52 protein-coding genes and 3 pseudogenes (1 of these 55 running past the window's edge) are annotated in these 57671 nt (G+C 68.4%); 23 read left to right on the forward strand and 32 right to left on the reverse strand.

The window, feature by feature from the left end; all coding sequences use genetic code 11:
* Positions 1–149, forward strand: a pseudogene (locus EIL87_RS05560) (electron transfer flavoprotein subunit alpha/FixB family protein); the annotation flags it as partial.
* Positions 150–520: 371 nt separating this feature from the next.
* On the opposite strand, the gene EIL87_RS05565 reads toward EIL87_RS05560, so the two are convergent.
* Complete coding sequence (locus EIL87_RS05565) at positions 521–1384, reverse strand: recombinase family protein (RefSeq protein WP_233576049.1); 864 nt, start codon at positions 1382–1384, stop codon at positions 521–523.
* A 234-nt stretch (positions 1385–1618) separates the two neighbouring features.
* Here EIL87_RS05565 and EIL87_RS05570 point away from each other — a divergent pair, with 234 nt between their 5' ends.
* Together EIL87_RS05570 and EIL87_RS05575 are read left to right on the forward strand one after the other, a co-directional pair.
* Positions 1619–1888: a hypothetical protein gene (locus tag EIL87_RS05570; protein ID WP_125089091.1), complete on the forward strand. Its 270-nt coding sequence runs from the start codon at positions 1619–1621 to the stop codon at positions 1886–1888.
* 207 nt (positions 1889–2095) lie between these two features.
* Positions 2096–3070, forward strand: coding sequence for a hypothetical protein (locus tag EIL87_RS05575; protein ID WP_125089092.1), 975 nt, complete (start codon positions 2096–2098; stop codon positions 3068–3070).
* A gap of 552 nt (positions 3071–3622) precedes the next feature.
* Here EIL87_RS05575 and EIL87_RS05580 read toward each other — a convergent pair.
* The 9 genes from EIL87_RS05580 to EIL87_RS05620 all read right to left on the reverse strand — a co-directional run bounded on the left by EIL87_RS05580 (position 3623) and on the right by EIL87_RS05620 (position 16217).
* On the reverse strand, positions 3623–4963 hold the full coding sequence (locus EIL87_RS05580) for an MFS transporter (RefSeq protein WP_125089093.1): 1341 nt from the start codon (positions 4961–4963) through the stop codon (positions 3623–3625).
* Positions 4964–5018: 55 nt separating this feature from the next.
* Positions 5019–6404, reverse strand: a complete 1386-nt coding sequence (locus EIL87_RS05585; RefSeq protein ID WP_125089094.1) for a UbiD family decarboxylase — start codon at positions 6402–6404, stop codon at positions 5019–5021.
* The gene (locus EIL87_RS05590) at positions 6401–7801 is read right to left on the reverse strand and encodes a sodium:solute symporter family protein (protein ID WP_125089095.1); all 1401 of its coding nucleotides are present in this window, start codon (positions 7799–7801) and stop codon (positions 6401–6403) included. Before EIL87_RS05590 ends, EIL87_RS05585 begins: the two co-directional genes overlap by 4 nt.
* A 109-nt stretch (positions 7802–7910) precedes the next feature.
* Complete coding sequence (locus EIL87_RS05595) at positions 7911–9296, reverse strand: aldehyde dehydrogenase family protein (RefSeq protein WP_125089096.1); 1386 nt, start codon at positions 9294–9296, stop codon at positions 7911–7913.
* Positions 9296–10519, reverse strand: coding sequence for a xanthine dehydrogenase family Fe-S subunit (locus EIL87_RS05600; protein WP_125089097.1), 1224 nt, complete (start codon positions 10517–10519; stop codon positions 9296–9298). The genes EIL87_RS05595 and EIL87_RS05600 overlap by 1 nt, the downstream gene beginning before the upstream one ends.
* Positions 10516–11403: an FAD binding domain-containing protein gene (locus EIL87_RS05605; protein ID WP_125089098.1), complete on the reverse strand. Its 888-nt coding sequence runs from the start codon at positions 11401–11403 to the stop codon at positions 10516–10518. Before EIL87_RS05605 ends, EIL87_RS05600 begins: the two co-directional genes overlap by 4 nt.
* A gap of 8 nt (positions 11404–11411) precedes the next feature.
* Entirely contained in the window at positions 11412–12191 is a 780-nt protein-coding gene (locus EIL87_RS05610; protein WP_125089099.1) for an enoyl-CoA hydratase/isomerase family protein, read from the reverse strand.
* A 4-nt stretch (positions 12192–12195) separates the two neighbouring features.
* Entirely contained in the window at positions 12196–14640 is a 2445-nt protein-coding gene (locus tag EIL87_RS05615) for a xanthine dehydrogenase family protein molybdopterin-binding subunit (protein ID WP_125089100.1), read from the reverse strand.
* A gap of 8 nt (positions 14641–14648) precedes the next feature.
* A complete protein-coding gene (locus tag EIL87_RS05620) occupies positions 14649–16217 on the reverse strand; it encodes a class I adenylate-forming enzyme family protein (RefSeq protein WP_125089101.1) in 1569 nt (522 codons plus the stop codon).
* Between the two features lie 106 nt (positions 16218–16323).
* Here EIL87_RS05620 and EIL87_RS05625 point away from each other — a divergent pair, with 106 nt between their 5' ends.
* The gene (locus tag EIL87_RS05625) at positions 16324–16875 is read left to right on the forward strand and encodes a PadR family transcriptional regulator (RefSeq protein ID WP_233576050.1); all 552 of its coding nucleotides are present in this window, start codon (positions 16324–16326) and stop codon (positions 16873–16875) included.
* Here EIL87_RS05625 and EIL87_RS05630 read toward each other — a convergent pair.
* The 4 genes from EIL87_RS05630 to EIL87_RS05645 form a co-directional block, all read right to left on the reverse strand.
* Entirely contained in the window at positions 16872–17762 is an 891-nt protein-coding gene (locus EIL87_RS05630; RefSeq protein WP_125089102.1) for a LysR family transcriptional regulator, read from the reverse strand. The genes EIL87_RS05625 and EIL87_RS05630 overlap by 4 nt on opposite strands.
* 7 nt (positions 17763–17769) lie before the next feature.
* Positions 17770–18390, reverse strand: a complete 621-nt coding sequence (locus EIL87_RS05635) for a UbiX family flavin prenyltransferase (protein ID WP_125089103.1) — start codon at positions 18388–18390, stop codon at positions 17770–17772.
* Positions 18390–19163: an SDR family NAD(P)-dependent oxidoreductase gene (locus EIL87_RS05640; protein WP_158628590.1), complete on the reverse strand. Its 774-nt coding sequence runs from the start codon at positions 19161–19163 to the stop codon at positions 18390–18392. The genes EIL87_RS05635 and EIL87_RS05640 overlap by 1 nt, the downstream gene beginning before the upstream one ends.
* Positions 19164–19519: 356 nt before the next feature.
* Positions 19520–20122, reverse strand: a complete 603-nt coding sequence (locus EIL87_RS05645) for a hypothetical protein (RefSeq protein ID WP_125089105.1) — start codon at positions 20120–20122, stop codon at positions 19520–19522.
* Positions 20123–20197: 75 nt separating this feature from the next.
* Between EIL87_RS05645 and EIL87_RS05650 the strand changes: the two genes are divergently transcribed.
* The 3 genes from EIL87_RS05650 to EIL87_RS05660 all read left to right on the forward strand — a co-directional run bounded on the left by EIL87_RS05650 (position 20198) and on the right by EIL87_RS05660 (position 22468).
* A complete protein-coding gene (locus tag EIL87_RS05650; protein WP_125089106.1) occupies positions 20198–20476 on the forward strand; it encodes a hypothetical protein in 279 nt (92 codons plus the stop codon).
* A complete protein-coding gene (locus tag EIL87_RS05655; RefSeq protein WP_125089107.1) occupies positions 20473–20910 on the forward strand; it encodes an MFS transporter in 438 nt (145 codons plus the stop codon). Before EIL87_RS05650 ends, EIL87_RS05655 begins: the two co-directional genes overlap by 4 nt.
* A 277-nt stretch (positions 20911–21187) precedes the next feature.
* Positions 21188–22468: a hypothetical protein gene (locus tag EIL87_RS05660; protein WP_125089108.1), complete on the forward strand. Its 1281-nt coding sequence runs from the start codon at positions 21188–21190 to the stop codon at positions 22466–22468.
* 63 nt (positions 22469–22531) lie between these two features.
* Here the strand turns inward: EIL87_RS05660 and EIL87_RS27330 are convergent, their stop codons facing one another.
* Entirely contained in the window at positions 22532–22669 is a 138-nt protein-coding gene (locus tag EIL87_RS27330) for a hypothetical protein (protein WP_233576051.1), read from the reverse strand.
* 445 nt (positions 22670–23114) lie between these two features.
* On the opposite strand from EIL87_RS27330, the gene EIL87_RS27335 reads away from it, so the two are divergent.
* The 6 genes from EIL87_RS27335 (at position 23115) to EIL87_RS05685 (ending at position 27302) form a co-directional block, all read left to right on the forward strand.
* On the forward strand, positions 23115–23363 hold the full coding sequence (locus tag EIL87_RS27335; RefSeq protein ID WP_233576052.1) for a hypothetical protein: 249 nt from the start codon (positions 23115–23117) through the stop codon (positions 23361–23363).
* Positions 23332–23562, forward strand: coding sequence for an FAD-binding protein (locus tag EIL87_RS27340; protein WP_233576053.1), 231 nt, complete (start codon positions 23332–23334; stop codon positions 23560–23562). Before EIL87_RS27335 ends, EIL87_RS27340 begins: the two co-directional genes overlap by 32 nt.
* Positions 23555–23869, forward strand: a complete 315-nt coding sequence (locus EIL87_RS27900; RefSeq protein ID WP_199740275.1) for an MBL fold metallo-hydrolase — start codon at positions 23555–23557, stop codon at positions 23867–23869. The genes EIL87_RS27340 and EIL87_RS27900 overlap by 8 nt, the downstream gene beginning before the upstream one ends.
* Complete coding sequence (locus EIL87_RS27905) at positions 23866–24132, forward strand: hypothetical protein (protein WP_199740276.1); 267 nt, start codon at positions 23866–23868, stop codon at positions 24130–24132. Before EIL87_RS27900 ends, EIL87_RS27905 begins: the two co-directional genes overlap by 4 nt.
* Positions 24133–24180: 48 nt before the next feature.
* Positions 24181–25416, forward strand: a complete 1236-nt coding sequence (locus EIL87_RS05680) for a styrene monooxygenase/indole monooxygenase family protein (RefSeq protein WP_125089110.1) — start codon at positions 24181–24183, stop codon at positions 25414–25416.
* A gap of 854 nt (positions 25417–26270) precedes the next feature.
* Positions 26271–27302: a TerC/Alx family metal homeostasis membrane protein gene (locus tag EIL87_RS05685; protein WP_125089111.1), complete on the forward strand. Its 1032-nt coding sequence runs from the start codon at positions 26271–26273 to the stop codon at positions 27300–27302.
* 809 nt (positions 27303–28111) lie between these two features.
* Here the strand turns inward: EIL87_RS05685 and EIL87_RS05690 are convergent.
* The gene (locus EIL87_RS05690) at positions 28112–29311 is read right to left on the reverse strand and encodes an SPFH domain-containing protein (protein ID WP_125089112.1); all 1200 of its coding nucleotides are present in this window, start codon (positions 29309–29311) and stop codon (positions 28112–28114) included.
* Between the two features lie 10 nt (positions 29312–29321).
* Complete coding sequence (locus EIL87_RS05695; protein ID WP_125089113.1) at positions 29322–29750, reverse strand: NfeD family protein; 429 nt, start codon at positions 29748–29750, stop codon at positions 29322–29324.
* Between the two features lie 772 nt (positions 29751–30522).
* Between EIL87_RS05695 and EIL87_RS27010 the strand changes: the two genes are divergently transcribed.
* Positions 30523–30705, forward strand: coding sequence for a hypothetical protein (locus EIL87_RS27010; protein ID WP_199740278.1), 183 nt, complete (start codon positions 30523–30525; stop codon positions 30703–30705).
* A gap of 32 nt (positions 30706–30737) precedes the next feature.
* Positions 30738–30875: pseudogene (locus EIL87_RS05710) on the forward strand (electron transfer flavoprotein subunit alpha/FixB family protein); the annotation flags it as partial.
* 72 nt (positions 30876–30947) lie between these two features.
* Here the strand turns inward: EIL87_RS05710 and EIL87_RS05715 are convergent.
* The 6 genes from EIL87_RS05715 to EIL87_RS05740 form a co-directional block, all read right to left on the reverse strand.
* Positions 30948–32660 carry a CocE/NonD family hydrolase gene (locus EIL87_RS05715; protein WP_125089114.1) on the reverse strand — a complete coding sequence of 571 codons (1713 nt, stop codon included), beginning with the start codon at positions 32658–32660 and terminating at the stop codon, positions 30948–30950.
* Complete coding sequence (locus tag EIL87_RS05720; protein WP_125089115.1) at positions 32653–33603, reverse strand: MBL fold metallo-hydrolase; 951 nt, start codon at positions 33601–33603, stop codon at positions 32653–32655. Before EIL87_RS05720 ends, EIL87_RS05715 begins: the two co-directional genes overlap by 8 nt.
* Before the next feature lies 1 nt (position 33604).
* Entirely contained in the window at positions 33605–34138 is a 534-nt protein-coding gene (locus EIL87_RS05725) for an SDR family NAD(P)-dependent oxidoreductase (protein ID WP_125089116.1), read from the reverse strand.
* Positions 34139–34352: 214 nt separating this feature from the next.
* Positions 34353–35843, reverse strand: a complete 1491-nt coding sequence (locus EIL87_RS05730) for a helix-turn-helix domain-containing protein (protein ID WP_125089117.1) — start codon at positions 35841–35843, stop codon at positions 34353–34355.
* A 186-nt stretch (positions 35844–36029) separates the two neighbouring features.
* Complete coding sequence (locus EIL87_RS05735; protein WP_125089118.1) at positions 36030–37658, reverse strand: flavin-containing monooxygenase; 1629 nt, start codon at positions 37656–37658, stop codon at positions 36030–36032.
* Positions 37659–37705: 47 nt separating this feature from the next.
* Complete coding sequence (locus EIL87_RS05740; RefSeq protein ID WP_233576054.1) at positions 37706–38635, reverse strand: alpha/beta hydrolase; 930 nt, start codon at positions 38633–38635, stop codon at positions 37706–37708.
* A 493-nt stretch (positions 38636–39128) separates the two neighbouring features.
* On the opposite strand from EIL87_RS05740, the gene EIL87_RS05745 reads away from it, so the two are divergent.
* Positions 39129–39773: an alpha-ketoglutarate-dependent dioxygenase AlkB family protein gene (locus EIL87_RS05745; protein WP_125089119.1), complete on the forward strand. Its 645-nt coding sequence runs from the start codon at positions 39129–39131 to the stop codon at positions 39771–39773.
* A 547-nt stretch (positions 39774–40320) separates the two neighbouring features.
* Positions 40321–40788: a VOC family protein gene (locus tag EIL87_RS05750; RefSeq protein WP_125089120.1), complete on the forward strand. Its 468-nt coding sequence runs from the start codon at positions 40321–40323 to the stop codon at positions 40786–40788.
* Positions 40789–41157: 369 nt separating this feature from the next.
* Here EIL87_RS05750 and EIL87_RS05755 read toward each other — a convergent pair.
* Positions 41158–41886 (reverse strand): annotated as a pseudogene (locus tag EIL87_RS05755) (SAM-dependent methyltransferase); the annotation flags it as partial.
* 686 nt (positions 41887–42572) lie between these two features.
* Here EIL87_RS05755 and EIL87_RS05760 point away from each other — a divergent pair.
* A complete protein-coding gene (locus EIL87_RS05760) occupies positions 42573–42998 on the forward strand; it encodes a hypothetical protein (RefSeq protein WP_125089122.1) in 426 nt (141 codons plus the stop codon).
* A gap of 12 nt (positions 42999–43010) precedes the next feature.
* Here the strand turns inward: EIL87_RS05760 and EIL87_RS05765 are convergent, their stop codons facing one another.
* Positions 43011–44252, reverse strand: a complete 1242-nt coding sequence (locus tag EIL87_RS05765; protein ID WP_407690514.1) for an MFS transporter — start codon at positions 44250–44252, stop codon at positions 43011–43013.
* Between the two features lie 624 nt (positions 44253–44876).
* On the opposite strand from EIL87_RS05765, the gene phoU reads away from it, so the two are divergent.
* Positions 44877–45521, forward strand: coding sequence for a phosphate signaling complex protein PhoU (gene phoU, locus EIL87_RS05770; protein WP_125089124.1), 645 nt, complete (start codon positions 44877–44879; stop codon positions 45519–45521).
* A 432-nt stretch (positions 45522–45953) separates the two neighbouring features.
* Here phoU and EIL87_RS05775 read toward each other — a convergent pair whose 3' ends face one another.
* Entirely contained in the window at positions 45954–46442 is a 489-nt protein-coding gene (locus EIL87_RS05775; protein ID WP_125089125.1) for a DUF7144 family membrane protein, read from the reverse strand.
* Positions 46443–46532: 90 nt separating this feature from the next.
* Positions 46533–47597 carry an AI-2E family transporter gene (locus EIL87_RS05780; protein WP_125089126.1) on the reverse strand — a complete coding sequence of 355 codons (1065 nt, stop codon included), beginning with the start codon at positions 47595–47597 and terminating at the stop codon, positions 46533–46535.
* Positions 47598–47877: 280 nt separating this feature from the next.
* Here EIL87_RS05780 and EIL87_RS05785 point away from each other — a divergent pair, with 280 nt between their 5' ends.
* Positions 47878–49779, forward strand: coding sequence for an alkyl/aryl-sulfatase (locus EIL87_RS05785; RefSeq protein WP_125089127.1), 1902 nt, complete (start codon positions 47878–47880; stop codon positions 49777–49779).
* Positions 49780–49873: 94 nt separating this feature from the next.
* Here the strand turns inward: EIL87_RS05785 and EIL87_RS05790 are convergent, their stop codons facing one another.
* Positions 49874–51451, reverse strand: coding sequence for a DUF2235 domain-containing protein (locus EIL87_RS05790; RefSeq protein WP_325049407.1), 1578 nt, complete (start codon positions 51449–51451; stop codon positions 49874–49876).
* A gap of 260 nt (positions 51452–51711) precedes the next feature.
* Between EIL87_RS05790 and EIL87_RS05795 the strand changes: the two genes are divergently transcribed.
* The 3 genes from EIL87_RS05795 (at position 51712) to EIL87_RS05805 (ending at position 53717) form a co-directional block, all read left to right on the forward strand.
* A complete protein-coding gene (locus EIL87_RS05795; protein ID WP_125089129.1) occupies positions 51712–52548 on the forward strand; it encodes an ABC transporter permease in 837 nt (278 codons plus the stop codon).
* 126 nt (positions 52549–52674) lie between these two features.
* Complete coding sequence (locus EIL87_RS05800; protein WP_125089130.1) at positions 52675–53139, forward strand: SRPBCC family protein; 465 nt, start codon at positions 52675–52677, stop codon at positions 53137–53139.
* A 170-nt stretch (positions 53140–53309) separates the two neighbouring features.
* Positions 53310–53717, forward strand: coding sequence for an SRPBCC family protein (locus EIL87_RS05805; RefSeq protein ID WP_125089131.1), 408 nt, complete (start codon positions 53310–53312; stop codon positions 53715–53717).
* 98 nt (positions 53718–53815) lie between these two features.
* On the opposite strand, the gene EIL87_RS05810 is transcribed toward EIL87_RS05805, so the two are convergent.
* From EIL87_RS05810 to EIL87_RS05825, 4 genes are all read right to left on the reverse strand, one after another.
* The gene (locus EIL87_RS05810; RefSeq protein WP_125089132.1) at positions 53816–54772 is read right to left on the reverse strand and encodes a manganese catalase family protein; all 957 of its coding nucleotides are present in this window, start codon (positions 54770–54772) and stop codon (positions 53816–53818) included.
* 866 nt (positions 54773–55638) lie between these two features.
* Entirely contained in the window at positions 55639–56208 is a 570-nt protein-coding gene (locus EIL87_RS05815) for a DUF5872 domain-containing protein (RefSeq protein WP_125089133.1), read from the reverse strand.
* Between the two features lie 81 nt (positions 56209–56289).
* The gene (locus EIL87_RS05820; RefSeq protein WP_199740279.1) at positions 56290–56784 is read right to left on the reverse strand and encodes a TspO/MBR family protein; all 495 of its coding nucleotides are present in this window, start codon (positions 56782–56784) and stop codon (positions 56290–56292) included.
* A gap of 217 nt (positions 56785–57001) precedes the next feature.
* Positions 57002–57671, reverse strand: the end of a protein-coding gene (locus tag EIL87_RS05825) for an IucA/IucC family protein (protein WP_125089134.1). The gene runs 1115 nt beyond the window's last position; 670 of the gene's 1785 nt are visible here — the last part of the coding sequence; the start codon falls outside the window, past its right edge — the gene reads right to left on this strand; the stop codon is at positions 57002–57004.

Consider the following 57671-nt stretch of genomic DNA (forward strand, 5'->3'; position numbering starts at 1 on the left):
GCGCGGGCATGCAGACGTCGAAGACGATCGTCGCGGTGAACAAGGACCCGGAGGCGCCGATCTTCGAGATCGCCGACTACGGCGTCGTGGGTGATCTGTTCAAGGTCGCCCCGCAGCTCACCGAGGAGATCACCAAGCGCAAGGGCTGATCCCCAGACGCGCGAAGCGGGCCGTGCTCCCACCGGAGCACGGCCCGCACCAGCTCGGCTGGATTACCTCATTCCGGAAGAGCCAGGCTTCCCTTATCCAACCAGCACCACACGCCAGCCACCTGAGCCCGGCCGCACAACACGCCACGACCCAAGCGGAACGCTGCGGGACACGCCTCTACGGCCCACTGGCTGACGCTCGCTGGAGCCTCAAAACCGGGCCAGGGACACGTCGGGACACCCAGCAACACCCGTCCCCGACCCGGATCAATCCGCGTTTTCGCAGTTCACAGAACAACCCGACCTGTCCCAGCACGGTGTCCCACGCGGGCTCGCAATGGGACGCCTGGGACAGCAATAAGTCCCCTGCTTCAACCGATCTCGGGAAGCAGAAGGCGAGTGAATAGTGTGCAAGTCCGTCTCGGACACGCAATTACCCCATGAACCGTGGTGAACGTTCGTTCGAGCGCTTGCCACGGTTCTTGTTTCTCCGCACCGGGATCATTCCATGGCAGTAGCAGCTGCATGCCGCCGAAGCCGGGTGTGATCCTGGCAGGCAAGCTCGCGGTGTCTTCGAGCGTCCAGCTGCTTCCCGTGCACACGATCACCTGCCCCCGTCGCCGGAGGTGATCTGCCATCTCCGTCGGCTCGCATCCAGGTCTCGCGAGCAGCCGCTCGCGGAGGTCGACGAGCAGCCTGTCTTCCCGGACGTAGACGTTCTTGGCCGCGTGCGGTGGTCGGCCGCGGGCGCTGGTGTAACCGTGCCTGCAGCGGTATCCAGCGCGACCGTTGACCCAATGCGAATACAACCGACGCCCGCACACGTCACACACCAGCAACCCCGCTAACGCATACCGGCGGGTGTCCCCGTCCTGCGTTCTCCGTGCCGTGCGCATGCCTTGCACCGCCAAGAACAGCTCGTCCGAGACCAAGGCGGGATGCACCTGGCGGTCCGACAGCACCCAGTCCTTCGCCTGCGTCCGCCTGGCTGCTCCCCCGGCCCGGCGGGCATGGTCGCCACCACGGCTGTCGGTGCTGTGGCGGTTCCACACCTCCCGCCCCGTGTACCGCGGGTTCTCCAGAATCCCGGTCACCGTCCGCACCATCCACGCCTGTCCCGGCCGGTGCGGATTCCGAACCCGATCAGCACCCGACGGACACTGCACCCCACGTTCGTTGAGCTCCCGCGCCAACCCCGCCACGGTCCGCCCGCTCGCCCGCTGCTCGAAATCCACCTCACCCACCTTGAACTTCCGGACAGTGCTGCGGTCGCGGAACTCGACCCTGCCACAGAGACGACTGCCGCGTTGCCCTGATCGTCGCCAACTATGAAGAGAATCCTGTCAAGCGACTTGCATGCTGGCGGGCCAGAAACTCACGGATTTCGCCGAACGAGTGCGCAACGCAGTCGATCGCTGGAACCTTGTCGGACTGCCTGAGCGCCCTTGAGTTCTTTTACGATCTTTAGCATGGTTGAACCAACGGAGGTGGAACGGCGACTGATCGAGAGCGCGCAGTCCGGAGTGCTGCTGAACCTCTCGGCCGAACAGGCCCGCGATGTCCGTGCCGTGGTCATCCGGGACCTGTTGCGAGGCAGGTACACCGACGAACCAGACCCACGTGGTGTGCGACTCCGCGGAGCCCGGATCATCGGTGAACTGGACCTCGCCGATGTGCGCACCGAGGTCCCGTTGACGCTCCGGGAATGCTCGCACGAGGAGCCGATCAGCCTCACCTGAGCTCATCTGCCGCACCTCGACCTCTCAGGCAGCACCTTCCCCGCGCTGGAAGCCGCTGACTTCGTCTGCGAGCACGACCTGCAGCTCAGCCGCGTTCGCACTCAGCGCCTGCACCTGATCGGCGCGAACATCTCCGGGCAACTCAGCCTGACCGACGCGCGATTAGACGCTTCCACCACGCCGGCGCTCAACGCCGAGCGGATCACTATGGGCAACGGCCTCTTCCTCACCGACAGCATCGGCAGCTCGAACAGCACCCACGGCACCTTCTGCTTCCTCGGCGCCACGGTCACGGGACCATTCGAACTCGACGGCACACGGCTGCAGTGCACCAACGGCCCAGCCCTCAACGCGGACTGGCTCACCGTCGCCGGGAGCATCTTCCTCAACGAAGGGTTCACCGCCTGCTCCGACTGCGAACGAGGCACCATCCGCCTCCAAGGTGCCTCCGTCACCGGCCAGCTCAACCTCAACGACGCGTCCTTGTCCAATTCCACCAACGACGGCCCCGGACTGGTCGTGATCGGTGCGCGAATCAGCTCCGACCTCATCCTCCCAACACGCGCACTCGTCCATTCCGGAAACAGCTCAGTCCTCGTCAGCCTGAACGGCCTGCAGTACCCGTTCGTACCGCGCAGGACGACGCACCAGGAATGGCTCACGCTCCTTGCCCACCACACCCCCGCCTACGCCGCCCAGCCCTACCAACAACTGGCCGCCGTCCACCGCGCCGCAGGACACGAGCGCGAAGCCCGCGAAATCCTCATCGCCCAACAACGCGACTTCCGCAAGCACGGCGAACTCGGCGGCGGACGCAAACTCCTCCACCTCGCAAGCGGCGCCTTCATCGGCCACGGCCACCGGCCATTCCGCGCCCTCGGATACCTAGCAGGCGTCTGCCTCCTAGCAGGCATCACGTCACTCGCCGCTTTCGCGCTCGGAATCACCACCCGAGCAACGCCACCAGGCGGTGGCTGCTCACCAGCGGAGGCCTTCGGTCTCGCTGCGGACACCGCCCTCCCACTGCTCAAGACCGGCGGCGCGAAACGCTGCGAGTTCGCCACCACCACCCCTGCCGGGCAGGTCTTCTTCGCCACCAGCTACATCCTGCACATGCTCGGCTGGGCCTTCGCCACCCTCTTCGTCGCCGGATACACCGGACTCGTCCGCAAAACCACCTGAAACCACGACACCCAGCCCACGGACGACATCACTCCAACGGATGCGGCTCTGGACCGTCAAACCGAAACAGAAACGTCAGTGATGCCGTCGTCACCCCGCGTAGGTCTGCTAACGGGTCTGGTGGCCGAGCGCTTTTGCGGACGTCATCCAGCCATACCAACGCATACGGCGGGGCCTGGCCGCCGGCTTCGTTCAGCCCGCGAGGTTGCTCCATGATTCCGAGAGCTACCCACGGTCAACTGGTCTGTTTCCGGCTGGGTGTAGACGTCGTAGGTGAGTTCGGGCGGAACGGACCAGAAGACGTCGTTGTCGAGTTCCCGCGCCTGGGCCTGCAGGTTGTCCAGTGCCCTGTTCAGCACCTGGCGCAGGACCTCAGCCGACAACACGGAATCGGACCTACCAGTAACACGCCAGTGATTCCGCAGTCATCGCAGGACGGGCCCGGATAACGGATCTTGCAACCGCGCGCGAGCTCGCCACCCGCGACGAAGCACGGGCGGTCCCAGCAGCGTTGGGACCGCCCGTCTTGTGTGCGACGAACTGCGGAAACTCTCATTCGACCGCGGGCTGCACCTCTCGTCGCTCGGTCTCCTCAGCATTCATGGCGCCACGGGTCTCCGGGCTCAGCGCTCCCGCGACGATGAAGACCAGGACCATCACGAACAGGAACACCATGAGTCGACCGGGCACGTCCGCCAGCTGCGGGCTGGCGAGGTTGACGAAGCTCGGCATCAGACCACCGACCATGAAACCGAGGTTCCAGCAGATCGCGGTTCCCCGTCCTCGCAGCGCCGTCGGATAGCGTTCGTTGAGGAACACCAGGACCGGGGCGTAGGCAGCGTTGGCGAAGAAGGCCAGGGCCGACGCGTAGAACATGATCAGGCTGGTGCTCGCCGGATCGGTGCTGGTGATCAGCCACACCAGCAAGGGCAGAGCGACGAGGTTGAACGACCCGATCACCAGCATCGTGCGCCGGCGTCCGAAGTGCTCGCTGAGCTCGCCCGCGGCAACGGCGGCCACGATCACGCCCAGACTCGAGACCAGCAGGATCATGCCCTGCGCGCTCTGGGCGACCCCGCTGACCTTGCCCAGCAACGTGGGGAGGAAACCGGAGGTCAGGTAGTACTGCGAACCGGCGCCGGAGACCAGCACCAGGTTCAGCACGAGCAGCCCTCCCCTGCCGCCACGGGCCAGGTCGGTGAAGCGCGTCTTCGGACCGGGGGTCTGCTGCTGCGCCTTCCACAGCGGCGATTCCTCGACCCCGCGAAGCACGAGGAAGCTGATCAGCGCCGCCATGAGCCCGGCGAAGAACATGACGCGCCACCCCCAGACGTTGAACTGCTCGCCCGGGAAGATCGCGCTGACCAGGAGGAACACACCGCTGGCCAGGGCCGCACCGATGCCCGCGCCGCCGCCACCGATCAGCCCGGAGATCAGGCCTCGCCAGCGCTGACCGACGCTCTCGGTGCCCAGGGTGTGCGTCGCCGCGACGACACCGCCGACGAACACGCCCTGCACCAGGCGCAGCGCCAGGAACAGCAGCGGTGCGGCGATACCGGCTGCCGCGTAGGTCGGCACGGCACCCATCGCCGCGGTGGACAACCCCACGCCGGCCAGCACGATGACCATCGTCTGCTTGCGCCCGTTGCGATCGGCGACCGCTCCGAAGATCGCCGCGCCGGCCGGGCGGAGCAGCACGCTCACCGCGAACGAGGCGTAGACCGCGGCGAGGCTCAAGGTCGGGCTCGCCACCGGGAAGATCAGGTCGCCGACGGTGCTGGCGACGTAGAGCAGGATGAACAGATCGAACAGGTCGAACGCCCACCCCGCTACCGAGGCGAAGCTCGCGTACAGCGTGGCCCTTCTGGACAGTCCGGTGCTCGCAGTGGACATGTCCACCTCCTCATCGAGGTCTGTTGGTGTGGTGTTGCGGAAAAGTTCGTGCGTTTCAACGTTCGGAGCGCCAGTTCGTCGGCGCGGGGGCCACGGCGCGTTCCAGGTCGATCTCCTCCGCTCCCGGAACGCGGATCCTGGTGAACCGGCCTTCGTCGTCGACGGGCGGAATCGTCGCGTCGAGCCCCATCTTCGCTCCAACACCGTCCGCTGTGGACGGATCGAGTCGTGATCCTTGCGCGCCACCGACGAGCACCAGATCGCGGTCGGCCTGGAAGCGGGTGGCAACGGCCCACTCGACCTCGTCCGGGTCGAAGACGTCCACATCGGAGTCGACCACCGTCACGTGCTTGATGTCGTAGTGCGCGCCCAGCGCCGCGAGAATCAAGTTCTTCACCTCGCCGGGTTCGGGATCGCGGACCTGTACGTAGAGGTGGTAGCGGCACACGCCACCGCGCGGCAGGTGCACGGCTTGCACGCACTGGAAGTTCTGCCTTAGGTGCGCCAGGAAGGAGCCTTCGCGCGGAATGCACCCCAGCAGCAGGTGTTCCAGTCCACCGCCGACGATGGTGTGGTAGATCGGGTCTCGGCGGTGCGTTATCGCGTCGATGCACACCACGTGGCGGTCGGCGCGAGGACCGTAGTACTGGGGGAATTCGCCGAAGGGCCCCTCCGGCTCCCGGACATCGGCGAGCAGCCTGCCTTCCAGCACGATCTCCGCGTCGGCGGGAACCCGGACCTCGTTGGTGACCGCCTTGGTCACCGGCAGCGGGCTGCCGCGCAGCGCACCGGCGATCTCCAGTTCGTCGTGGTCGATCGGTACCGCCGCTTGCGAGGACATCAAGGTGAGCGGGTCGACGCCGATGGCGATCGCCACCTCCAGGTCGGTGCCCGAGGCTTCGGCTTGTCCGAAGAACGCGGCCGTGTGCCTGGGCAGCAAGAGCGCCCCGAGCCGGTCCGGCCCGCTGACCTGCAGGCGGTGGATGGACACGTTCTGGGACCCGGTCGTCGGGTTGCGCGCGATGAGCAGACCCGCGGTGATGTACGGGCCGTGGTCGTGCTCGTTGTGCGTGGGAACGGGCAGCGAGCCGAGGTCGACCTCTCGGATCACCTCCTCCTGGCACGGGGCGTGCTCGACCTCGGTCCACGGAACGGGGTCTTGGCACGCCTGCTGGAAGCGGTCGATGAGTTCCGTCTCGGCGACCCCGAGCGCTTCTGCCATCCACTCGCGGCGCGACAGCAGCCCGGACACGACGGTGATGTCCTTCCCGCCGGGCTTCCCGAAGACCACCGCGCGGTCGCCGTCGAGCCGGCTGGCGATTCCGGACAGCTCGAACCGCAGGTCCACTCCCGGCCTGGCTGCCGACAGGCGTCCGGTCGCCTGCAGGTGGTCCAGCCAGCCGCGCAGATCAGCGCCGACGGGCAAGGCGTTGTTCGTCATCTCTTCTCCCCGGTGACCGCCGGGACGGTCTTCGACCGGCCCGATGTGAGGTGGGTGCAGGTCATCACCAGCAAGGGCGTTGCGACCGCGATGTAGGCGTTGTCGATGCCGAAGGGGTCACCGAGCAGGAACCAGCCGATGGTGGTCGGCAGCGCGAGCACGATGGCCCAGAACGCACCGGTCCTCGTCCCGTACCGAGGCGCGTAGAACATCAGCAGCACCAGCACCGCCAGTGCCGCGCGCAGCGATTTGGCCAGGAAAGTCACGGTGAGCACATCGGTGGCGAACAGCGCCAGCGCGATCGGCACCAAGCCGGTCACCACCGTCGCCACCCGGAGGAACAGCACGTCGCGGCGGTCGTCCCCGGCGACGTTGAAGTGCGGCTGGTAGAAGTCCTTGAGCAGCAGCGTGGAAGCGCCGATGACCAGTGCCGCGATGGTTCCGAACATCGCACCGGCGAGCCCGGCGACGACGATCCCGGCCAAGACCGGGTCGATGTCCATGGCGAACGCGGGCATGGCCTGGATGCTCTTGATGTGCGGGTAGACCACCGCGCTGCACATGCCGATGAACGCGGCGAGCAGACCGTAGGGAACCAGGATCAGCGCCGAGTAGAACCCGGCTCGCTGCGCGCGGTGGGCGTTGCCTGCGGTGGTGATCGCCTGCACGACGTACTGGGTCGCGAAGATGGCACCCACACCGGCGATCAGCCACGCGAAGATCTGCCCGAAACCCACTCCGTGCCAGGAGAACATCGTCGGCGGCAGCGCTGCTCGCAGCCCGTCCACGCCTCCTGCGCGCTGAGCGCCGATGATCGCGAGGATGATCACCCCGGCCATCTTCACGATCGCGTGCACGACGTTGGTGTAGACGACCGATCGCATGCCGCCCACCACCACGTAGAACGTGGCAAGCACACCGACCAGGACGACGGCCAGGTCCTGGTCGACGCCGAGGAGTCCACTCAGGATCGCACCACCGCTGGCGTAGACCGAGACGGCGACGATCAGCAAGGAGCAGACCATGATCATCGAAGTCGCGGTGCGCACCCTCCTCCCGTAGTAGCGGTCGAGGGCACCGGAGATCGTGTTCTCCCCCAGCGCGCTGAACTTGCGCGCCAGCAGGAAGGCGAAGAGCACGAAACCGATTCCCAGCGAGACGATGTTCCACGCGGACGAGATGCCGGATTCGTAAGCCTCCTGCGCGGTTCCGATGCTCGCGCTCGTGCCGATGAACTCGGACGCGAGCAGGAATCCGATGAGGACGGCGGGAAAGCTCTTGCCGCCGCTGGTGAATCCTGACGCGGTGCGTGTCGACCGCCCGGCCAGGAAGCTGATCAGGGCGAGCAACGCGATGTAGCCCGCGACGATGAGAACTACTAACCAACCTGATTGCAAGGGAACCCTCCAACGCCGCTCCGTTGCGGCCAGAGAAACTACGAGCGAAGTTAGACCGGTGTGAGAGGACCAGCCAGAACCTGTTGCGCATAGCTCCTATTGGCTCGGGTTATAGCCCGACCGGGAAGTGCACGTGCTTGAGCTCGGTGAACTGCTCGACGCCCTCGACACCGCGGGTGCGGCCCATCCCGGACATCCGCACGCCGCCGGAGGGCATCTCGGCGTAGGAGTGGTTGTACCCGTTCAGCCACACGGTTCCGGACTGCAGCTCGCGCGCCACGGCGAAGCCGCGCGTGAGATCACGCGTCCACACCGCTGCGGCGAGCCCGAAGGACGTGGCGTTGGCCAACTCGATCGCGTCCTCGTCGGAGTCGAAGACCTCCAGCGACAGCAGCGGACCGAAGAGGTCCTCCTGCACCACGGGTGATCGCGGATCCAGTTCGGACACGAGCGCGGGCGTGAGGAAATGACCTGGCAGGCCGTCGGGGTGCGCCTGTTGCCCGCCGACGAGGACGCGACCGTCCTCCCGCGCGCGGTCGACGGCGTTGAGGACCTTGTTCACCGCGGCTTCGGATATCAGCGGACCGAGATCGGTGCTCTCGTCCCTCGGATCTCCCGGCGTCAAGGCCGCCAGTCGTTCGCGCAGCAGTTCCTCGGCGTCCTTCGCGTGGCGCGCGTGCACGAGGATTCTGGTGCACGCCATGCACATCTGTCCGCTCGTGATCACGGCGGCACGGGCGGCCGCCTCCACCGCGGCTTCCAGGTCGGCGTCCGCCAGCACGAGCATCGAGGCCTTGCCGCCCAGTTCCAGCAGCGGCCTGGTCATGGTGGCGGCAGCGGCGCGCATGACCGCTTGCCCGGCCTCGGTCGAGCCGGTGATCGCGACGGCTCTGGTGTCGGGGTGGGCCACGAGTTCAGCGCCCACCTCGGCGTCACCGGGGAGCACGTGGAGCACCTCCGGTGGCACTCCGGCCCGGTGGCCGAGCGCGATCACGCGTCGGGTGATGTGCGTGGTCTGCGGGGCGGGCTTGACGAGCGCCGTCACTCCGGCGGCGAACGCCGGAGCCAGATCGCGCAGCAACAGCAGCACGGGCCAGTTCCACGGGGTGATGAACACCGTCGGGCCGACCGGTTCGCGCACCAGGTGCGCCTCGCTCCCGTCGGGAAGACCGGCGGCACGGCCCAGCGGAAGCCTGGCGAGACCGGCGTTGAACCGCAGGGAATCGATCGCGCCCGCGACCTCCTTGCGCGCTTCACCGATGGGTTTCCCGGTTTCTCGCACCAGGTCGTCGGCGAGTTCCGAGCTGTGGTCGCTGAGCAGGTCCGCCCAGGCGTTCAGGGACTGCGCCCGGAGCCTGTGATCTCGCGGCCACCCGGTGCGCATGGCGCGCGTCGCTTCCGACACGGCTTCGCCGATCTCGGCGTCCGTGGCTTGTTCCGCGATTTCCAGAGGTTCGAGCGTCGCCGGGTTGACCGGCTGGAGGGGTGTTTTCATCACTTCCCACCTCGGGGACGGCCGATTCGCTTGATCCGGTCCAGCAAGGTGCCGAACATCATCCGGAACGCGCTCGGCGCGGCGTGGGACTGCTGCGGTGCTTCTCCGGTGGTGGCGGCCTGGCGGACCGAGTCGGCGAACTGCTCGAACATGCGTCGGCTGATGTCGCCCGCCAGCGCTCGGCCGAACTGGGCGATTCGGCCGGTCAGGTACACGGCCGCGTCGGCGCGGAGTTCCGTCCCCGCTGCGGTGGCGTGCGCCCGCAGCGTGATGTCGGCCTGGGTTTGCGCCCCTCCGGTGTCCTGCCCCTGCGCGAGCACGCGGATCGTCCCGGTTTCCCGGTCCTGTTCGAGTACCCGGGCGATCCCGTGGAACGAGAGCTTGATGGGACCGACCGCGACCCGTGCCCGTCCGGCGTAGAGCTGCTCGCCGAGTTCCTCGGTGAGCTCCGCGCCGGGGAGGCATCCCGCCAGCACGCGCACGTCGTCGAGCACGCGCCACACCTCGTCGAACGGCACGTCCAAGGCGGTGTCCACCTGCACCGCGATCGTCGGGTCTCCCTCGGGGAGCACGATCTCCACGTTCCTGTCGGCTTCGCCCGAAGGTTCCGCGCGCTCCTCGACGACCGTCGCCGACTGACCGCCGGAGCGGCCGACCAACGCCCGCCTGGCGCAGTTGCCCGGTTCGGGGATTCCCTCCGGGTGCGCGGCGCGCGTTTGGGAGACGGCGGTCAGGATGTTCCGGTATCCGGTGCAGCGGCAGATCACGCCGGACAGCTCCGAGGGGAGCTCCTCGTCGGTGACCTCGGGCTTGTTGCTGAGCAGGTCGTAAGAGCTGAGCAGGAAGCCCGGGGTGCAGAAACCGCATTGCAGGGCGTGGTTCCGGCCGAAGGACTCCTGCAGCGGGTGCAGGTCGTCCGGGCGCCCGAGCCCCTCGACGGTGACGACCTCAGCGCCGTCGAGCTGGCAGGCGAACAGCAGGCACGCGCGGGCGGCCTCGCCGTCGACCAGCACGGTGCACATCCCGCAGACCCCGTGCTCGCATCCGACGTGGGTCCCGGTCAGTCCCAGGTGGTCGCGCAGCGCGTCCGCCAGCGTGACGCGGGCGGGGAGGTTCAGCACCGCGGGTGTGCCGTTGACGGTGAACCTCACCTCGACGGTCTCGCCGGCTTCTGCGCGGACCGGTCGAAGGCCCTCCTGCACGGGTTCTTCAGTGCTCGTCATGATTCCACCTCCGCTGTGCCGCGCACCGCGCGGCGATGCGCCTTGGCCATTTCCCGGGCCGCCAGCGCGCGCAGGAGGCGCCGCCGGTAGCCGTTCGACGCGTGCACGTCGCCGTCGGTGTCGACGACCTCGCGCACCACGTCGTCGAGCGCATCGGCCAGTTCGGCTTGGTCTCCACCGGTCGTGCGGACCAGGCTGGTCAGGTCACGGGTGACGGGCCGGTCGGAGACGCCGAAGGCCGTCATCGTCGCGGCGGACACGCCTCCGGCGTCGTCGACGCGGACGTGCGCTGCCACGCCGGCCAACGCGAAGTCGCCGTGCCTGCGCGCGATCTCCGCGAATCCGAAGCCCTCGCGCGGCCCGGCCACGGGGAAGGAGACCGCCGACAGGACGTCCTCCGGGCGCAGTGCGGTCGTCATCGCCCCGTCGAAGAACTCACGGGCTCGAACGACGCGTTCGCCTCCGGGACCCGTCAGCGTCAGCTCCGCGTCCAGGCAGCTAGCGACCGCCGGGAGCTCGGCGGCCGGGTCGGCGTGCGCCAGGCTTCCGCAGACCGTGCCACGGCTGCGCAGTTCGCGGTGCCCGACCCAGGGCAGCGCGAGCCGCAGCAGCGGCACCCGAGCGGACTCGGGCGCGTGCTCCACTCGACGCTGCCGGACGGTGGCGCCGACCTCCAGCCGGTCGCCGACCGTCCGCAGCGCGTCGAGCCCGGTGACCGCGTTGATGTCCACCAGGGTGGTCGGCCGCGCCAGCCGCATGGCCAGCACCGGCACCAGGGATTGCCCGCCGGCGATGACCTTGCCGCCTCCGTCGGCGTCGACGAGTTCGGCAACGGCGTCGGACAACGCCGCGGGGCGTGCGTACGCGAAAGGTGCGGCCTTCATCTAGATCCTCACCGCCCCTGGAACTTCGGGGCGCGCTTCTCGTTGAACGCGGCCACGCCTTCGGCGAAGTCCTTGCTGGAGCGCAGCATCGCGTAGGCCTTGCGCTCCAGCTCGATCCCGCTGTACAGCGGGGCGTCGACGCCGCGGTCGAGGACCTCCTTGGCGGTGCGCGCGGCGAGCGGGGAGAACCCGACCAACTTGGTCACGAGCTTCTCCACCTTGTCGTCGAGCTCCGCTCGATCGGCGGCCAGGTCGGCGACCAGTCCCCAGTCCTTGGCGTCGGCGGCGTTGATCCGGGACGCGGTCAGCACGTGGTACTTGGCGCGGGAGAGCCCGATCAGCCGGGCGAGGCGTTGCGTTCCGCCGGAGCCCGGGATCATGCCGAGGTTCATCTCGGGCAGCGCGAACTGGCTGCGCTCGGTCGCCACGCGGATGTCCGAGGACAGCGCGAGTTCGAACCCGACGCCGAAGCAGTAGCCGTCGACGGCGGTGATGACGACCTTGGAGCTGCGGGAGGGCGCGGTCACGTTGTGGCCGAGGTCGGTGAAGTCGATCGGGTCGACCTCCATGAAGCCGGCGATGTCGCCGCCCGAGGAGAAGTGCTCGCCTTCGCCTCGGATGACCACGACCTGGATGTCGTCGTCGGCGTCGATCTCGGCGAACCGGTCGGCCATGACCTGCCGGGTCTCCCAGGTGATGATGTTGAACTTGCCGTGGTCAAGCGTCAGGTACGCGACCCGGCCGTCGTGGCCGCGGGTCAGCTTGATCTCGCCTCCGGTGAGGGCCATGTCGTCAGTTCTCCCCTTCTGTTCCTTCGAGCACCGCGGCATCCGTTGTCGCCGCGGTGAGCAGGCGGTGGATCACGTCGCCGTGGATCGGCAACGTGGTTATGTCAGCGCCGGACGGCGCGAGCGCGTCGGCGACCGCGTTGGCGATGGCCACGGGCAGGCTCATGCAGCTGCCTTCGCCGCAGCCCTTGGCGCCGAGGCGGGTCAGCGGCGAGGGCGTTTCCAGGTGGTCGCTGCGCAGCTCGTAGCCGACCTCCGCTGTGGTCGGGCACAGGTAGTCCATGAACGTCGCGGAGGTGGGCTGGCCGTTGTCGGAGTAGCGCATCTCCTCGTACATCGCGCCGCCGATGGCGTGCGCCAGGGCGCCGTGGACCTGTCCCTCCAGCAGCACCGGGTTCAGGATGGTGCCCGCGTCGTGCACTGTGGACACCAGCTCCAGGGTGAGCTCGTAGGTCTGCGGGTCGATCCGGCAGACCACGAGCTCGGCGACGAAGCCGTAGCACAGGCTGGAGTTGATCTGGTCGCCCCGGCTGGCGGCCTTGGCCTGCGGCGGCGTGAAGGCCGCCTCCTCGTACAACCGGGCCGAGGTGCCGTCCGGCAATGAACCGGGATCCCAGTGCACCACGCCCGCGGCGTGGCGGAACTCCACCGCCCTGGAGTGGTCCTCGCGGTGCCGGATCCGCCCATCGGCGAGTTCGAGTTCCTCCGGGTCCAGTGCCAGCATCGACCCGGCCGCCGTCCGCATCGTGCGGGCGAGCCGGTCGCAGGCCTCGACCAGCGCGCTGGTCAGCAGTGGCGCGAACCTCGACGAGTAGCTGCCGGAGCTGATCGTCCACGGAGTGGTGGCCGTGTCCATCTCCACCACTGGCCGGACCTTCTCGAGCGGCAGTCCGAGCCTGTCGGCCACGACCTGCTGCGCGACCGTGGCGTGCCCCTGGCCTTGCGGGACGGTGCCCAGCAGGACCGAGACGACCCCGTTGACGTCGACGCTGACCCGAACGTGCTCGGTGGAACCCGACTTCCCGCGCCCCGGTGGGCGTTCTTCGGCCGGAGTGGCCAGTCCCACGTACCCGATGTTGGTCGCCGACGGGTCGACGATGGTGGCCAGCCCGATGCCGAAGTGCTCGCCGCGCTCCCGCGCCTCCCGCTGGCGCTGCCGCAGCGCCGGGTAGTCGGCGTTCTTCAACGCCAGGGCCAATGCCTGCGGGTAGTCACCCGAGTCGTAGATGCCGCCGGTCGCCGTCTGGTACGGGAACGCGTCGGCCTGCACCAGGTTGCGCTGGCGGATCTCGGCGGCGTCGACCCCGCAGGTCGCGGCGATCTTGTCCATCAGCCGCTCCAGCCCGAAGTAGAGCTGCTGGCCGCCGAAACCGCGGTTGAGGCCGGTCGGCGTCTTGTTGGTCACCACCGCGCGCGAGCGGATCTGCACGGCTTCGACGTCGTAGGCGCCGGTGAGGTTGCCGAAGCAGCGGTAGAGCGTGCTCGGTTCCGGCGGGCGCAGGTAGGCGCCGACGTTGTCGACGAGATCCGCCCGCAGCGCCTGGACCTTGCCCTCGGCGTTGACCGCCGCTTCGAAGCGCATCGCTCGGTCCGAACCCGCCGAGCTGGCCAGCAGGTGTTCGCTGCGGTCCTCGGTCCAGCGCACGGGCCGGCCGGCGTGCTTGCTGGCCAGCGCCATCAGCACCACGTAGGGGTAGATCCCGGCCTTGATGCCGAAGCTGCCGCCGTTGTCGGCGGGGATCATCAGCCGCACCCGCGAGGTCGGGACGCCCAGCGCTCCCGCGATCACCGGGACCATGGAGAACGGGCCGTGGAAGTTCGCCCAGGCCGCGATCGCCGGACCGTCCACTTCGTCCTGCCATTCGGCGATCACCGAGTAGCACTCCATCGGTGTCGACGAATAGCGCGGGAACCGGTACTCGCCGCTGACGACGTGATCGGCTGCGGCGAAGAGCTCGTCCACGGGACCGAAGTGGAACGTGCGGTCGGTGGCGACGTTGCCATCGGCGTGCTCGTGAAGCCGCGGCGCCTCGGGGCGCAACGCAGCCTCGACGTCGACCACCGGCGGCAGCGGTTCGTAGTCCACCGCGACCAGCTCGGCGGCGTCCTCGGCGGCGTAGCGGTCGGCCGCGACCACGACCGCCACGGGTTCGCCGACGAAGCGCGCCCGATCGGTCGCCGTCGGGTAGTACGGCATGGGCGTCTTCAGCGACAGCGGGAACGGGTTCAGCGCTTCGAGGACCTCGTCGGGTCCGATGACCGCCGCCACGCCGGGGTGCGCGCGAGCCCGGGTGAGGTCGACGCCGCGGATGCGGGCGTGCGGGTGCGGGCTGCGCACGATCGCCGCGGTCAACGTGCCGGGCAGCGGATCGAGGTCGTCGAGGAACCGGCCGCGCCCGGTCAGCAGGGCAGGGTCCTCGATGCGTGCCGTGGTGCGTGCAGGGGTCATCGAGGTGCTCACTTTCGCGATCCGATCGAAGCAGCGGACAGCTCTGCCAGCGGGTTGAACCGCCCGCCGGCGAGTTCGCGGCGCAGGATCTTGCCCACCGCCGACTTGGGGACCTCGGCGACCGCGACCACCTTCTTGGGCCGCTTGAGCGGCGGCAGCCCGGAACCGGAACGGATGTAGGCGCTCAGCGCGGCGGCGGCGTCCTGCGGTGTCAGCCCCGCGGCGGGGACGAAGAACGCGGTGACGGCCTGCCCCCAACGGTCGTCCGGCATCCCGACGACCACGACGTCGGCGACCTCCGGGCAGCGGATCAGCGCGTCCTCGATCTCGTCGGGGTAGATGTTCTCGCCACCCGAATTGATCATGTCGTCGACGCGTCCGGAGACCCACAGGTCGCCGTCCTCGTCCGCGACGGCGAGATCGCCGGGGAAGTACCAGCCGCCGCGGATGGATTTCGCGTCGGCGTCGGGCCGGTTCCAGTACCCGGCGAACGCTTCCGGCGACTCCATCGAGATCGCGATCTGCCCCTGCTCGCCGGCACCGACCAGCGCGTCCGGCGTGGCCTGCGGGTGCGGATCGACGAGGCGAACCCGCGTGAACACGCCGGGGCGTCCGGCGCATCCCGGTTTGGCCGCGACGTCCGGCCCGATGGTGAAGGTGTAGATCTCGGTGCTTCCGAAGTGGTTGACGAACACATCGGGTTCGAGCGCGTCGACGAGCGACTCCGCCAGCGCGGGGGTCATCGCGGCTCCGGCGTAGGCGAGCTTGCGGACCCCGGTCTCCCCCAGCCGGCCCGTGCCGAGCAGGCTCCAGTAGATCGTGGGCACCAGGTACAGCGCGGAGACCCGCTCGCGGGTGATCAGCTCCAGCGATTCCTCGGCGTCGAAGCGGACCTGCGGGACCCAGGTCCCGGCGCTGACCACGCTGGAGAGCAGGGTGCGTAGGCCCATCGTGTGGAACATGGGCATCACACCGAGGGTCGTCTCGAAGGGAGCCGACCGGCTCTGGTGCAGGTGCGCGACGGCGGCGTGGAACTCCGCCCGGTGCGTGCGCGGAACGCCCTTCGGCTTCCCGGTGGTGCCGGAGGTGTAGAGCATGACGCTCGTGTCGGAATCGCGGACCTGCACGTCGATCGCGCTCTCGGTCTGATCGGCGGCGAGTTCCAGCAGCGCTGCGACACCGGCCGGAGCGCCTTCACCGACGTGCGCGTGCGGCACGGGCTCGGTGAGTCGCAGCGCCGCGCTCGCCGTCTCGACCGTGGGCTCATCGGTGACCAGTAACTTCGGTGCCGCATCGGACAAGCAGTAGGCGAGCTCGTCAGCACCGAAGCGGAACGACAGCGGAACCGAGACGGCTCCGAGCTTCTGCGCGGCCAGGTGCAGCGAGGCCATCGGTTCGCCACCGGCGAGCAGGAACACGACCCTGTCGCCGTGCCCGACGCCGAGCTCGGCCAAGGCCCGAGCCAGCTGGTTGGTGCGGGCGTCCCACTCCGCGTAGGTCATCGAGAGCTCGCCGCCAACCGCACGTCTGGCGGGGTACCGCTCGGCGGTCCAGCTCAGCACTGTCCCGAGATCCATTCTCAGTCCTCTCGCAGCATCAGCGATGCGAAACAAGTCCGAAGCCGATCATCCGTTTCACATCGTCTGAAACAGATGATTGGAAACGTACGGTAGGGTTTGGAGCGTGTCAACGGTTCGGCTTTCCACGACCTCGTACGTCGTGCTGGGGATGATCGCCATGCGCGGGCCTTCGACCTCGTACGACCTCAAACGGGCCATCGGCCACTCGGTGGGCTACTTCTGGCACTTCCCGCACGCCCAGCTCTACTCCGAGCCCAAGCGGCTCGAACAGCTGGGACTGCTCGAAGTCGAGGAGGAGGACGACGGCCGTCGCCGCCGCACCTACACGATCACCGACACCGGTCTCTCGGCTCTCCGCTCATGGCTGGCCGAGCCCACCGACCAGCACTACGAGCTGCGCGACATCGCCGAGATCAAGCTCTTCTTCAACGAGCTCGCCGAGCCCGACGACATCAAGCGGCTCGCGCAGGACCAGATCAAGCAGCACCAGGACCGCATAGCCGAGTACGAGCAGATGCAGGAGCGCTTCGGCCACGAGTCGGCCATCTCCCGACGCATGGTCACGCTCGGCCTCGGCCTGGAGATGGAGCACGCGGCCCTGCGGTTCTGGACCTCGCTGGCAGAACGCGCCGAGCGAGGCGAGTTCGAGGCTTAACCCCGCGCGGGCCGATTGGCCGCTGCGTCCGCGAGCAGTTCCAGGAACAGAGCGGCAGGCGGTGACAGCGGGGTCCTGGCGCGGTGAACGATGCCCAGTTCCCGGGCAGCGCCCTCGTCGTCGATCGGGATCGTGACGGGATAGCCCGCGCCGGCGAGTTCCGGCAGCAACGAGACGCCCAGACCGCTGGCCACCATGCCCTGCAGCACCGACAGCTGGGTGGTCTCCACCGTCACCGTCGGCTCGAACCCGGCTCGGTTGCAGATCTGCTCCAGCAGCTCCCGCAGCCCGTAGTCCCGTTGGATGGCGACGAACTTCTCGGACTTCAACTCGACCAGCGCTATTTCACTCCGGTCGGCCAGCGGATGCTCCGGCGGGACCAGAGCGACGATCGGTTCGCGCACGATCGACCGGCCCACGAGTCCAGGCCGCGCCCAAGGGGCCCGGATCACCGCGAGGTCCAATCGCCCGTCCTCCACCATCCGCTCGAACTCGGCGGAGACGTTGTGCTCGGTGAGCCGGACCTCGACCTCCGGGTACTCGCGGCGGAAGTCCGCGAGCACTCCCGGCAGCAGCCCGGCGCCGACGCTGGGCAACACGCCGATCGACACCCGCCCGCCTTGCAGGCTGCGCACGGCGGCGGCGCCCGCCCGCGCCCGGTCGAGGTGCGCCAACGCCTGCTGGACGTGGGCGACGAACTCCTCACCGGCCGCGGTGAGCACCACCCTGCGGCCCAGTCGGTCGAAGAGGGCGACGCCGAGCTCCTTCTCGAGCTTGCGGATCTGCACCGACAACGACGGCTGGGCCAGGAAGAGGTCCTCGGCCGCTCGGCTGAAGCTCCCGGCGCGCGCGACCGCGAGCACGTAGCGCAGTTGGTGGAGCTCCATGCCGACATCATGCGCGAACGGACCGCCGATCGGTAGCCGACGGCGCGCTCCGCTCTCCGGACCACCGGGTCGCGTGCGGGTGCGGCAACGACAGGGCGTCCAGCGCGCGAGCGACCGTGTGGGTGACCATCTCGTCGATCGACGACGGCTGGGTGTAGAACGCCGGCACCGGCGGCATCAGCACCGCTCCCGCTTCGGCGGCCTGCGCCATCAACCGGATGTGCCCGGGGTGCAGCGGTGTCTCGCGCAACATCAGCACCAGGGGCCTGCGCTCCTTCAACGTCACATCGGCGGCGCGCACCAGCAGGTTGTCGTCGAAGCTGTTGGCGATCGCCGACAACGTCTTGACGCTGCACGGCGCGACCAGCATTCCGTCGACCGGGAACGACCCGCTCGCGATCGCGGCCCCCAGATCGTGCTCCGAGTGCGTCACCGACGCCCGCTCCCGCGCGTCCGCGGCCGTCCAGGACGTCTCCTGCGCCAAGGTCGCCCGCGCCGCGCGGGTGAGCACCAGGTGCGTTTCGACTCCCAACTGTGCGAGCAGCTCCAGTGCGCGGATCCCGTAGATCACACCGGACGCACCGGTGATGCCGACGACGATGCGAGGTGGGAACTCGTCGGGACGCATCACACGAACACCCCTCCGCCGTCCACCACGATCGTCTGCCCGGTCACGAAACCGCTGCCGTCGCCGCACAACCACACCACCGCACCGACCAGGTCCTCGGGTTCCATGGAACGCGGCACGGAACGCGTGGTCTTCATGCGTTCCAAGTAGTTCGCATCGTTGATGTCGCGAGAAGCCGCGTCGTCGACCAAGCCGGGCGAGACGGCGTTCACCGCGATGCCCTCCGGCCCCAGCTCGCGCGCCGCGGCCCTGGTCAAGCCCTCGACCGCTGCCTTGGACGCCACGTAATGCGCGAAACCGGCCGCCCCGGTCCGGGACACGACGGAGGCGATGTTGACGATCCGCCCGCCACCCCGCTCCCGCATGGCGGGGGCAACGGCGCGGATCGACTGCCAGCAACCGCGAACGTTGACGCGGAGCACGAGGTCCCACTCGTCGTTGGTCAGCTCCGTGAGCGTCCTCTTCGGCCCCAGCGTCCGGTAGATCGCCGCGTTGTTGACCAGGCAATCCAGGCCGCCGAACCGATCACCGGCCAGGTCCACTACGCGCTGCAGATCTTCGTCCGAAGTGATGTCGCAACCGGCGAAAACAGCTTGACCCGCACCTTGCGCCGTGGCCTTCTCCGCGATCTCCCGACCCGTTTCGGAGAAGCCGTCCAGGTCAGTGGCCACCACGTTCGCGCCCTGCCCGGTCAATGCCATGGTGTAGGCAACGCCGATATCACCGGTCGCACCCGTCAGCAGGACGACCTTGCCGGTCAGGTCAGCACCCATCACCGCACCCCTCTCCATCCGCACGAGCCCGCCAGGCGCTGTTGCCTCGCGGACGCCCTGTCATCCACTGAGTCAAAGCGCTCGTGCGGGGCGCCGACAATGAGCGATGCCCTACTCCGGCCATAGGCAACGCGTATGCGAGATCTCGCGAGTGGAACCGCGCACGTGTCCCTCGGTAGCCGGCACCCGCTCCTTCCACCGCGATCCATGTCTGGGACACGCAGGGACACCTAACAGTGGGCGTCCCTTCGCGCGCCAATCCGACATTTTGCAGCTCACACGGCGGTCCCAGCCTGTCCCGGACCATGTCCAAGGAAGACTGGTGAAGGGACGGGCGGACACCGAAACCTCCTGCCTCAACCTGTTTCGGGAAGCAGAAGGCGGGTGAATAGTGTGCAACTCCGTCCTCGGACACGCACACTATTCACCCGGTTCGCCGGGTGAATTTTTATTTCGGCAGCTCTCTCACCCGGCTCGTACCGAACCTGCAGGTCAACGGCCTCGTAGAGGCTGGCCAGCCGCTCGGGCTTGGCGCCCGACAGCGCCGCATAGACGTCACCGAGGGAATCGACCATCGCGTAGACCTCGGCCTCGGAGATCGCTCCGCCGGTCGTGGGTGTGTTCTCCAGTTCGGCACGAGCGGCCGCGCGTTCCGCCTGGGCAGTGTTGATCACATCGGTCAGCGCCGCGGGGTCCACTCCGGCACCGATCGCGTCCTGGAACCGACGCAACCGAGCCTCGGCATCAGCCAATCGCGTCTTAGCCGCCTCAAGGGACACAGACGACTCTCCGGGCGACTCCTGTGACTCGACCAGCGCCGCCACGGTCTGATCGATCTGATCCGGTGCGAACAGGCCACCCAGCAACCCGTTGACCGACTCTCTGAGTAGGTCCTCGCGCAGGTACACCGCTGGAGGGTGTTCGGCCAGCACCGGCAATTCGCTGGTGATCGTGACCATGCACCATCACCAAGGCGGCCAGACGCAGCTCGGTGCGAGTTATTTCAGCAAGAGTCCTCTGACAAGGAGCGCACCATGCGATTCCCACGTTTCCGGATCTTCACCTGTCCGGAGGACACTGCGTCCAACGTCGGAACCGCCATCGGGGCCGGGCTCATCATCGGCCTGTGGGTTGCTGCCGACATGATCCTCGGAATTCTCTGGCTCATCACCAAGCCCAAGACCCGAGATTGCCCGGCCTGCGGTCGGACGGTCAAGAGCGGTCAGTTGGAGTGCAAGGGCTGCGGGTACGACTTTGCCCAGGCTGCGCGGTTCAACCAGGGCGGTAAGCAGAGTCCTCCAAGCCCCGCGTGATCCCGTGGGCTTCGGCGCTGGCGGACAAGCACGGACGCCCCAAGGTGCTCGTGTTCGGCTCGGCGGGCTCGACCTTTTGGGCGTTGGCGCTGTTCCCGCTCATCAACACGGCCAACCCGGTGCTGGTGCTGATGGCGCTGATCGGTACGGCCGTGTTCATGGGGCTCGTCCACGGACCGCTCGCGGCGTTGTTCGCCGACCTGTTCAGCCCGGAGCTGCGCTACTACGGCACCTCGCTGGGATACCAGATCGGTTCGGTCCTCGGCGGCGGCCTCGCCCCCACCGCCGCGCCGGGCCTGTACGCCGCCTGGGGCTCCTCCGTACCGATCACCGGATACCTGGTGGCGGTCTCGGTGCTGAGCCCGGCCTGCATCATCGCGGTGGCCCGGCGGGAGCCCGCCCAGCAGCCGGTAACGGTTCCGGCGGGCGCCTGACGGAGCGACTCGCCGCGGTCTGAGCACGGATCCTGCGACAGTGGCCGCCCAACCCCCGCCGGAGGACATGACCACGTTCGCCATGTCCTGCAGCAGGGTTTCACATGCCTGCTGGGACCTTCTCCTCTGTTGTTCCACGCATAGGTGTGGTCGATAGGAAGTGGAGATTCCGGGCATGTCGGAGGCCGACTGCACCACTTGATTGTCTCCGCTCGACGGCACCAGCTGGCGCAGCCCTCCCTTCAGACGAGCAACGGACGCTCTGGAGGTGAGAGGAATGGTCGTACCCAAGCAGCAGGTCGTGCAGAAGGCGCTGGACGACTACATCGAAGCTCAGGAACGAGGCCTGGAAGTAGTCCAGAAGGCGCTGGCGATGCACCAGAAGATGCATCGGGCGGAGCTGAAGGAGGCCGAGTCCCTGGGCGTACCGGTCTCGGACGTCGAGCACATCGATGAGGACCAACGCACGCTCCGAGACGAACTCCTGGACGGGCAGAGGGAGATCGAGGCGACCAGGCAACGCATCGAGGAGGCGCGGACCGCTCGCCTCAACGGCCCCCGCGCGAGCGAGGAATTCCTGAACGACCACCAGACTGATACCTGGGCGGACCAGACCGCGCTGGACGCATTCGGCAAGACGCCGCCCGTGAACTCCGGTGTCGGGCCGATCGAGGACTACGAACCGGGCCACCCGGCCGGTGATGACGTTCCGGAACTGCCGCCCACCGAGCCTGCGACTCCCCCGCCGGTGGACGCCAGTGGCGAGCCCCCGACGGCGGACGGGGCAACCGACAAGATGACCACGTGGCGCACCGGCCAGAAGAAACCGGACTGGACCCTGAAGCCAGGCGAGGCACAGCCGACTCCCGGACCTTCCGCGCCGGTCGAGCCGGATGATCGGCTCCCGTCAGCCGAGACAGGCGCGGCCCCGCCGACGGCGGGCCCCGGCGGAGCGGAGCCCCCCGAAGACAGGGGGCTCGTGAGCCAGATCGCGAAGTGGCTGGCAGGCACGGCACTGTTCGAGTCGGCGCGAGTCGGTGCCGAGGTCGCCAAGAACCGCTTCAAGAAGATCGGCGCCGTGGTCGTCGGAGCGGCTGCCGCTGCTGGTCTGATCTACACGTTCGGGCCGAGCGGAGACACTCCCGAGCCCCAGCCTCCCGAATCTCCCGTTGTGGAGCAGGCACCAGTGGAACCGGAGCCTCCTCCTCCGAACCCGTTCGAGCCGACTCCTGTTCCGGAACCGGCACCGCCGAATCCGTTCGGCGGACCTGAATCCCCACCGCCGAACCCGTTCGGTGGGCCCGAAGCACCACCGCCGAACCCGTTCGAACCCCCTCACGTTCCGGAACCAGCACCACCGAATCCATTCGAGCCCGGTGGCGGTACCGGAGGCGATGAGGAACCAGCAGTACCCGCCCCCGCGAATCCGTTCGACCCCGGGCAGCACGGCAGCAACCCGGGCGGCGGGACCGACAGCGGAGGCGACCACGGCGGAGGCACCGACAGCGGCGGCGACCACGGCGGAGGCACGGACAGCGGCGGAGGCACCGGCGGCTGACAGCCGACACCCTCCGGATGAACGTGCACCGCGGTTCTCGATCCGGTGTGCTGGCAAGACTGATCAGGACTTGCGGTAGGAGTCCTGGACGTAGGGCGCGGGTGCGACGGTGGCACGGATCTCGACTTCGCGGTGCAGCTCGACCGCGCGCTTGCCCGAGATGGGCTCCTCGCCCCACAGCACCGTCACCTCGGTGCCCACCTCGGCAACCCGAGCGATCAACCGTGGCCAAGGACACGAAGTCCCGCTCGTTGACGATGTAGCCGACGTCGAGCGACATCCCGACGGTGTCGCCATTGCGCCTCACCTCGTCGACCTGGAAGAACGCGTACCGCGCGCCTTCGGCATCTCGATGTACTGGGCGGGACGGCACCGGAGCACGCCTAGCAGGATCACCACGCGTTCCGCGACAAGGTCCGCGACCGGATCATCCAGGCCACAAAGACGGCGACATCTGCCTCGACGGCATGAACGAAGCCTGCGAAGTCTCAGGCTGCCCGCCTACGTCGCGGGCTGGAAAGCCACCGTCGCGCTCAACGTCGAAGACACCCTGCACCTGCACTAGACCGGCGACGATGTCCGCATCGTCGACATCGACCGTGACAGCGGCGTCTTCGAGGAATCCCGACGAAGAGGACCTGGACCTGTGAAGACACCACGCGACATCCGTGTCCTGGCAAGCCAGGCGCTCGTGCGTGCCCGGGCGGGTGAGCCCGGCATGCGCCGCTACGCCCGCGGCCTGCTCGACGAAGTCCGCCGACGGGAACTCACCGAGCACTCGATCACGGTCGGGCGCCGCAACGTCACCCCCGACAGCTACCGCACCTTCCTCCGCCACCAGCTCACCACCACACCCCAATCGCGTGTATCCACTGTGGAGCATCCGATCGCCTGATAACGAACATTCGCACGTCGACGAGAACGCCCAGGTTCTCGACGTAGGCGGTGCACCCATCAACGGGCTCTACTCGGCAGGCGAGATGGTCGGCGGGCTGTTCTCCGGGAACTACCCCGGTGGTTCGGGGTTGACCTCGGGGGCGGCGTTCGGCCGGTTGGCCGGGGCAAGCGCCGGGAGGTGGACACGCCATGGCTGACGATGTCGAGGTCAACGCGATCAGGTTCGCTCAACGCGACACCTCGGTACGTGGCGAGCACTTCTACGGGCACGATCCGTGCGCGATGGAGGCCTGCCCGATCTCGTACTACGTGTGGCTGGCCGTTTCCGACAACCACACCGTTCTCGTCGACGCCGGGTGCACTCCGGATACGGCTGCAGGACGGGGGAACCGCGACTACCTGCAGTCCCCGATGGACACCATGCTGTACCTGTTCGGCACCCCGAGCCAGAGCCGGTTCTGGTTCCTGTGGGAAGATCTCTCCGCGGCGCGCTCGGTGCGATGATCCTCATGGACACGCGGCGGATCCAGGAGTCCTTCATGGCGATCAAGTACTTCGAGAACGACTCGGACGTCCGTCATCGCGCAGTAAACCTCTTCGACGGCCTGCTAGCGCACAACCTGGACGAGGTCCGGGACGCGCTCGCACTGAGCCCGGGACATCCTGCTGGTGACCTGCGACGCGCGCGAACCGGCTTCCGCGACGGACGAGTTGCGGGGCCTCGTGACTACACAATGCAGCTGGAGGCGACCCCGGGCGCGGCCTGAGGTCACGTCGGCGAGTTCCTGCGAAGTTCGAACGGAAAGAGGTCGGGGATGCGGAAAGTCCTGGTTGTCGGGGCCGGACAGTCCGGTCTGCAGCTTGCGCTGAGCCTGCAGGAGCTGCAGTACGACGTGACGGTGATGTCGGCGCGGGCTCCGGAGGGAATTCGCAACGGCCCGGTCATGTCAACGCAGTGCATGTTCCACACCGCGCTGCAGCACGAGCGGGATCACGGATTGAACCTGTGGGAGGCGCAGACGCCCGAGATCGGCGGTCTTGGTCTGTCGATCGCTGGACCGGATGGCTCTCGCGTCCTGGATTGGTTGGGTATCCTCGACAACTACGCGCAGTCGGTCGACCAGCGGGTGAAGATGGCCGGTTGGCTGGAGCTGTTCGAGGACCGCGGCGGCAAGGCCATCTACCAGGGTGTGACGACTTCGGACCTGGACTCGCTGACGAAGAACTACGACCTCGTCATCGTCGCGGCGGGCAAGGGCGAGCTCGTCCAGCTCTTCGACCGCGACCCGGCGCGTTCGCCCTACATCAGTGCGCAGCGCACGCTGTCGGTGTGCTACGTGCACGGTGCGGGTCCGCGCCCCGAGCACCCCGACACGCTGGCGGTCCGGTTCAACGTGCAGCCCGGGGTCGGTGAGTTGTTCGTGATCCCGGCATACACGTTCACTGGCCCCTGCCACATCCCGTTCTTTGAAGGGATCCCGGGTGGACCGCTGGATTGCTGGACGGATCGGCCGGCGCCGGGCGAGCACTGGTCCCGGATGTTGGAGCTGATGCGCCAGTACTTCCCGTGGGAGTACGAGCGGTTCAGGGACGCGGAGCTGACCGACTCGCAGGCCACACTCGCAGGCGGTTACAGCCCGGTGGTGCGCAAGCCGGTGGCGCAGCTGCCCTCCGGCGGCCTGGCGCTGGGCATGGCGGACGTCGTGGTGGCCAACGACCCCATTACCGGCCAGGGCTCGAACAGCGCGAGCAAATGCGCGGCGTCGTATCTGGACAGCATCGTGAGGCACGGGGACCGGCCGTTCGACCGGGACTGGATGACGCAGACCTTCGAAACCTTCTGGGAATACGCCCAGCACCCCACGACGTGGACGAACGCGTTGTTGCAACCGCCGCCGGAGCACGTGCTGCGGATCTTCAGTGCGGCATCGGACATCCCGGCGATCCGCAACCGCTTCGTGAACGGGTTCGACGACCCGACCGACTTCAGCCAGTGGTTCCTCGACCCGGAACTCGCCGACGCCTACCTGCAGGAAGTGTCGGCGGGCTGACACCGGCGCGGGTGTCGGGCGGGCCTGCCCACAACCGGTCGGTACCCGCCAGACAGCAGACCGAGCGGGCGTCGGGCGAGGCTATTGCTCCGAATAGCCTAGAATGAGCCCTTCTGCTGTGTGCAGGCGCCGATGAGGTGGCTTGGGCGAGCACGGGAGTCTCCTCGAACTTGTCGCGTTCGAGGTCTCCTTCGCCCGTGTGAGGGCGGCCTCCCGGGGACATCAAGGGATGTCCGTCCTGACCGGGGTGGCCTGAGAAGTACTCCCCTCACCAGCAGTGTCGGGGACCACGAGGTGCTTTGCCATCCGAGGCAGCAGCGTAGGTCATGTTGCCCCACTGGAGCGGCGGAGCGGCCAGAGAACCCTCGGTACACCTTGACGCGTTCTTCGGGCGCTGGACCGGGCGCAGCGCCCGACTGCACCCCCTGACGGGTAAGAAAGCACCTCGAAGCTCCTGGTGCGGACAAAGTTGATCTAGTCAATCCACTCGTCTGCCAGGAGCTTCACTCGTCTCCGCACCCGCCCTCGCCAGCACCGGGGTCGCACCACGCCAAGCGAGAAGAGACTGAGGGGCCGCTGTGGGACCTCCGGCCACCGTGTGGTTAGTGCCCAACTCGTCGGAGGGCGCATTGAACCCACTCGCGTTGATGCAACGGCGACCACGGGGAACAAAGAAACCCCAGGTCAAAGGTTTGACCCGGGGTTGATGTTGTGTCTGAGGGGGAGTTGCGCACTAACCACACGGCTTCGGCTTCCCTAAACCGATTTAGGCAGAGGGCTTTTGGCTGTCCCGCCGGGTGCACCACCTGAGACACCTTGGCGGGACAGGCAGATTTGCATCGTGACCTGCAAGAATGTCGATTGGCCCGCGTTCAGGACGGTTGCTGTCGGGTGTCCTAACGTGTCCCGAACGGGAGTCGATCGGCACGCCCTTGTCGTGGGCGGCCAGCCTTGCCGTCCTGCTCGTCTTGCTGGCCGCGGACTTCCTGGTGACTCGCCGCCCGCACAAGGTCTCCATGCGCGAGGCCGTGAGCTGGTCGGTGTTCTACCTCGCCCTGCCGCTGGTGTTCGGAGTGGGCTTGTGGGCCGTGTTCGGCGGTCCACAGGCGCTGAAGTTCATCACCGGATTCGTGGTGGAGAAGTCTCTGTCGGTGGACAACCTGTTCGTGTTCATGCTCCTGCTGGCTGGCTTCGCAGTACCGGCCGAGATCCAGCAGCGCGTGCTGCTCTACGGAATCGTCGGCGCACTGGTTCTGCGGGGCGTCTTCATCGCCGCCGGCGCCGCCCTGCTGCAAGCCGGCACCTGGGCCTTCCTGATCTTCGGCGCGTCCCTGTTCATCACCGCCACGAAGATCCTCCACGAAGCGCTGACCGGGTCGGGCTTCGACCGCGACGTGTCCCAACTGCGCTCGGTACGACTGCTCCGCCGGATGATGCCGGTCACCGACGACTACCGCGGTACCCAGCTCACGGTCCACGAGCACGGGCGGCGCACCCTGACCCCGCTGGCCGTGGTGGTCGTCGCCGTGTTCGCCACCGACGTGGTCTTCGCAGTCGACTCGGTCCCCGCCGTCTACGGGATCACCGAGGACCCGTACCTGGTGTTCACCACCAACGCCTTCGCCCTGCTGGGCCTTCGCGCCCTGTACTTCGTGCTGGTCACCGCACTGGCCAAGCTCACCCACCTCAACCACGGCCTGGCGATCATCCTCGGTTTCATCGGTGTGAAGCTGGTACTGCACTGGGCCCGTGGAGTCTGGCCCGCAGTACCGACAATCCCCACCCTGCTCTCCCTCGCGGTCATCGTGCTGATCCTGGCGACCGTCACGCTGACCAGCCTGCGCGCCCGCAGCGGCGCCAAGGAAGAAACCACCCCGAGGGGCTGACCATGCTCGCCGACGTTCTCATCCAACTCGGTGCGACCTTGCTCATCCTGTCCGCACTGGTGATCACCTGCGCCGTGCTGCTGGACGCCCGCCCGCCCCAGGGACCCCATCACTGACAACAGCGTGCTCCCCCCGCTCCCAGCTCCCGCCTCCGGCTGCTGCCACCGGGCGGGCTCCGGGTGGGAACGGGGTCCCCCCGTCCTGCGCCCACGCTGATCAGCCGCCGGCGGTGCGTGGACCCGCTGCATCAACTGGGGCGTGAGGCGGAGGCCGGGCGGTGTTGTGGTGGTGTGAAGACCGGTATCACGCTGCGCTGTGGTCGGCTGGGCACTCTGTTGGAGCTCAGCGGCATCTTCCAGCTGACCCGGGGGTCGGCTGAAGGCCGCGGCACGCCCGTGGGCGATGTCATGGCCCATCCGGTCGAGACGTCGTCCAGGAACTCGACCGTGGCACTGGTCCTCAACCAACCGGCGGCCCCGTTGTGGCACCAGCACGCGCGGATCGTGGACGCCACCGGAGAAAGTCGAATGCGTGATCAACCTTTCGCCGGCTGCACGCGGTTCCGGAGTCGCAGCGCGCGACGACCATGCTGCGGTAGGTCGCCGACGCCGAGGGACCGAGTTCCTCCCCCGACCCGACGAGCCGCTCTCCGCGCTGCTGGCTCGCCTCAGCTCGGTCAGTGACGGCACACCCTGCTCCTGTCCGGCAGAGTTCGGTCGAGATCGCGCAGAGGTGAGGTGTTCGAAACGGCGACAGCCTGCTGGAGGGCCGGCACGCCCCTCCGTGCTTGCACCCGGAAGTGCAGCTCGTCAGCTCTGTTCGAGCTCTGTGTTGTCCGGTGTCGTCGACGAAGTCCCTGTGATGCCCGGTCGCGGTGCGGGGACGTGAGTGCCGAACTCGCCGGGGCGGGGGACCTCCTTGCGCGCGACGGCTTCGGCCGCGCGGACCGCTTCGGCAACCTCGGGGTTGGTGGAGGTGTCGAACCACTCCTGCACCGCATCCTCCACGGCCTCAGCCGGGGGAGCCTCTTCCGTCTGCTCCGGCGGTTCGTAGCGGAAGACGCCGTCCTCGTCGGCCTTGCCCAGGCTCCGCGCGAAACCCTCCAGCGACTTGCTGAAGTCGCTGGGCACGACCCAGACCTTGTTGCCATCGCCCTCGGCCATCTTCGGCAGCGTCTGCAGGTACTGGTACGCGAGCAGCTCCGGCGTGGGTTTGGCACGCTTGACCGCCGCGAAGACCTTCTCGATGGCCTTGGCCTGCCCCTGCGACGTGAGGTACTGGCTCGCGCGGTCGCCCTGGGCGCGCAGGATGCTGGACTGCCGGTCGGCCTCCGCGGTGAGGATCGCGGCCTGCTTCTGGCCTTCCGCCCCCAGGATCGCCGCTTGCTTCTGGCCTTCGGCGGTCTTGATGGCCGATTCGCGGGTGCCTTCGGCGTTGAGGATCATCGCGCGCTTCTCCCGGTCGGCGCGCATCTGCTTCTCCATCGAGTCCTTGATGGACGGTGGCGGGTCGATGGCCTTGAGCTCCACGCGCGCGACGCGGATGCCCCACCGGCCCGTCTCCTTGTCCAGCACTCCGCGCAGCTGCGTGTTGATCGCGTCGCGCGAGGTGAGCGTCTCCTCCAGGCTCATGCCGCCGACGACGTTGCGCAGCGTCGTGGTGGTGAGCTGCTCGACGCCGGTGATGTAGTTGGAGATCTCGTAGACCGCCGAGCGCGCATCGGTCACCTGGAAGTAGACGACGGTGTCGATGGACACCGTCAGGTTGTCCTGGGTGATGACCGGTTGCGGCGGGAACGACACGACTTGCTCGCGCAGGTCGACGCGGGCGCGCACCCGGTCGAAGAACGGCACCAGCAGGTTGAGTCCCGGTTGCGCGACGGTCCGGTAGCGGCCGAGGCGTTCGATCACCGAAGCGGTCGCCTGCGGCACCAGCAGCACGGTCTTGGCCACGAGCACGACGACCAGCAGGATGATGACGGCAAGCATGATCAGTGCGGTCGGGTCCATGACGGCCTCCTCACAATTCGCCCGAAACGACGGCGGTCGCTCCGGAGATGTCCATGACCGTCACCGTCTCGCCTGCGCGGAGCACTTCGTCCTCGCTCAGCGGCCGTGCCGACCAGCTCTGCCCGTCGATCAGCACCAGGCCGCCAACAGAACTCACAGTCGATTCGACGAAGGCCTTCTTGCCGATCAAGGCCTCCGCGTTCGTGCGGAGCTCGACGCCCCGCATCAGCCGCCGCTTCAGCGCCGGGCGCGCGCCCAGGACCAGCCCCAGGCTCAGCGCGGCGAACACCGCCGCGTCAACGGCCAGCGGCGCGCCGAGCGCGGCTGCCCCGGCGGCCCCCAACGCGGCGACGCCGAGCATCAGCAGCACGAGTTCACCCGAGATGACCTCGGCCGCGACCAGCACCACGCCGGCGATGAGCCACAACAGCGCGACCACGTCCTCAATATGCCAGAAAAGGGCATGATCAGGCGGTTCGTACCGTCCACGCATTCCGGCCCGAGCAGGTGGCCGGGACTCTCAGTTGACGTGCGTCGCGCGAGGTCGGTGTGTCGGTGTTCCGCGGGTGGGCGTCCACCGGAATCGCATGCCGCCGCGCCGCGCGCTCAACTTCCGACATCACGGCCTTGACCCCGCCCTGGGTCGCCGCGCAGCAGATCGGCATCCACAGGTCCCGGCACACCACGTCCACCTGGGTTGAACGCCACACCGCCCCTTCCGTAGCCCGCGCCCATGCCGGACATCTACTGATCGCTGCAGAACCCGGGACTACGTCGTCGCTGTACCCGGCCGACCGGTCCGAAGGGCAACTTGTCCTCGACTGTGAGAGATCGGCCTTCCCCACCCACATCGCGCAACACATCGGACTCCTATTACTGCAGGAATAGCGCGGCCCGCGGTCCGCGACAGCCATTGTCAGGCCATCTTGATCATGGGCGAGCAACTCCCCTCCCGTCTTGCACACCGACCACACCCGGTCGTAGTGCCCCGCAGGAGCAGTGCCGACAAACGTCCCCGAGGTACCGTCGTCATCAGCGGCGGGACCGCCGATGGTTCGTGCGCCACACCCCCCGAAGGCACCCTCGCCGAAGGCTCCCGACCGATCGTCATGCGCACGACGGCGTCGTGGGGTGGAACTTCGCCATCGGCACGAGACCACGACCATGGGCACCGACGCACTGCTCTTGACCCGTGCGCCCAGCCCGCCGAGATGTCGGTCTTGACCTTGCGCGCGAAGGTCAACTGCGGCCAGCCCAGCACCTCGGCGACCATCGCCGGCACCGCACCGGAGCGACCGTCGAAGCCGCCGAAGTCCGGTGGTGTGGTGGTCACCGACGAGGGAGAGGGCGGCGTGGGAGTCGCCGAGTTCCTGGCCGGCGAGAAGCTGCTCTGAGTCGTTCACGGTTGTCGAGGAGGCACTGATTCGTGGGCGGGGTTCTGGTCCTCGTCGATCACGTGGACGGCGAGGTCAAGGAGGTCACGTACGAGCTGCTGACCGCGGCGCGTCGTCTCGGCGAGCCGTCGGCGTTCGTCGTCTGCCGAGCCGGGCACCGCGGGCGAGCTGTCACACGTCACCTCGTCACCATCGTGATCGTGCTGCAGTGGTCTGGAGCTCTCCGGATCAGTGGCGGTCCGTCACGCCGTGTGGGGAAGGACGAGCCGGGACGGGTGGTGGGCGTCTCGGTAGATCTTGTGCGTGACCGGGCGGCCTACTGGGAGGTGGAAGGCGTCCGGTGGGAGCAGCGCGTTGTGCGCGTCGGCCAGCGGCTCGTTGCACGACAGCTCAGCGATGAGCGTGTGCCCGGGCAGGAACGTGGCGGCGAAGGGGTAGAGGCGCAGCACGTACTCCTCGATCCTGCCGGGTTCGACCGGCACGGCACGGGTGTGCGGGTGGTGCGGGTCGCCTTCGTTGCTGCGTTCGTCGAGCTCCCGGTGCGAGGCCTTGAGGTAGCCGGTCGTGATCAGCTGACGCCGGCCGTCCGGTGCTTCGTCCCACATGCGCAGGATGAGGTTGGTGTCGTCCTGGTCGATCTCGACGAACAGGTGCGCGGCACCGGTGCCGATCATCTCGACCGGCTCGTCGAACGGGGCCGTGGACCAGCGCACGACCTCGACCTCGTCGGTGACGGTCAGCGGGGCTTGGTAGAAGCCGTCCGGTGCGGCGTGCTCGGGTCCGAGCGGCTCCGGTTCGGGTGCGAGGGTGCGACGTGGCCGCAGGTACAGCGGTCGGTGCTCGACCGGTTTCGGAGGCCACTGCTGCGCGGTCACGACCTCCCGGCTGCCTTCGACGAAGGTGCGCACCGCGGGTTCGTCCATGATTCCGTTGTCGACGCCCTTGAGCCAGTACTCGTACCAGCGGAACATCTTCTCGTGCTCCTCGACCCACGGGCGCGACTGCATGGGCGGGTAGGAGCCGATGTCGAGCTTCTTCGGTCCCTTCAGCGTGTGGAAGAGCTCGATGTGGCCGTCGACGGTCCAGCCGCGTCCCTGGTCGATCTGCAGGTGGACCGGGATGTCGATGTTGGCGGCGAGGTTGATCGGGTTGCGCTCCTCGTACCAGGGCCCGTCGAGCGGGTTGGTGATGATGTCGAACCACGCCTCGTGCTGCTTCGGGTAGTGCAGCACGTGCACGAGGTTCGGCCAGGCGACCACGTCCGGGTCGGCCAGCCGCTCGGCGACGCGCTGCTCGAGTTCCTCGGGCGTGCATGTTTCGATCATGCGGGACTTGACGCCCTCGGTGAACGCCCAGCCGGAGTCACCGCCGCGGCCTTCTCGCGCCGCGCGCGGCATGAACCACATGATGCCGCCGTGGTAGGTGGTCTCGTAGAAGTCGAAGTGCCCGCCGCTGACGAAGATCGCTTTGAGGCTCGGTGGACGCTCGGCGGCGGCCAGCACCTGCATCGACCCGTAGTAGGAGATGCCGATCATGCCGACGTTGCCGTCGCACCACGGCTGCGCGGCGACCCATTCGATGAAGTCGTAGGCGTCATGACCTAGCGGGACGCCGCCGGCGTTGTAGTTGCCGATGTGCTCCCCGCCGGAGGCACCGGAGCCGCGCAGGTCGCCGATGACGTGCACGTAGCCCTCGGCGACGACGCGCGAGAGGTCACCGGCCTCGATGCAGCCGTCCCACAGCGGTGAGGGTCTGCGCTGGGGCGGCATCGTCAGCGCCGCGGCCTGCAGTTCCTTGCCGTAGGGGCTCAACGCCACCAGCGCCGGCCGCGGCTTGTCCTCGATGCCGTGGTAGGCATCGGCCGCGAGCAGCACGCCGTCGCGCATCGGCACTTCGAGGTGTGGGCGGACGGTGATCTTCGTGGCGCCCGCGTCGATGGTCCGGGTCTCACCCATGACGCTCCTCTTCGGACTTCCGGTCGAACCGGGAGCGATAGCCGTGCAAGGTGGTGAAGAACGGTGACGGTTCCGCACTCGGGTCACCGGTGTAACCCAGTGCCTCGGCGACCGGGGCGAACGGTGAGTGCGGCGAGTCGCTGCGGTGGAGCCCTGCGCGCAGGTATGGCTCGGCCGCCTCTCGGACGCGGGTTTCGACGTCGAGACTGTGCCGCAGTGCTTCGCGGGCTTGGGCCTCGTCGAGCTCGACGCCGTACGGTTCGCCGTCGGGAGTCCGGTAGGGGTGGCCGAGGTAGAGGCGCTCGGGCCGCACGTCCTCGAGCAGGTATCGCAGGCTCGCGCGGTAGGCGTCCGGGTCTGCGTAGCCGGGAAACCCGTTGGCCGCGCCGTGCACTTGGACCGCGTCACCGACGAACGCCGAGCGCTGCCCGTCGACGACGTAGGCCACCGACCCGGGTGTGTGCCCGGGTACGGCGTGCACCGAGACGGTCACCTCGCCACCCAAGCAGAACCGTTCCCCACCGGTGACCGGCAGGGTCGGTTCCAGCTCGCCGGAGATCACGGCCTCGGCGGCGGCCGTTTGCTTCGCCTCGCCGTCCGGGTCATCGAGGTAGCGGCCGCGCCCGGCGAGGTACTCGGCGACGTGCGCGCGGCGGGAGCGCAGCATGGGCGCATCAGCCTGGTGGATCACCACGCGCGCCTTCCTGCTGGTCAGCTCCCACAGAGCGTGGGCACCGCCGACGTGGTCGATGTGGCCGTGGGTGAGCAGGATCCAGCGCACGTCCTCGATCCGACGACCGATCCGCTCCAGCGCGGGGGCCATTCCCTCCACCGGTGAGGCCGCGATCCCGGTGTCCACGATGGCCGGTTCGGGGGCGTCGATGAAGAAGCTGTAGAGCCCGAAACGACCCCACGGCGACACCAAGGGGTGGATGTCGGTCATGTCAGAGCCCTTCACCGCTGCGCTGCGGACGGAGAAAATTGCCGACCTCGTCGAAAACCCTGTGGTATACCGGAATCCAGGCGAAGTGCTGAGCACGACGCAAGGCCGGAACGGCCGCTTTCATGCCGAGCCACGTCCCGGTCTGGTTCACCGCGACGATCCGGTCCCAGGTGTCGAGGTCGGTGTCCTCCACGCCGGCCATGGTCAGGATGCCCGCGTTGTTCACCAGCACGTCGAGCCGTCCGTACTGCGTCTCAGCCCTCTGCACCGCCGTGGACCACGCCGCCGGAGAAGCGACGTCCAGGACGCACTCCGCCACCTCGTGCCCCTTGCCGCGGAGCTCATCTCCGAGTTCCCCGAGCGCGTCCTCCTGCACATCGCTGATCACCAGACGCGCGCCGTTCTCGGCGAACAGGCGTGCCTCAGCAGCACCTTGCCCCCGCGCAGCGCCCGTGATCAAGACGACCTTGTCCAACAAACGATCCGACATGATTTCCTTCTTTCTCCTCTTCTGAGCTGATTCCCATGGCGGCACTGCACAACCTCATGCGCGAGGAGTGGCCACCAAGAACATGGGCGGAAACGGGCACGCCGAATCCGCCCGGACTCGTGCTAGCGCACGCGGAAGAGCGATTCGCGGCTAAGCGGGCAACATGACCGAAGCGCGAAGACCAAGTGCGTTCTCGATGAAGGGAGGACGCGAAGAACGATCACGGGATCCGACGCGGACACCGTGCTGTTCTCGGGCGTCAATCGAGTCGGTAGAACCGCATCTTGCGGTAGAGGGTCGTTCGCCCGATGCCCAGAGCTGAGGCCGCTTGGGACCGGTTTCCTCCCGATTGGCGCAGTGCAGCGCTGATGGACTCGCGTTCGGCGGCTTCCATCATGGTCAACTGGCGATGCGGAGCGGTTTGCTGCATCCGCGTCGGCAGATCTCCGGCACCCACGACCGCTCCAGGCATCCGGTGTGCGAGGAATTCGACGGTCCTGCGGAGTTCAGCGACGTTGCCGGGCCAAGACCCGCACATCAGGAGCTGCAGGGCATCGGAGGAGAACCTGGTCTGACGCTCGACGTCCGGCATCGCTGCCAGGATGCGGGTGACGAGGGAGGGCAGTTGCTCAGGCATCTCCGCGAGCGCGGGAAGGCGCACCGTCGTGGCCAGCTGGTCGATGAGGGTGCGGGCGTGCTCGGGAGCCTTCTCGGTGTCGATGGTGAGGACGAGCGGGGGCGAGCCTGTGTGCTGGTCCTGGGAGCACTCGGCGATTGCCTTGATCCGGTTCAACTCACTCGGAGCGACGTCGTTCAGATGCCGCAGCACCACACCACGGCCGATGACAAGTGCCTCCATGGCCGCGGTGAACCAGCTGTCCTCGTTGTCGCGCCGGTAGGTCGACAGGTCGAGCACGAGCGGCGGTTCCCCCGGGAAGTGCGTGGCGAAGGCCGCTGAGGCCACGTGGAGCTTGCCCGTGCCGGGCTCACCGTCGAGGGCCAGGCATTCGCGATGCCGGATCGCGGTGGAGACCTGCTCAGCGATGTCCTGCCGCGGGTGCACGGGCTCGGACGTGGTCACGGCACGCGAGTTCGTACGGGCTGTGCCTGGAGGAACGCCAGCGTCGTGGGAGTCCGCGGGCAACAGGCGTACGCAGAAGGCGGAGCGCTCGCCTTCCGTCCCTTCGACGTGCTCGACGATCGCGTCGTGCCATCCGGTGGGGAGCGGCACCCGGACCTGCCGCGGTTCGCGCCGCACGGGCGAGTCCCTGAGATGGGTCCACAGCAATGCGTGCGCCTCAGAGCTCACATGGCCCAGTCCGAGGGTGTTGGTTCCGACCGAGCGTTCGGAGAAGTCGAAGCCCTCAGCGGCCGAGGCGTTGTCGAGCTCGTTGCGCTGGCGGCGCTCCGCCGCCTTGCGCATGACGATGTGCCCCTTGTCGTCGCTGAGGAAGAGCGCCACTCGCGCGTCGGCGAGGTGCTCGCTGAGCCGCTCCAGCACCGGTCTCGCCGCGTCGACGAGCATCGACTGCCGTTCCGCGGGACCTCGGGAGGGGGTGAACCGCGGCTGTGGCGGCACTCCCTCGCCGATGCAGCGCCGCCAGCTCCGTTCGATGATGTTCCGCACCCCTGGCTGCGACACCGGCGAGGTGAGCAACCCTCTGGTGAGCAGAGCTTCCTTGGCCCTCCGCACCGCGCCCTCGTCAAAAGGCAGCGGCGCCGGTCGGCCGGCTTCGTTGATGCCGTTCATGACGCTCGGTCACCCCTCGGCCTTGCTGGCACTGCACTGACGATCTCTGTGCTGTGCGTCACAGGTTACCTGCTGTCGTGGGAGCCTCGCCCCAAGGCGGACGGGCCCACACGGTACGTGCCTCCCCACCGGGGAGGCGAGCAGGCAGCAACGCCGTCTCCCCGGCCATTGCTGCCTGCTCGTGGGCTACGCCGGAACGCTCTGGTCCGACCGCTGCAACTGGAAGCCCTCGTAGCCGCTGTCCCGCACCTCGGACAGCTTCTGCCGGTAAGCGCCGAGCCCGGCCATGTAGAACATGACGGTGTTCTCCTTGCCCGGGATGTTGGCGCCGAAGATCCACGAGTCGGCCTTCGGGAAGAGCGTCATGCCGGCGATCTCCCGGCAGGTCGCCGTCCACCCCTCCTCAGCTTGCAGGGTCGGCTCCACGGTGGAGACCCCGTTGCGTTCGGCGTGGCCGATGAGCTCCCCGATCCACTCGACCTGCGCCTCGATGCTCGGCGGCAGATTGGTGAACGGGCCGTTGGGACCCAAGATCATGAACGCGTTGGGGAAGCCCGACTTGGAGACACCGAGGTAACTGGTGGGGCCGCCTGCCCAGTGCTCGTTGATGTGCTGCCCTCCGCGTCCGCGCAGGTCCATGGCGCGGTAGTTGCCGTCGACGGCGTCGAAACCGGTCGCGAAGACGAGCACGTCGAGCTCGTGCTCGACGCCGTCGGCCGTGCGCACACCGGACGGCGTGATCTCCTCGATCGGATCCTCCTTGATCGAGACCAGCGTGACGTTGTCGCGGTTGTAGGTCTCGTAGTAGCCCTCGTTGCACAGCGGCCGCTTGGCGTAGAGATCGGTCGGTGTCAGCTTGCGAGCGGTTTCCGGGTCCTTCACTATCTCGGCGATCTTGGAACGGATGAACGCCGCAGCGGCTTCGTTGGCTTCTGGGTTCGTGGCGATGTCGCAGAAGGTGCCGAACATGAACCGGAAACCATTGCCCTTGTCCCAGTTCTCCTGGAAGACGCGACGCCGTTCTTCTTCGGAGACGCTCATCGCCTCGACACCGCTCTCCTCGAAGCCGAACGCGACCATCGAGTTGCGGACCTGCTCCCAGATCTCGTCGAAGTGCGCCTTGGTCTCGTCGACCTCTTCTCGGCGGACCGGGCGGTTGCCCGAGGGGACGACGTACTGGGGAGAGCGCTGGAACACCGTGAGGTGGTCTGCCAGCTCCGCGGCGGCGACGATGAACTGCGTGCCGGTCGAACCGGTACCGACCACGCCCACCCGCTTGCCGGTCAGGTCGAGGTCCTGCGGCCAGGCGTTGGTGTGCACGAGCGAGCCTGCGAAGCTGTCTCGCCCGGGGATGTCCGGGATGTTGGACTTGGCGAGCAGGCCGAGCGCGGTCACCAGGTACTTGCTGGTGAACTCCTCGCCGGTGGCCGTGCGGACCTGCCAGACATCGCGCTGCTCGTCGAACACCGCGTCCGCCACCTCGGTGTTGAGCTGGATGTCACGGCGCAGGTCGAAGCGGTCCACGACGTGGTTGAGGTACTTCTCGACGTCGGGCTGCTCGAGGTAACGGGTGGTCCAGTCCCATTCCTGGAGCAGGTCATCGTCGAAGGAGTAGCGGTAGACGAAGCCCTCGGTGTCGGACTTGGCACCGGGATAGCGGTTGAAGTACCAGGTGCCGCCGACGCCGCCGCCCTTCTCGAATGCTCGAACCGTCAAACCGAGCTCGTTGCGAAGCTTGTGCATCATGTAGATACCGCCGAACCCGGCGCCGATCACGATCGCGTCGTAGTCCGTGGTCTTCGTGGTTTCGCTCATGGAACAGCTCCTGTGAAGGCTTGGGTGCGGGGTGCGTTCGACGTGGGCTAGACGCGGTACCAGGCGGCGAGCGCTTCGAGCGCGGCGTCGGCTTCTGGCGCACGACCGGCCAGGAACGGGTAGACGTGCTGCATGCCGTCAACGACGCTCAAGGTGACGTCGACCCCGGCGGCCTCCGCCCGCTCTGCCAGCCGTGTCGCGTTGTCGAGCAGCGATTCCGCTCCTCCAGCGTTGATGTACAGCCTGGGGAATCCCGTGAAGTCGGCGTAGAGCGGATTGGCCAGCGGTGTCTTCGGGTCGACCTCGCCGCCGGCGAGGACGCCGGCGACCATGCCTTCGAGCAGCGCAACGGTGATCAACGCGTCCGTGGCATCGTTGGTGACCAGAGTTTCGCCCGAGTTCTCCATGTCCAGCCACGGGGAGAACGCGATGACCTGCCCGGGCAGCGGCAAGCCTCGCGCCCGCAGCGCGAGCGGGATCGCCACAGCCAGGTTGCCTCCAGCGGAGTCGCCGATCGTGGTGATGTCCTGCGGCGCGATGCCGCGCGAGGTCAGTGCGCTGAAGACGGCGACACCGTCCTCGACCTGCGCGGGGTGCGGGTGTTCGGGCGCCCTGCGGTAGTCGAGCACGAACGCCGTGACGCCGAGCGCCTTGGCGACGTGGGCTGCGAGCTTGCGGTGGCTGGAAGCCGAGCCGACGGCGAAACCTCCGCCGTGCGTGTAGAGCACGACCTTCGTCGCGTCCGCCCCGATCGGTGTTGCCCAGATCCCTGGCACGCCACCGACCGACTCCTCGGCGTAGGTCACGTCTTCGGGTTCACGGGTCGGCTGGTGCCACTCGTCGAAGAGGCTTCGCAGGAGCCGCATGGACAGCGCTGCATCGCCGGCCATGATCTGGGACCAATCGGAGTAGAGGCGTTCGAGGAACCGAGCCTCCTCCGAGACCTCCGGCGCACTTGTCGCGTGATGAGATGCCACGTCGATACTCCTTTGTACCGCTCAACTGGAACTTCTCGAATGGAGCCATCGATCCGAGTGGGAACAGATCTTGTGATGGCATTCACTGTCGTGCGCACGCGCCTCCTGTTGTTGTTCCGATCTGGAACACCTGAGAGGTCAGGCACGCGGTTGACCGCCTCGCAGCTGCCGACGACCACGCTGGGATCGAACGGGGGGCTCGACGGGTGGTTCGAAAACCGGTGCCCGCAACGTCCGCACGATCCATGCGCTGTTGTGTCCACGCCGTGCGCAACAGGTGGCCGGTCCGTTGATCACTGGACTGCTACTTGTTGGGCTGCGGTGTGTTGCGTGGAGGGGAGAATTCCGACGACGTCGAAACTCAGATCTCCGACTTCGTGCGCACTCGCGCGCTGCTCAAGCTAGGTCGAGATCATCGGCTGCGGTTCGGTTCGCCGAAGACGCGAACAACAACGGCGTGGCCGAGGCGCTCCCACGGGTAGCATCGCAGGTGATGGAGCTCTTCCCGCGTCCGCGCACCGAGATCGCCCCTGGCGCGGTCCACGTGCCCGGGTGGCTCTCACCGCAGCGGCAGCGGCAACTGGTGGCCGCCTGCCGGGAATGGGCGCGGCCTCCCGCCGGACTGCGGGCGGCCCGGTTGCCGAGCGGTGCGCAGATGTCGGTGCGGACGGTCTGCCTCGGCTGGCACTGGTACCCCTACCGCTACTCCAAGACCGTCGACGACGGTGATGGCGCGCCGGTCAAACCGCTGCCCGATTGGCTCGCCGAGCTCGGCAGGCGTGCCGTTGCCGAGACCTGCCCGGAGGCATTGCCCTACGAGCCGGACATCGCGTTGGTCAACTTCTACGACGCCGAGGCTCGCATGGGCATGCACCAGGACCGCGACGAGCTCAGCCGCGCACCCGTGGTCTCGCTGAGCCTCGGTGACGAGTGCGTGTTCCGCTTCGGCAACACCGAGAACCGCAAGCAGCCCTACACCGACGTCGAACTGCGCTCCGGCGACGTGTTCGTCTTCGGCGGCCCGTCCCGGATCGCCTACCACGGCGTGCCGAAAACCCTGCCGGGGACCGCAGATCCCACGCTCGGCATGAGCTCCGGGCGGCTCAACATCACGTTGCGCGAATCCGGCATGCGCTGACGATCTCGGAACGGCGAGGTGTCGAGGTGGCCGGCTGAGTGCTGCACAACCCGGTGAGTCCGCCGGCCTCCAGACCTGCCCCACCCCGCAGGCCGAGAGCGGACTTCAGCCGGGCCCTGGCCGGGCTGTGACGACCACGCCGTCCCACCGCAGCGGTTCCAAGACCACACCCTTTGCACGGCCACCCGAACAAGGCGGTGCGGTACCCGCTGTTCGAACCATGATCGACGGTCGGCTCGCGGAAAACGCCTCGGCGACCCTGTCGTCAACCTCGTCGCGAGTGCCGGTTCTCCGCCGAGGTCGACTTCCCCTCCGACGTGCAGGAGGAACGCCACGGGGACGACACGGCAACAGCAGCATCACCTACGCACCCGGTCAACGCGAGCAGCCGCGCGCACCTGACTCCCCAGGGGCTCACGGCCGACGACGCGTGACGTCGCCCCCCACCCGCTGACGCACGGCGAACCGGGCAGGAGCGGCGTAACCTCGCACTCGGCGCCCCCGAAGCGCCCAGCGCGGGGCCACGCCGCTCCAACGAGGGGGAACCGTGACCGACGTTCAACCGATCCCGCGTGATTTCCCACGCGTGACTCCCTACCTGTTCGTCGACGACGCCACTGCAGCGCTCGACTTCTACTGCAGAGTGCTCGGTGCGACCGAACGCATGCGGATGCCCAGGCAGAACGGCAAGATCGCCCACGCTGAGATCGCCATCGGCGACTCGGTGATCATGCTCGCCGACGAAGCACCCGAGATGGGCGCCCGCAGCCCGAAGACCATCGGTGGCACGCCTGCGATGCTCTACGTCTACGTCGACGACGTGGACCGGGTGTTCGAACAGGCCGTGCAGTCCGGCTCGACCGTGCTCAACCCGGTGACCAACCAGTTCTACGGCGACCGCAGCGGCGACTTCGAAGACCCGTTCGGGCACTGCTGGAGCATCGCCACGCACGTCGAGGACGTCTCCGAGGAGGAGATGTCTCGCCGCATGACCGAAGCCATGAGCGGAGGCTGATCCACTCCTGCGCTCACCAGCGCCGGAACCGGGGGGTCGGTCTGAGGCAGCCGCTGCTGGGAATGGCTGGAGCGGGCACCAGCTCGCGATCCGACCTCGGCTGCTCGCCGCGTTCGCCTGGGGGCATCGGGCTGCTCGTCAACCCTGCTGCCGCGGGCATCGAGCACGGCTGCATCACGCCGAGTCCTGGTGGCGACCGGAGCAGTACGACATCGATGTGCGCACCAGCCTGCTCGACATCGTCGACATCGCACTCGACCTGATCGCCGCGAAGTGGCCTCCACACGCGCACCTACCGCTGATCGCGTAGCGAAGCGCCTTGCGCGAGAGGCTGATCCACCGGACACACTCCGATTCTCCCCGCGGCGGTCAGCGGCGGAGGAGGCCGACGGCGCCGAGCACGTTGCCTCGGGCTGCTTGTTCGTCGCTCACCGGGAGGTCGGGACGCCAGTGGGCCGCGGGGACCACTCCTGGGTCGACCAGGGTGTACCCCGGGAACAGTTCTGCGACCTCGTCGGCTGTGCGGAGGTGCAGGTGCGGGGTCGACGTCCCCGCCAGCAGGGGTCGCAGCGCGGCCACCTCGTCGTCGGTGCGCGACAACTGCGCGTTGTTCGACACGGCCAGTGCGCTGCCCGGGGCGCAGGCGTCGCGGTAACGCTCGACCAGCGCGGCCCCGTCGGGGTGGGCACGAGGTCGAGAACGCCGAACGCCAAGACCACGACCGTTTGGAGAGAAGTCCAGCAGTCCAGCCACACCCGGGGACCGCAGCACTTCTCCGACGTCGCAGACGTCGAGCTCGGTGACCGACACCTGCGGGTCCTCGCCAAGCAGGGTGCGAGCGTGGTGGCGAGCGATCGGTTCCCAGTCGACGTGAGCCACCTTCGCCTGCGGGCAGTGCGCGCGGGCGATCTCGTGCACGTTGCCGACGGTGGGAACACCGGAACCCAGGTCGAGGAACTGGTCGATCCCGGCCTCGGTCGCCAGGTAGCGCACCGCGCGGCCGAGGAAGGAGCGGTGGGTGTAGCTGTAGTCCCGCTCGGTCGGTACGAGTTCGAGCGCTTGGTCGGCCGCTGTGCGGTCCACCTCGAAGTGGGCGGACCCGCCGAGGAGTCAGAGCTTCGTGCCCTCGGTCTTGGCTTTTCTGCAGTCCTCGCAGTGCACTGGGAACCGAACGCGCCGGCGAACCCTTCCCGGACGGCCTGTTCGGCGGATGTAGTCGTCCATGCGCGCGATGTTCGGCCTGGTGAGGTCCGCGTGCGAAACCTCGGCCACCAAGTCGACTTCCCTCGCCTCGTCCTGCATGACGCCACCGCATCGGAACCGAGAGCGAATGATCACCTGCTCGGCGTGATCGGCCGCAGCCCGGTCCCGCGCCGCGCGCTGCGGGCCGAGCAGTGACACGAACTGAGCAATGTGATCCGAACCGCGTGAAGATCATCTTCCGTTTCACACTCGGCCGCTGTCGGTAAGTCGTGGCGCGCAGAGGAGGACGTGTGCAGGACCGCCGGATCGGTGGTGCAGGCGGAGGTTCGGACCCGGCCCTGCGGAAGAGCGCCGCTGGCAGCGTGGTCGTGGCCGGCACGCTCGCCGTCGCACTGGCGTCAGAGGGCGGTGCCGTGGGCGCGGGGTCAGCAGTCACCGCAGGGTCCACGGCAGGCGAAGCTGCGGTGAGTCAATCCGCCGGTTCGCTTGCGCGAAGCGCCTCGTCGCGGAACCGCAAGGCACGCGAGGCCGAGGCCAAGCGGTCGGTTCGCAAGGGCAGAGCCGACGAGGCTTGGCGGAAGGTGGGACTGCGCCGTTTGCCGCAGTCCGAGAAGGTCTCCGCCATCGACTGCGTGGCGCACTCCTTCGGAGAAGTTCACGAGTTCCTGGTCCGCCGCCCGTGCACATCGCTGGACAGGATCCTCTTCACCGTCGGCGACGACCAGGGGAACACGGCAGTCGTTTCGGTGGCGGGGGTCGAGTTCCGCGACCGCAGCACCCTCTGGAAGTTCAAGCGGCTGGAAGACCGCCACGGCACCCGCGACGTCACGGCACTGGGCAGCTCCCCCCTGGGCATGCACGACGTCCACTTCACCGGTGACCACTACCGCTCGAAGCCCAGGGGAGCCGCTCTCACGGTCGCGGAAGCGGAAACGGTCTTCGGCACCCACGACGCCGACGACCTGGATGCCATTGCCGAGGTCGAAGCCGTGCTCCCCCGCCCGTGATCGCTGACCAGTTCAGGAACGGCCCCGTGGGGCGGCGGGACGGGTGGCCAAGGCGAGCAGTGCGCTTGCCCCGGTCATGGTGGCCAGGACGAGGAACAGGGCTGGGAAGCCGCCCAGGGCTGCTGCGATCGCTGAGCCGCCCCACGGGGCGAGGGCGATGGCGATCATCAGCGGGGCCGAGAGCAGGCCGCTCAGCCTCCCGTAGGCGGCCATGCCCCACCTGTCGCTGACCGCGGTGGCTTGCAGGAGGGTGAACACTCCTCTGCCCATGCCCACGAGCATCGCCGCGACGACCACCAGCGCTGATGGCCCCGGGACCACCGCCAGCACGAGGGTGGTCACCGCGCAGGCCAGCAGGATGACGACCGTGCGGCCGCGGGGGCCGGTGTGTCGTTGCAGCGGTGCGTAACCCAGGCGGCCCAGGACTTGCCCGACGCCGCCGAGGCCGAGCGCCCAGGCCGCCAGGTGGGTGTCGAAGCCGCGTTCGGTCAGCAGCGGGACCTGGTTGATCACCACCGCGTACACCCCGAACCCGCCGAGGGCCATCGTCGCGAGCAGCGCGAGGAACGGTCGGCTGCGCGCGACCTCTCCCGAGTGCCCGTGGGCCGCGGAGTGCTCGTCGTGGGCCACGTGGGGCCACGGCAGCCGCAGCCCGGCGTGCAGGGGGATCGTGACGACCCCGACCACGACCGCCAGGACCACGTACGTGCCGCGCCAGTCGAGGTGGTCGTCCAACGCGGCGGTCAGCGGCGCGAACACCGTGCTGGCCAGGCCCGCCACCAGCGTCAACGCGGTCAACGCGCGCACGCGGTCCGGCCCGTACCAGCGGGTCAGCGCGGCGAAGGCGGGCGGGTAGAACGTCGCCGCCATCGCCACACCCGCGACCGACCACGCCAGCAGGAACCACCCGTAGCTCGTGGCGTGCGCGATCCCGAGCACCGCGGGCACGGCCAGCACCGAGCCCGCGGTCATCACCGCACGGGGACCGCGGCGGTCCAGCCACCGCCCAACCCCGATGCCGGTCACGGCGGAGACGATCTGGCTGGCCGAGAACGCCCAGGTCACGGCGGGCAGCGACCAGCCGGTGTCGCGCGTGATCGCCGGCGCCAGCACCGGGAACGCGTAGTACAGCGCGCCCCAGCTGGTGATCTCGGTGATGCAGAGCGCGATGAGGGCGCGACGCCGCCGCGCGGCGTCGACAGGCGGTGCGGCGGCGGTCGTCCGCGGCTCGGAGCGCACGCGGTCAGCGCTCAACGGCTTCGGGCGCAGCCGGCGGCGCCTGCGCGGAGCGATCTGCCTGGTCGGTCTCGCTCCTGTCCAGAAGCCCGCCCGAGCTCCTCCGGCTCGGCGGCGGCGACCGCGCTGCGGACCTGCGCGTGCCCGGTCATCGGCAGAAGCGTCCGCGCGCGCCCGTTGCTCTTCCCGACCACGACCACCCCCGGTTCCGGACGCGCCAGCTCCTCGGCCCACGAGGGTAGACGGTCCCGCGGGGGTGCACGGTCGGATCGATCAACAACGCCAGCGCGGTCAGCGTCTGCGGCACCGGGTTGTACGGGCCCGGTTGCCAGGACAGATCGTGCCGGGGTCCGGGAGAGATCACGCCCTCCTCGGGAGATCCGGCGACTGGTCAGCCTCGTCACCAGTGACAACATGCCGAGCGGACCCACCGCAGCACCCTCGCCAACGCCTCCTCGGCCGGTCCGGCGGAGGTCTACGACCAGGGCAGGACGCCCGCTGCGGCCGCGGCGAGGCGCTTGCCGCGCAGCCTTCGCCAGGTACGTCCTCCCAGGCGCTGCTGCCCTGGGACGTTCTCCGTGATCGGGCGGTGGGCGCCCTCCCCGCACGCGGCGTCCGGTTCGTGCGATTAGGGTTGATCTGATGCGAGAAGCGTTCCACGGCGAGCTGGCAGCACTCGGTGAGCAACTGGCCGCGATGGCCGGGCAGGCGTCCGAGGCCATGCGGCTGGCCACTCAGGCAGTGATCACGAGCGACACGGGACTGGCCGAGCAGGTCATCAGTGCCGACGACGAACTCGATGCTGCGCGCAACGAGTGCGAGGCCGACGCTCAGCGACTGCTGGCGCTGCAATCGCCCGTTGCCGGCGACCTGCGCACCATCCTCGCCGTCCTGTACTGCGGGGTGAAGGTCGAACGCATGGGCGACCTCGCCGCCCACGTGGCCAACCTCGTCCGCCACAGCCACCCGGAGCCGGCCGTCCCGGACGAGTTCACCGACACCGTGCGCTCGCTCGGCGAGCTGACGGTGACCATGACCGACCGCCTCCAGGACGTGATCCGCGGCTCCGACCCCGCGAGCTTCGCGGCGATGAACGACACGGACGACTCCGTCGACGCCCTGTGCACTCGCCTGGGCACGGCAGTGCGAAGCGAGGACTGGCCGCACGGCGTGACCGCCGCGATCAACGTCGCCTTGCTGACCCGCTACTACGAGCGCTTCGCCGACCAGGCCGTGTCAGTCACCCGGCGCCTCGAGTTCGCCACCACCGGCACTCTCCCCGAGTGACGCACGACTGCGCAGCATTTCCCCTCGTCGTGTGACCACTCCTCGTGGGTGGGCTTCCTCGTCGAGGGCTTCGCCGAGCTCTGTGAGCCCCACGAGGTCCCGCGCAAGTCGACGTCGAACGAGGGGCGCGCTCGGTCTTCCGCCGAGCAGGCGTGGCGGCGCCCCGGGCAGCACCCACGGGCTTGCTGCGGGGGCCTCGTGCGAAGCGGGGTCTGCGCTGAGCACCCACCGTTCGGGTGGACCGTGCGCTGCGGGGGAATCCCGATCGGGACTCCCCCGCAGCTTTCCGCGGACCTGCCGCGCACCTCGTGAAGGCAACCGGCCGGAGTCGTCGCGAGGGTCCTCGCCGCGTGAGCCCAAGGCGCGCTGGAGTGTCGGGTCGCGAAACCCCACGGCTGGCGCAGGTCCCGTGCCGTCCGGACGCCGGCGATGTCAGGCAGTGGCGTCCTCGTCCGGTACCACGAGGGCGTACATCACCAGCACCGACAGCGCGATCAGCATGAGCTCCCAGAGCGGGAACGCGGCGAGGAAGGTCGCGTGACCGATGGCGGCCAGCCCGGCCAGACCGACCCCGGCGATGCGCGCCCACCGCTGGCCGCTCAAGCAGCCGACGCCCGTGAGCACCTGGAGCACGCCGACGGCGAGCCACACCCAGCCCCACACGTCGTAGTCGAACACCAGCAGCTCGCCCGAGCCCACGACGTAGTAGTCCGGGCGCACCAGCGCGGCGAGGCCCGCGATGACGTTGAAGGCTCCGGCCAGGGTGAGCACCCAACCACCGAAGGCCAGCCAGTGCGATGAGCGAGTGCGCGACCGGGCGTGCGAGACGGCCCACGCGCTCCCCTGCTCAGGAGCCCGGTGCCGTTCTGCCTCCTCCGCGGCACCGGAGGTGCCCGGCTCTCCCGTCCTCGGATCGGACATCTTCCCCGCCCCCCTTCCACCGAAGTGTCGTCCCAGACCAGCATCACGGGGAACAGGTCGTGGTGCAGTACGAACAGCGGTACCGACGTGTCACCCGCTCTCCCCCGCAGCGATCTCGGTCCTCGCGTGGCGGTAGAGGACTTTCAGCGCAGCCGTCACCGGCAGGGCGAGCATGGCGCCGAGCACGCCGGCCAACGCACCTCCGAGGAGGATCGCGACGAAGGCACCGAGCGGGCTGAGCTCGACCGCCTTGGCGAACACGCGTGGCGTGAGCAGGTAGTTCTCGAAGGCCTGGTACACGATGAAGAACACCAACGTCACGACCGCGAGGGTCACGCTCTGGCTCAACGCGACCACCGTGCCTGCCAGCGACGCCAGCGTCGCCCCGATCTGCGGAACCGTGTCCAGCAGCGCGACCACCACGGCCAGCAGCGCCGGGTGAGGCACACCGGCGATCAGGAAGAACACGTAGGAGACGACGCCGGCGCACAACGACACCACTGCTTGTCCCGTGACGTACCCGCCCACCCTGCTCATCGCCGCGCGCAGCGCGTCGGCACGACCCGCGCCCGTCGCTTCCACCCGGTCGACCGCGGCGTGGATGCGAGGCATCGCCAGCGAGAAGTAGACCAGGAGCGCGCCGGTGGTGCACACGGCGAACACACCGCCGAACACGGTGCCCAAGGCGGCGAAGCCGGCGGTGAGGGCTTGCCCGGCGAAGGAGGCGGCTCGGCTCACCGCCTCTTCGACCTTCTCCTGCAGACCAGGGTCCTGCAGGTGGGTGCGCAGCTCGTCGGGATTCCCGAGGTTCGCCCCCAACCCCGCCAGGAGGTCAGGGACACGGCTGATGAAGTCCCGGAGTTGACCGATCGCCGGGACGAGGACGAGCGGAACGAGCGCTCCGACGAGGAGCAGGACCACCGCGAGGACGCCGACCAGCGCCAGACCCCGTCGGACCTGGTAGCGCTGCAGCCAGTTGATGGCCGGTTCGACGCCGAGTGCGAAGAAGAACCCCAGGAACACCAGGACGAGCATGTCGCGGACGGTGTAGGCCAGGACCGCGAACGTTCCGACCGCAAGGTAGACGACCGCGATCTGCGCATGACGCGTGAGCGGGAGGGAACCGCGCTCACGCCCGCCCGGCGGGTTGCTCACCACGTGCGCCGCCCTTCCCACCTCGCGACCTGACCGGCGAGGGGTTCGCCGCTCCCGTGCCGGCCGCGACTCCGCTCGTCACAGCGTTCGGTGCTTCCGGATCACCCCGAGCGGGTACCGCGCGGAATCCGCGTCGCACCCAGACCCTCCTCACCAGTGTTGCCCGAGCCCATGGTCACCCCGCCGCGCGTCACGCGCCCTCCGGTGGCGTTCGGCATCCCAGCCGGTGACGATGTCCCCCGGTCACAGCACCCGATGGGGTGCTCGAGGAGGAGGCACGATGGCCGAGAGCCACGACCCGCGCCCGGCACGGCCGGAGATCGTCGACCACAACGCTGCGGTGCGGGGGCGATCCCCCTTCGACGACACGCGTGACCTCGACGACGTCCACCGGGGTTACCTGGGCACCGCCCCGGACCCGGTGATCCGCGACGCGGACGGTTCCGTCGTGTGGGACCTGCGCGCCTACGACTTCCTCGCGCAGGAATGCCCGGAGACCGCCAACCCGAGCCTGTGGCGGCAGGCCCGGTTGAGCTCCCGGCACGGGCTGTTCGAAGTCGTGGAGGGCATCTACCAGGTCCGCGGTTTCGACTTGTCCAACATGACCGTCGTGGAAGGCTCGCGCGGAATCCTGGTCATCGACCCGCTCGTGTCGGCCGAGACCGCCCGAGCAGCGCTCGCGCTGTACCGCGAGCACCGCGGGGACCGACCGGTGACCGGCGTGCTCTACACCCACAGCCACGTCGACCACTTCGGGGGCGTGCGCGGGGTGATCAGCGAGGCCGACCTCGCGGCCGGTGTGCCGGTCCTCGCCCCCGCAGGTTTCCTCGCGCACGCCGCGAGCGAGAACATCTACGCCGGAACAGCCATGGCCCGTCGGGCCGCCTACATGTACGGCGCGGCGCTCTCGAGGAACCCTCGAGGTCAGATCGGCGCCGGGCTCGGGCCGACGACCTCGACCGGTCAGGTCGGCTTGATCCCACCCACGCACGACATCACCGCCTCGGGCCAGTCCGAGACCATCGATGGCATCCGGATGGACTTCCAGCTCACTCCCGGGACCGAAGCGCCTGCGGAACTCAACATCCACTTCTCGGACCACGCCGCGTTGTGCATGGCCGAGAACGCGACGCACACGCTGCACAACCTGCTCACCCTGCGCGGTGCCGAGGTGCGGGACCCTCGAGCGTGGGCCGGTTACCTGACCGAAGCCGTCACACTGTTCGCCGACAGCACCGACGTCGTCTTCGCGTCCCACCACTGGCCGGTGTGGGGTCGCGACGACGTCATCACGTTCCTCACCGAGCAGCGCGACCTCTACGCCTACTTGCACGACCAAACGCTCCGCATGCTCAACCGCGGTGCCACACCCCTGGAGATCGCCGAGCACTTCGAGATGCCCCCGAACCTCGAGCGCGCCTGGCACACCCACGGCTACTACGGCTCGGTCAGCCACAACACCAAGGCCATCTACCAGAAGTACTTGGGGTGGTTCGACGGCAACCCCGCCCACCTCTGGGAACACCCACCGACCGAATCCGCCCGGCGCTACCTGGACTTCATGGGCGGCGCGGACGAAGTGGTGCGACGCGCGCACGAGTCGTTCGCAGAAGGCGACTTCCGCTGGGTCGTGCAAGTGGTCAACCACGTCCTGTTCGCCCAGCCCGACCACGAAGCCGCCCGCTCCCTCCAGGCCGCCGCCCTGGAACAGCTCGGCTACGGGTGCGAGAACGGGACGTGGCGCAACTTCTACCTCACGGGTGCCCACGAACTCCGGAACGGCCCGGTCGGCACTCCCACAGTGACCGCCTCGCCGGACGTCATCAACGCCTTGACGCTGGACCAGCTCTTCGACGCCCTCGCGATCCGCGTCGACGGGCCGCGGAGCTGGGACGCCGACATCACCCTCCGCTGGAACCTCCGGGACGGGCAGCGGCACACCCAGCGCCTGCACAACGGGGTGCTCACCCACGTCGTCGGGACCGGGGCGGCTGCCGGTGACCCTGACGTGGAGATCGACCTCGACGAAGCGGACCTCCGCAGCCTCCTGCTCGGCAGCACGACACCCGCTGCGCTCGCGGAACGAGGGCGGGCGGAGATCACCGGAGACCCGGGGCGCATCGCCGACCTGTTCTCGTACCTCGAGGACCCCGACCCGAACTTCACCATCGTCACGCCCTGAGGACCACGGGTCGACCCGCCCTCCGCGACCTCCGGCACCCTCCGCGGCGGTCTTGTGAGTTCGCCCTCCAGCTCTCGCGGCTTCGCCGCTGAGATCAGGCTCGGCCGACTGGAGGCGTGCGGTGGTGGAGCCTGCGAACGGCGAGCTGGACGCTTCCGACGTTGTTGGAGTAGGAGCCCCAGGCGTCGTTGGCGAACGCGTAGAGGTAGCCCGGGCGGAAGACCTCGAACTCCTGGACGCCGTCACCGATCCTGAAGGTCGTGTGCGGCTGCGGGAGTTCTGTGCGCGCGTCCAGCTCGCCGTCGGCGATCACGCCGACCAAGCACATCCAAGCGATCGCGTCACCGTTGTCGTCGGTGCACACACGTCTCGTGCCGAACACCCGCGCCTGGTCGTTCCCCGTGGCAGCGCGAATTCCGGTTTCGAGCACCTCCAACGCCCGGACACCTCCGCGGAGGAGCGCGGGGAGGCGCGCCCCTCCCGTTCGCGTTCCCGAAGGACCGGATCGCACGCCGCTGCCGGACCATTCGCCTCGTGCGGACAACCGGTACGCACCTGGGGTGAGCCAGATCCCGGTGTCGTTCCACGGTTCGCCGGCCGCCACCGGAACCTCTGCTTGGGCCGGGTCTCCGATGAGCGCGGTCTGCGGCCGGTAGCCCTCGACGACCTCGATGCGGTGGACCGCGGACGCGTGGACCTCGCCTCGGGTGGCGTCGTTCCCGTCCGCGGCGAGCCGCGGAACCGCGCGCGGGTGCGGGTTGACGAAGCGGTAGAAGCTCCTGAGGTTCTCCGTGAACCCGCCGTCGGGGGCCGGGTCGAGCTGCACCTGGTCGAACGCGATGCCGTGTTCGCCGGCCTGATCGAGCATCCACTGCAACGTGACGTCGGACAGGTGACCGGTGCCGGGCCCGGTCGCACGCTGGCGGCTGGAACCTCCGACGCTGCCGTGGTTCCCGGGGAACCAGACCTGCCGGAAGGTCGAACCGCGCACGTCTGCCCGGAAGGTCCACAGCGTGGGGGCGAACGGCCCACGTCGCTCATCGAGCGCGACGGCATGACGAGCGTGCCGGACGCGATCGTTGAGGCGCGTGTCGTAGAAGCGGTACTTGTTGGCGTCGAGCGTGTCGAGGATGCCGAACTCCGCTGGAACGCCCAGGGATCCCACCGTGTCCCACACGCCCAGGAAGTGGACCGAGACCGGATGCGCGAACCTGCGGTGGAACCAGCGCCGCCACACCCTGGAGCTGTCGGTGTGGCGGTGGTACGCGGAGTAGACGTTCTCAGCGAGCGTGCGGTTGGCTTCGTCGGTGCCGGGCTCGAGGGGTTCGATCCCGTAGCTCGTCAGCAGCCCCGCCAAGTTCCGCGCGAGGTAGGCGCCGCGGCTGAACCCCACCAAGCTGATCTGGTCCGGACGGCCGTCGGCGTCCTCGTGCTGGTAGTTCCGGGCCACGAAGTCGTAGGCCTCGACCATCTTCGTGCCCAGCCCGAGCCCCACCGCCCCGCCGACGAGGTCGGCGGGGAGGAAACCGGTCGTGCCGATTCCGGACACGTAGCACTTCTTCTGCGCGCCGTCGGCGTTCTGATCAGCCACAGCACTGTGAAAACGACACACGTTCGTCTCGTCCTGCGGGGAGTTCCAGGTACCGTCACAGCACACGATGAGATGCTTCACGACCGCCCCCGAGTGAAGTCCACTACTCCCGAGGCTGGTGGCGATGCCCGGCCCGCTGTACGGCCTTTGGTCCCGCGAACGGTCTGGCGGAGCTTCCAGGCACCTGGAGCCGTACCGGGCGAACCCCCTTCGACCACGAACTCGATCATGGTCGCGTGTTGATCACCTCGCTGCCGCTGGGCCTACCCGGAACTCGGCGCAGCCTCGCCATCAGCCAGTCGCGCTGGATCATCCCCGGAACGCGGGAAGTAGGGTGAGCCATGCCGTTCAGCTCGGAGTCGGCCGCAGTGCCGGTCACGCCAGTCCTGGCGGGAGTCATCACCGTGTTGCTGCTGGTCACAGCAGGTGTCGTCGGGCTCGGTGGAGTGGCTCGGTGGTGGCAGGTGCTGAGCGCCGGAGCGCGTGGAGCTTTGCAACTCCTGGTCGTCTCGTTGGTCATCGCCCACATCGTCGACTCCGCCGCGCTGGTCCTGGCCTTCCTGGTCCTGATGTTCGGCATCGCGGCCCGGACTGCGGGACGGCGGATCACCGGCAACCGCACGTGGTGGTGGGTCGGCCTGCCGATCGCGATGGGCGTTGTGCCGGTCGTGGTGGTCGTGGTGGGCACCGGTGCCGTCCCGACGGGTGGTCTGGTCCTGATCCCGCTGGTAGGACAGTTGATCGGGGGGGCGTTGACTGCGACGACGCTCGCTGGTCGCCGAGTGCTGGACGAACTGCACCAGCGCCACGGCGAGGTGGAGGCAGCGCTGTCGTTGGGCTTGTCGGACAGCCAGGCCAGGTGGGAGATCGCCCAGCCGGTGGCCGGCACCGCGCTGGTTCCCGCGCTCGACCAGACGCGGACGGTGGGCACGGTGACGTTGCCCGGTGCCTTCGTCGGCATGCTGCTGGGTGGCGCCAGCCCGGTCGAGGCGGGGATCGTGCAGCTGTTCGTGCTCATCGGTCTTCTCGCGGTCGAAGCTGTCGCGATCCTGGTGACGTTGTACGTCGTGGCTTGGGGCCGGTTGACCGGCACGGCCCCGGGACGCCCTCCTTCCCCGGCCGTCGCCGGAGCGCCCCGAGCCGCGAGCGTCCGCCTGGTGCTGCGGCGACGTGGGTGAGAGCCGGCGCGCTGCCGTTCGGACTCCGAACTGACCAGCGACACCGCCGGAGGGGCCGACGTGTGGGTCCAGGGCCAGGTGGGTAGTTCTGGGGCACTGCAAGCGAGGCAACGGAAAGAGGTCCCGATGGGTTCAGTGGCGCATTACTTGGAGATCCAGGCTCCTGCTCAGCGGTGCTACGACTGGTGGCGGCCGCTGACCCACATGCCGCAGATCTTCCCCGACGTGCAGAAGGTGGAGCCGCGCAGCGGCGAAGCCGACAAGACTCATTGGGTGGTCTCCGGTCCCGCCGGCAAGAACGTCGAGTGGGACGCGCGGATCGTCGAGGACGAGCCCGGCCGCAAGGTGGCCTGGAAGTCGGTTGAGCAGGGCACCGAGAAGTCCAACACCGTGGCCACCGCCGGAGCCGTCCGCTTCGACGACCACGGCGACTCGACCGGGGTGGAGGTCAGCCTGCAGTACGACGCCCCCGGCGGCGCGGTGGCCGAGGCGGTGGCCACGCTCTTCGCCGACCCGCAGCAGAAGGTCGAGCGCGCGCTCGACAAGTTCAAGGAGCTGATGGAGAACCCGGAGTCGACCTCGGCGCGCTGAGGTGGACTCCTGGGCCGCGGTCGACGGCACCGACGCGGACAGCGGGAGCAGGATCCGATTGCCCAGCACTCCTGGGACAGCCAGGAGTGCTGGGCAGCCGCCGTCGGGTTCGACCACCCACTGCTGGATTCCGCGCTGCGGGCCGTGAAGCTGAGCGGTAGAAGAACCCCATGGGACACTACGAGCACAGCACCACGTTGCGTTGCGATGCCGACGCGTTGTTCAACTTCCTCGCCGACGCCGGCAACCTGCCCGAGTACTTCGACGCGATGACGTCGGCCGAGAAGACCGGGCAGGACGAAGTCCGCGTGGTCGCCGAAGTCGAAGGACAGCGCCGGGAAGGCCGCGCGTGGTTGCAGACCGATCCGCAGGCCCGGTCCATGCGGTGGAGTTCGGAGGGGCCGAACGACTACCACGGCGAACTGCAGGTGAACCACGCGGGCGACGGGCAGGCGAAGGTCACGGTGTCGCTGCGCACCGAACGCGCGGACGGGCCCGGCATCCGGGCCGGGCTGGAACAAACCCTGGCCAACATCAAGCGCCTCGTCGAGGGCCGGAGCACGCAGCCCGCGGGCTGAGCCGCCGGACGTCCGAGCACACACCCCCACGAGGCGCGCACGTGCGGATGGGAGGTGGCCCGACGGAGCACTCCGCCGGGCCATGCCTTCCGTCCGCGCTACTGCTGCTGCGTCGGTCCGTAGCGCCAGGGCTCGTCGGCTTCGGCGAGCTCTCGTTCAGCGACGGCTTGGATCTGCTCCAGCAGCGCCGGGTCCAGGCCGGGCGCGAACTCCTCGGGCCGTGGCTCGGCGATGTCGATCGGCACGCCCTCCGGTGCTTGCGCGGTGACCAGGTCGTGGGGATCGCCCGAGGGGGACGTGCCCTGGAAGATCTTGCCGGCTTCGGAGAGGTTGTCGAGGCTGAAGGTGTACTGCTTGGTCTCCAGCCCCTGCTCGAGCAGGGTCTTGACCTCCGGGTACCGCTCGGCCCTGGTCTTGGGGATCGGCAGGACCTTGCCCCAGTTGACCCCGAGGGTTTCGAGGGCCTTGGCGTAGGCGTTCTCGTGCGCCTGGTCGCGGACGATCAGGTAGGCCACTGTGGACCGGAGCGTCTTGTTCGAGCTCATCTCGTAGATCCGGCACTTCTGCAGCCGGCCCGTCGACTCGAGCATCAGGTTGTACAGCAGGTCCAGCACCAGGTTGCCGCTGTTGTACACGTACGAGCCCATCCAGGGGTTCGCGACGGCGTCCACCGGCAGGGCGCCCTGGGCACCGACGAGGAAGTGGTGGATGTTGCCCTGGTTCAGGGCGTTCGACAACGGAGTCGCCCCGCCGGCGGCGGGTTCGTCGAGATCGGTCGGCGAGCCCTGGTATTCCGGCGACCCGTCGGTGAGGCGCGCGATCGTGGTGGCGATCAGCTCGACGTGGCTGATCTCCTCGGTCCCGATGCCGTGCAGCAGGTCCCGGTAGGGCTTCGCGGGCTTCCCGCGGAAGTTGAAGCTCTGGAACAGGTACTGCATCATCGTGCGCATTTCGCCGAACTGGCCGCCCAGGCCTTCCTGCAGCGCGTTGGCCGCGCCGGGATCGGGCTCGTCCGGCACGATCTCGTTGATCATCCGTTGTACGTGGAAGAACATGGTTTCGCTCCCTCACCATCACGTGGACGCGCACCCGACATCGCGTCGGCCACCGTTGCGCTCGGTCGTTCAGTAGCGGTTTCGACATCGCCGATCAGAGGACGCGAAGCCACCGCTCGCCGCCGTGGACGGGCGACCCGGCCCGGGTTCCGAGCCGCTGCGTTCCACCACGGAGCACATCGGCCAAGACCCGGTGAGCGATGGGCGTTCTCCTCCGTGGCTTCCAGCACGACTGCTCAGCTGAGGTGACGTGCAAGCCCTGCGGAGTGGGGGAAGCAGACCCCTCCGGTCGACCGTCGTCGGACGCGGCGACCCGCGACCGTTCCGGCTTGGCCGACCGGAACTGCGTCCGGTCCGTCCGACCTCAGCTCCTGGGTGGTGATCTGCTCTGACACCACCTGCCCTCCAGCAGTCTTCGAAGTCCACTTCAGACCAGCACGCAGGGCGCGCCGACCTTCGGGACCCCCGGTTCCACGCTGGCCACCCACGGCACAGCGACTGCCGTGACGCTCCAGGCAGCAAGGCGACCAGGACTCAAGGCTGCAACAGGGAGCACGATTTCGCAGAGCCAGAAGTGAGCGTCCAGCCCGATCTCGGTGCCGCACTTGACATCGGCGTTCGGTGCGGGCTCATCGGATCCGGAGGTGGCGCCGGGTACGTGCGGTGGAGACCGGTGGACGGGCAAGACCAGCCCACCGGGGCGAACGTGGCGGCGCCGTGGGACCTGCGTTGCGGGTGCGCACGCGGGTTTCGAGGGGCTCACCCAGGCACGTTCGCAGGAACGGCTGGGTCATCCAGCCGCGTGGGTGGCAGGAGGCGCTGCTGTTCTCCGCTCAGCGTTCGACCGCTGCCGCGGAGGCAGCCGGTCACTCCTGGTGGGCCGCCTTGTCCAGCTGGCGCAGGACCGTCTTGCGGGCCTTGTGGTCGCGCTCGTGGCGCAAGGCCGCCTGCGCTTGGCGCGGGGACATGTCGCGAGCCCGTTTGACCGCCTCCTTGGCAGAGAGCGAGTCGAGCTCGGCGGCCTTGCGCGCGTTCTTGGCCGCCGGCGGGTTCGCCGTGTGCTGCTTGCCCTGGCGCGATCCGGCGCGCTTGGTCTGCTTGGCTTCGCGCCGCTCGCTCGGCGACATCTCCTCCCAGGCGCTCTTGGGCAGGTAGCGCTCGGTCTCGCCGTCGTGCCGGGCTTGCGCGGATCCCGAGTCGGTTCGCCAGTCCTGCTCGGTCCACTCCTCGAGGCTCCGCTGCTCCCCGGACCGCTGTTCCGGGAACCGGTAGCCGCCCCCCTGCTTCTCGTACTCCTGCACGAGGAGCTGGCTCTTGCGGGCCGACCACTGCCCGGCCGCGCCGCCCTTGTCGGAGGCCTTGATCTCTTCCTTCAACCGCTCCCGCAACGTCGGGTCGGTGTAGTCGCGCTCGTAGTCCTTCTTGCTCTTCGCCATGCCCACGAGTACCCGGACGTGGGAGGGCAGCACACTCCGCGGCTGACACATCCGACCTGGGCACCGATCGCGCGGGTTTGATCAGTTGAGGAGGACGATGGACAGGTTGAGCGCCGTCGCGAAGGCGGTCCAGAGGAAGTACGGGACGAACAGGAAGCCTGCGATGCGGTCACGCCGCATGAAGAGGACGAGGGTCGCGACGATCACCAGGTCCAGCAGCACGATGTCGACCAGAGCGGCGGTCCTGGCTTGCGCCGCGAAGAAGAGCGGCGTCCACAGGGCGTTCAGGACCAGCCCGATGGCGTAGACGAGCATCTCCGGTCGCACCGCCCGCAGCGATCCGGCTCCGGCGATCCAGTAGACGCGCCACCCCGCGACGGCGATCGCCGCGTAGAGCACCGTCCACACCGGGCCGAACAACCACGGCGGCGGGGCCCACGCTGGTCGGACGATGCTGGCGTACTGGTCTCCGGAGGAGCTCCCCGCGATCGAGCCGGCGACGGCGACCGCCGCCACCACGAGCACGAACACCACCGCGCTGACCACGCCCCGCCTGGCCGGCGGTCGTGCGTCCACACCACTCGTCACAGCAGCCCCTTCCACCCCACCGGTCGCCGGGGAACGCGTGGACCCCCGTCAACTTCACGCTACCCGGGATTTCGAGGGGAACCTCGTGCGCGCGGACCGGGAGGGCGGTGCGGCTCGGCACCACACGGGCGGGACAGCCGCTCACCTGCACGGAACCGCCGCAGCCCGCGCGTGCGGGCTGCGGCGGTGTCCTGGCGCCGCGGCGTCAGGCGTCCGGGTCGTGCAGGGGGTTCGGGATCGTGCCGTGCACCGCGGCGTGCGGGCGCTCGGGACGATCGCGGTAGGCGTCGAGCAGCAGCCTGTTCCGGTTGAGGCACAGCCGCTCGATCTCGGGGGTCAGCAGGTCGAACATCGTGAAGCGGCTCTCGAGCTCCGGGTGCTCGGCTTGGTAGGCGAGGACTTCCTCCCGCACCAAGGTCCAGAACCGGCTCTCCGGGATCGACAGGTGCTCCTCGACCAGCGGGGCGAGGTAGCGGAAGTGCCCGACGAACAGACCGCTCTGGATGAACTGGCACAGGAACTGGGGCTCTTCGCGCAGCAGGATGTCGGAGACCTCCTGCGGCATCGAGTCCAGCTCCGGGAGCGGCGCGTCGGCGACGTTGACGTCGTCGACGAAGTCCTTCACGGCCAGCCGGGTCGGCACGTCGTTCCCGTCGAACACGACGATCGCGTTCTCACCGTGCGGGGAGAACACCAGGCCGTACTGGTACAGGAAGTGCAGCAGCGGCGGGAGGAGCGAGCCGAACAGCTCGCGCAGCCAGGTTTCGGCGTCCACACCGGACCGTTCCACCAGTTCGCTGATGAACGCGCGCCCGTCGGGGTCCACGTGCAGCAGGGAGGCCAGGGTCCGGGCGCGTTCGCCGTCGTCGAGCTTG

It is taken from the genome of Saccharopolyspora rhizosphaerae (assembly GCF_003931915.1).
GTDB classification, from domain to species: domain Bacteria; phylum Actinomycetota; class Actinomycetes; order Mycobacteriales; family Pseudonocardiaceae; genus Saccharopolyspora; species Saccharopolyspora rhizosphaerae.

Bases quoted from the DNA above. Each gene is read 5' to 3' on its own strand.
- EIL87_RS05570 (WP_125089091.1), top strand. From the start codon at position 1,619: ATGGTTGAACCAACGGAGGTGGAACGGCGACTGATCGAGAGCGCGCAG.
- EIL87_RS05575 (WP_125089092.1), top strand. From the start codon at position 2,096: ATGGGCAACGGCCTCTTCCTCACCGACAGCATCGGCAGCTCGAACAGC.
- EIL87_RS05580 (WP_125089093.1), bottom strand. From the start codon at position 4,963: ATGTCCACTGCGAGCACCGGACTGTCCAGAAGGGCCACGCTGTACGCG.
- EIL87_RS05585 (WP_125089094.1), bottom strand. From the start codon at position 6,404: ATGACGAACAACGCCTTGCCCGTCGGCGCTGATCTGCGCGGCTGGCTG.
- EIL87_RS05595 (WP_125089096.1), bottom strand. From the start codon at position 9,296: ATGAAAACACCCCTCCAGCCGGTCAACCCGGCGACGCTCGAACCTCTG.
- EIL87_RS05600 (WP_125089097.1), bottom strand. From the start codon at position 10,519: ATGACGAGCACTGAAGAACCCGTGCAGGAGGGCCTTCGACCGGTCCGC.
- EIL87_RS05605 (WP_125089098.1), bottom strand. From the start codon at position 11,403: ATGAAGGCCGCACCTTTCGCGTACGCACGCCCCGCGGCGTTGTCCGAC.
- EIL87_RS05610 (WP_125089099.1), bottom strand. From the start codon at position 12,191: ATGGCCCTCACCGGAGGCGAGATCAAGCTGACCCGCGGCCACGACGGC.
- EIL87_RS05615 (WP_125089100.1), bottom strand. From the start codon at position 14,640: ATGACCCCTGCACGCACCACGGCACGCATCGAGGACCCTGCCCTGCTG.
- EIL87_RS05620 (WP_125089101.1), bottom strand. From the start codon at position 16,217: ATGGATCTCGGGACAGTGCTGAGCTGGACCGCCGAGCGGTACCCCGCC.
- EIL87_RS05630 (WP_125089102.1), bottom strand. From the start codon at position 17,762: ATGGAGCTCCACCAACTGCGCTACGTGCTCGCGGTCGCGCGCGCCGGG.
- EIL87_RS05635 (WP_125089103.1), bottom strand. From the start codon at position 18,390: ATGCGTCCCGACGAGTTCCCACCTCGCATCGTCGTCGGCATCACCGGT.
- EIL87_RS05640 (WP_158628590.1), bottom strand. From the start codon at position 19,163: ATGGGTGCTGACCTGACCGGCAAGGTCGTCCTGCTGACGGGTGCGACC.
- EIL87_RS05645 (WP_125089105.1), bottom strand. From the start codon at position 20,122: ATGGTCACGATCACCAGCGAATTGCCGGTGCTGGCCGAACACCCTCCA.
- EIL87_RS05650 (WP_125089106.1), top strand. From the start codon at position 20,198: ATGCGATTCCCACGTTTCCGGATCTTCACCTGTCCGGAGGACACTGCG.
- EIL87_RS05660 (WP_125089108.1), top strand. From the start codon at position 21,188: ATGGTCGTACCCAAGCAGCAGGTCGTGCAGAAGGCGCTGGACGACTAC.
- EIL87_RS27900 (WP_199740275.1), top strand. From the start codon at position 23,555: ATGGCTGACGATGTCGAGGTCAACGCGATCAGGTTCGCTCAACGCGAC.
- EIL87_RS27905 (WP_199740276.1), top strand. From the start codon at position 23,866: ATGATCCTCATGGACACGCGGCGGATCCAGGAGTCCTTCATGGCGATC.
- EIL87_RS05680 (WP_125089110.1), top strand. From the start codon at position 24,181: ATGCGGAAAGTCCTGGTTGTCGGGGCCGGACAGTCCGGTCTGCAGCTT.
- EIL87_RS05685 (WP_125089111.1), top strand. From the start codon at position 26,271: ATGTCGATTGGCCCGCGTTCAGGACGGTTGCTGTCGGGTGTCCTAACG.
- EIL87_RS05690 (WP_125089112.1), bottom strand. From the start codon at position 29,311: ATGGACCCGACCGCACTGATCATGCTTGCCGTCATCATCCTGCTGGTC.
- EIL87_RS27010 (WP_199740278.1), top strand. From the start codon at position 30,523: ATGTCGGTCTTGACCTTGCGCGCGAAGGTCAACTGCGGCCAGCCCAGC.
- EIL87_RS05715 (WP_125089114.1), bottom strand. From the start codon at position 32,660: ATGGGTGAGACCCGGACCATCGACGCGGGCGCCACGAAGATCACCGTC.
- EIL87_RS05720 (WP_125089115.1), bottom strand. From the start codon at position 33,603: ATGACCGACATCCACCCCTTGGTGTCGCCGTGGGGTCGTTTCGGGCTC.
- EIL87_RS05730 (WP_125089117.1), bottom strand. From the start codon at position 35,843: ATGAACGGCATCAACGAAGCCGGCCGACCGGCGCCGCTGCCTTTTGAC.
- EIL87_RS05735 (WP_125089118.1), bottom strand. From the start codon at position 37,658: ATGAGCGAAACCACGAAGACCACGGACTACGACGCGATCGTGATCGGC.
- EIL87_RS05745 (WP_125089119.1), top strand. From the start codon at position 39,129: ATGGAGCTCTTCCCGCGTCCGCGCACCGAGATCGCCCCTGGCGCGGTC.
- phoU (WP_125089124.1), top strand. From the start codon at position 44,877: ATGCGAGAAGCGTTCCACGGCGAGCTGGCAGCACTCGGTGAGCAACTG.
- EIL87_RS05775 (WP_125089125.1), bottom strand. From the start codon at position 46,442: ATGTCCGATCCGAGGACGGGAGAGCCGGGCACCTCCGGTGCCGCGGAG.
- EIL87_RS05785 (WP_125089127.1), top strand. From the start codon at position 47,878: ATGGCCGAGAGCCACGACCCGCGCCCGGCACGGCCGGAGATCGTCGAC.
- EIL87_RS05795 (WP_125089129.1), top strand. From the start codon at position 51,712: ATGCCGTTCAGCTCGGAGTCGGCCGCAGTGCCGGTCACGCCAGTCCTG.
- EIL87_RS05800 (WP_125089130.1), top strand. From the start codon at position 52,675: ATGGGTTCAGTGGCGCATTACTTGGAGATCCAGGCTCCTGCTCAGCGG.
- EIL87_RS05805 (WP_125089131.1), top strand. From the start codon at position 53,310: ATGGGACACTACGAGCACAGCACCACGTTGCGTTGCGATGCCGACGCG.
- EIL87_RS05810 (WP_125089132.1), bottom strand. From the start codon at position 54,772: ATGTTCTTCCACGTACAACGGATGATCAACGAGATCGTGCCGGACGAG.
- EIL87_RS05815 (WP_125089133.1), bottom strand. From the start codon at position 56,208: ATGGCGAAGAGCAAGAAGGACTACGAGCGCGACTACACCGACCCGACG.